This window comes from Mesorhizobium sp. M0894, from assembly GCF_040319725.1.
In the GTDB taxonomy this organism is placed as follows: domain Bacteria; phylum Pseudomonadota; class Alphaproteobacteria; order Rhizobiales; family Rhizobiaceae; genus Mesorhizobium.
In genome coordinates, this window is the sequence record NZ_JAMYOG010000013.1 from 1 (window position 1) to 57,671 (window position 57,671).

Annotated in this window: 49 protein-coding genes and 3 pseudogenes (1 of these 52 running past the window's edge); 32 read left to right on the forward strand and 20 right to left on the reverse strand. The window is 59.3% G+C overall.

Going from position 1 to position 57,671, the window contains the following annotated elements; genetic code table 11:
- Position 1: 1 nt before the first annotated feature.
- Complete coding sequence (gene istB / locus NKH91_RS22650; protein WP_352951003.1) at positions 2–841, forward strand: IS21-like element helper ATPase IstB; 840 nt, start codon at positions 2–4, stop codon at positions 839–841.
- A gap of 44 nt (positions 842–885) precedes the next feature.
- Here the strand turns inward: istB and NKH91_RS22655 are convergent.
- The 5 genes and pseudogenes from NKH91_RS22655 to NKH91_RS22675 form a co-directional block, all read right to left on the reverse strand.
- Positions 886–2,329: pseudogene (locus tag NKH91_RS22655) on the reverse strand (protein adenylyltransferase SelO).
- A 479-nt stretch (positions 2,330–2,808) separates the two neighbouring features.
- Positions 2,809–4,011: a PAN domain-containing protein gene (locus tag NKH91_RS22660; RefSeq protein ID WP_023680065.1), complete on the reverse strand. Its 1,203-nt coding sequence runs from the start codon at positions 4,009–4,011 to the stop codon at positions 2,809–2,811.
- Positions 3,995–5,581 (reverse strand): hypothetical protein, encoded by a 1,587-nt coding sequence (locus NKH91_RS22665; protein WP_352810640.1) that lies wholly within the window; start codon positions 5,579–5,581, stop codon positions 3,995–3,997. The genes NKH91_RS22660 and NKH91_RS22665 overlap by 17 nt, the downstream gene beginning before the upstream one ends.
- Positions 5,582–5,818: 237 nt before the next feature.
- Complete coding sequence (locus tag NKH91_RS22670; RefSeq protein WP_352810641.1) at positions 5,819–6,517, reverse strand: thermonuclease family protein; 699 nt, start codon at positions 6,515–6,517, stop codon at positions 5,819–5,821.
- Positions 6,518–6,640: 123 nt separating this feature from the next.
- Entirely contained in the window at positions 6,641–6,913 is a 273-nt protein-coding gene (locus NKH91_RS22675) for a hypothetical protein (protein ID WP_352517225.1), read from the reverse strand.
- 923 nt (positions 6,914–7,836) lie between these two features.
- Between NKH91_RS22675 and NKH91_RS22680 the strand changes: the two are divergent.
- Positions 7,837–8,115: pseudogene (locus NKH91_RS22680) on the forward strand (integrase core domain-containing protein); the annotation flags it as partial.
- A gap of 124 nt (positions 8,116–8,239) precedes the next feature.
- Here the strand turns inward: NKH91_RS22680 and gmd are convergent.
- From gmd to NKH91_RS22695, 3 genes and pseudogenes are all read right to left on the reverse strand, one after another.
- Positions 8,240–9,310 carry a GDP-mannose 4,6-dehydratase gene (gene gmd, locus NKH91_RS22685; RefSeq protein WP_352479096.1) on the reverse strand — a complete coding sequence of 357 codons (1,071 nt, stop codon included), beginning with the start codon at positions 9,308–9,310 and terminating at the stop codon, positions 8,240–8,242.
- Between the two features lie 131 nt (positions 9,311–9,441).
- Positions 9,442–9,755, reverse strand: a pseudogene (locus NKH91_RS22690) (nodulation factor ABC transporter ATP-binding protein NodI); the annotation flags it as partial.
- A 367-nt stretch (positions 9,756–10,122) separates the two neighbouring features.
- Positions 10,123–10,596 (reverse strand): hypothetical protein, encoded by a 474-nt coding sequence (locus NKH91_RS22695; RefSeq protein ID WP_352810644.1) that lies wholly within the window; start codon positions 10,594–10,596, stop codon positions 10,123–10,125.
- A gap of 247 nt (positions 10,597–10,843) precedes the next feature.
- Between NKH91_RS22695 and NKH91_RS22700 the strand changes: the two genes are divergently transcribed.
- The 7 genes from NKH91_RS22700 to NKH91_RS22730 all read left to right on the forward strand — a co-directional run bounded on the left by NKH91_RS22700 (position 10,844) and on the right by NKH91_RS22730 (position 17,664).
- Positions 10,844–10,999: a hypothetical protein gene (locus NKH91_RS22700; RefSeq protein WP_352483792.1), complete on the forward strand. Its 156-nt coding sequence runs from the start codon at positions 10,844–10,846 to the stop codon at positions 10,997–10,999.
- Between the two features lie 393 nt (positions 11,000–11,392).
- Positions 11,393–12,382, forward strand: coding sequence for a nodulation protein NodZ (locus NKH91_RS22705; RefSeq protein ID WP_352810646.1), 990 nt, complete (start codon positions 11,393–11,395; stop codon positions 12,380–12,382).
- Positions 12,383–12,534: 152 nt separating this feature from the next.
- Positions 12,535–12,696, forward strand: a complete 162-nt coding sequence (locus NKH91_RS22710) for a hypothetical protein (RefSeq protein ID WP_352479197.1) — start codon at positions 12,535–12,537, stop codon at positions 12,694–12,696.
- A 55-nt stretch (positions 12,697–12,751) separates the two neighbouring features.
- The gene (locus NKH91_RS22715) at positions 12,752–14,167 is read left to right on the forward strand and encodes a mannose-1-phosphate guanylyltransferase/mannose-6-phosphate isomerase (protein ID WP_352810648.1); all 1,416 of its coding nucleotides are present in this window, start codon (positions 12,752–12,754) and stop codon (positions 14,165–14,167) included.
- Between the two features lie 312 nt (positions 14,168–14,479).
- Positions 14,480–14,653, forward strand: coding sequence for a hypothetical protein (locus tag NKH91_RS22720; RefSeq protein WP_352479198.1), 174 nt, complete (start codon positions 14,480–14,482; stop codon positions 14,651–14,653).
- 347 nt (positions 14,654–15,000) lie between these two features.
- Positions 15,001–15,459 carry a (2Fe-2S)-binding protein gene (locus tag NKH91_RS22725; protein ID WP_352467057.1) on the forward strand — a complete coding sequence of 153 codons (459 nt, stop codon included), beginning with the start codon at positions 15,001–15,003 and terminating at the stop codon, positions 15,457–15,459.
- 3 nt (positions 15,460–15,462) lie between these two features.
- Positions 15,463–17,664, forward strand: a complete 2,202-nt coding sequence (locus NKH91_RS22730) for a xanthine dehydrogenase family protein molybdopterin-binding subunit (RefSeq protein WP_352517222.1) — start codon at positions 15,463–15,465, stop codon at positions 17,662–17,664.
- A 659-nt stretch (positions 17,665–18,323) separates the two neighbouring features.
- Here NKH91_RS22730 and NKH91_RS22735 read toward each other — a convergent pair.
- Together NKH91_RS22735 and NKH91_RS22740 are read right to left on the reverse strand one after the other, a co-directional pair.
- Positions 18,324–18,599 carry a hypothetical protein gene (locus tag NKH91_RS22735; protein ID WP_352639326.1) on the reverse strand — a complete coding sequence of 92 codons (276 nt, stop codon included), beginning with the start codon at positions 18,597–18,599 and terminating at the stop codon, positions 18,324–18,326.
- Between the two features lie 199 nt (positions 18,600–18,798).
- Positions 18,799–19,236 carry a helix-turn-helix domain-containing protein gene (locus NKH91_RS22740; RefSeq protein ID WP_352951004.1) on the reverse strand — a complete coding sequence of 146 codons (438 nt, stop codon included), beginning with the start codon at positions 19,234–19,236 and terminating at the stop codon, positions 18,799–18,801.
- 123 nt (positions 19,237–19,359) lie between these two features.
- On the opposite strand from NKH91_RS22740, the gene NKH91_RS22745 reads away from it, so the two are divergent.
- The 6 genes from NKH91_RS22745 (at position 19,360) to NKH91_RS22770 (ending at position 23,848) form a co-directional block, all read left to right on the forward strand.
- Positions 19,360–20,460 carry an aldehyde dehydrogenase family protein gene (locus tag NKH91_RS22745; protein ID WP_352885418.1) on the forward strand — a complete coding sequence of 367 codons (1,101 nt, stop codon included), beginning with the start codon at positions 19,360–19,362 and terminating at the stop codon, positions 20,458–20,460.
- Positions 20,457–21,227 (forward strand): type 1 glutamine amidotransferase domain-containing protein, encoded by a 771-nt coding sequence (locus NKH91_RS22750; RefSeq protein WP_352844761.1) that lies wholly within the window; start codon positions 20,457–20,459, stop codon positions 21,225–21,227. The genes NKH91_RS22745 and NKH91_RS22750 overlap by 4 nt, the downstream gene beginning before the upstream one ends.
- A 144-nt stretch (positions 21,228–21,371) precedes the next feature.
- On the forward strand, positions 21,372–21,716 hold the full coding sequence (locus NKH91_RS22755) for a hypothetical protein (protein ID WP_023718579.1): 345 nt from the start codon (positions 21,372–21,374) through the stop codon (positions 21,714–21,716).
- 75 nt (positions 21,717–21,791) lie between these two features.
- The gene (locus tag NKH91_RS22760; protein ID WP_352639352.1) at positions 21,792–22,586 is read left to right on the forward strand and encodes a helix-turn-helix domain-containing protein; all 795 of its coding nucleotides are present in this window, start codon (positions 21,792–21,794) and stop codon (positions 22,584–22,586) included.
- 46 nt (positions 22,587–22,632) lie between these two features.
- Positions 22,633–22,848 carry a YdeI/OmpD-associated family protein gene (locus tag NKH91_RS22765; protein WP_352844760.1) on the forward strand — a complete coding sequence of 72 codons (216 nt, stop codon included), beginning with the start codon at positions 22,633–22,635 and terminating at the stop codon, positions 22,846–22,848.
- A gap of 184 nt (positions 22,849–23,032) precedes the next feature.
- Positions 23,033–23,848, forward strand: a complete 816-nt coding sequence (locus NKH91_RS22770; RefSeq protein ID WP_352844758.1) for an MBL fold metallo-hydrolase — start codon at positions 23,033–23,035, stop codon at positions 23,846–23,848.
- A gap of 82 nt (positions 23,849–23,930) precedes the next feature.
- Here NKH91_RS22770 and NKH91_RS32410 read toward each other — a convergent pair whose 3' ends face one another.
- A complete protein-coding gene (locus NKH91_RS32410; RefSeq protein ID WP_156948055.1) occupies positions 23,931–24,032 on the reverse strand; it encodes a DUF2274 domain-containing protein in 102 nt (33 codons plus the stop codon).
- Positions 24,033–24,130: 98 nt separating this feature from the next.
- Positions 24,131–25,000: a LysR family transcriptional regulator gene (locus tag NKH91_RS22775; RefSeq protein ID WP_352589419.1), complete on the reverse strand. Its 870-nt coding sequence runs from the start codon at positions 24,998–25,000 to the stop codon at positions 24,131–24,133.
- Between the two features lie 235 nt (positions 25,001–25,235).
- On the opposite strand from NKH91_RS22775, the gene NKH91_RS22780 reads away from it, so the two are divergent.
- Positions 25,236–25,391 carry a YjiS-like domain-containing protein gene (locus NKH91_RS22780; RefSeq protein WP_352844757.1) on the forward strand — a complete coding sequence of 52 codons (156 nt, stop codon included), beginning with the start codon at positions 25,236–25,238 and terminating at the stop codon, positions 25,389–25,391.
- A gap of 10 nt (positions 25,392–25,401) precedes the next feature.
- Positions 25,402–26,385 carry an aldo/keto reductase gene (locus NKH91_RS22785; protein ID WP_352885417.1) on the forward strand — a complete coding sequence of 328 codons (984 nt, stop codon included), beginning with the start codon at positions 25,402–25,404 and terminating at the stop codon, positions 26,383–26,385.
- A gap of 167 nt (positions 26,386–26,552) precedes the next feature.
- Here NKH91_RS22785 and NKH91_RS22790 read toward each other — a convergent pair whose 3' ends face one another.
- The 3 genes from NKH91_RS22790 to NKH91_RS22800 all read right to left on the reverse strand — a co-directional run bounded on the left by NKH91_RS22790 (position 26,553) and on the right by NKH91_RS22800 (position 31,206).
- Positions 26,553–28,802 (reverse strand): calcium-binding protein, encoded by a 2,250-nt coding sequence (locus NKH91_RS22790; protein WP_352844754.1) that lies wholly within the window; start codon positions 28,800–28,802, stop codon positions 26,553–26,555.
- Positions 28,803–29,183: 381 nt separating this feature from the next.
- Positions 29,184–30,293, reverse strand: a complete 1,110-nt coding sequence (locus NKH91_RS22795; RefSeq protein WP_352844753.1) for an acyltransferase family protein — start codon at positions 30,291–30,293, stop codon at positions 29,184–29,186.
- A 64-nt stretch (positions 30,294–30,357) separates the two neighbouring features.
- Entirely contained in the window at positions 30,358–31,206 is an 849-nt protein-coding gene (locus NKH91_RS22800; protein ID WP_352484582.1) for a class I SAM-dependent methyltransferase, read from the reverse strand.
- A 428-nt stretch (positions 31,207–31,634) separates the two neighbouring features.
- On the opposite strand from NKH91_RS22800, the gene NKH91_RS22805 reads away from it, so the two are divergent.
- The 8 genes from NKH91_RS22805 (at position 31,635) to NKH91_RS22840 (ending at position 42,805) form a co-directional block, all read left to right on the forward strand.
- Complete coding sequence (locus NKH91_RS22805) at positions 31,635–32,345, forward strand: AAA family ATPase (protein ID WP_023718570.1); 711 nt, start codon at positions 31,635–31,637, stop codon at positions 32,343–32,345.
- An 89-nt stretch (positions 32,346–32,434) separates the two neighbouring features.
- Entirely contained in the window at positions 32,435–33,715 is a 1,281-nt protein-coding gene (locus NKH91_RS22810) for a hypothetical protein (RefSeq protein ID WP_352844751.1), read from the forward strand.
- A 278-nt stretch (positions 33,716–33,993) separates the two neighbouring features.
- A complete protein-coding gene (locus NKH91_RS22815) occupies positions 33,994–34,227 on the forward strand; it encodes a Trm112 family protein (protein ID WP_352844750.1) in 234 nt (77 codons plus the stop codon).
- A gap of 337 nt (positions 34,228–34,564) precedes the next feature.
- Positions 34,565–35,788 (forward strand): glycosyltransferase family 4 protein, encoded by a 1,224-nt coding sequence (locus tag NKH91_RS22820; protein WP_031193856.1) that lies wholly within the window; start codon positions 34,565–34,567, stop codon positions 35,786–35,788.
- A complete protein-coding gene (locus NKH91_RS22825) occupies positions 35,785–37,041 on the forward strand; it encodes an O-antigen ligase family protein (RefSeq protein ID WP_352844749.1) in 1,257 nt (418 codons plus the stop codon). The genes NKH91_RS22820 and NKH91_RS22825 overlap by 4 nt, the downstream gene beginning before the upstream one ends.
- 4 nt (positions 37,042–37,045) lie before the next feature.
- A complete protein-coding gene (asnB, locus tag NKH91_RS22830; protein ID WP_352844881.1) occupies positions 37,046–39,043 on the forward strand; it encodes an asparagine synthase (glutamine-hydrolyzing) in 1,998 nt (665 codons plus the stop codon).
- Between the two features lies 1 nt (position 39,044).
- Entirely contained in the window at positions 39,045–41,267 is a 2,223-nt protein-coding gene (locus NKH91_RS22835) for a GumC family protein (RefSeq protein ID WP_352844748.1), read from the forward strand.
- The gene (locus NKH91_RS22840) at positions 41,264–42,805 is read left to right on the forward strand and encodes a lipopolysaccharide biosynthesis protein (RefSeq protein WP_352844747.1); all 1,542 of its coding nucleotides are present in this window, start codon (positions 41,264–41,266) and stop codon (positions 42,803–42,805) included. The genes NKH91_RS22835 and NKH91_RS22840 overlap by 4 nt, the downstream gene beginning before the upstream one ends.
- A 182-nt stretch (positions 42,806–42,987) precedes the next feature.
- Here NKH91_RS22840 and NKH91_RS22845 read toward each other — a convergent pair whose 3' ends face one another.
- Positions 42,988–44,070, reverse strand: coding sequence for an NAD-dependent epimerase (locus NKH91_RS22845; protein ID WP_352844879.1), 1,083 nt, complete (start codon positions 44,068–44,070; stop codon positions 42,988–42,990).
- A gap of 310 nt (positions 44,071–44,380) precedes the next feature.
- Complete coding sequence (locus NKH91_RS22850; RefSeq protein ID WP_031193850.1) at positions 44,381–45,091, reverse strand: helix-turn-helix transcriptional regulator; 711 nt, start codon at positions 45,089–45,091, stop codon at positions 44,381–44,383.
- Between the two features lie 289 nt (positions 45,092–45,380).
- Here NKH91_RS22850 and NKH91_RS22855 point away from each other — a divergent pair, with 289 nt between their 5' ends.
- Complete coding sequence (locus NKH91_RS22855) at positions 45,381–47,120, forward strand: sensor histidine kinase (protein ID WP_352844745.1); 1,740 nt, start codon at positions 45,381–45,383, stop codon at positions 47,118–47,120.
- Positions 47,121–47,302: 182 nt separating this feature from the next.
- On the opposite strand, the gene NKH91_RS22860 is transcribed toward NKH91_RS22855, so the two are convergent.
- A complete protein-coding gene (locus NKH91_RS22860) occupies positions 47,303–47,977 on the reverse strand; it encodes a LuxR C-terminal-related transcriptional regulator (RefSeq protein WP_352484593.1) in 675 nt (224 codons plus the stop codon).
- A 510-nt stretch (positions 47,978–48,487) separates the two neighbouring features.
- Here NKH91_RS22860 and NKH91_RS22865 point away from each other — a divergent pair.
- The 5 genes from NKH91_RS22865 to NKH91_RS22885 all read left to right on the forward strand — a co-directional run bounded on the left by NKH91_RS22865 (position 48,488) and on the right by NKH91_RS22885 (position 53,473).
- Positions 48,488–49,210: a nucleotidyltransferase family protein gene (locus NKH91_RS22865; protein WP_031193847.1), complete on the forward strand. Its 723-nt coding sequence runs from the start codon at positions 48,488–48,490 to the stop codon at positions 49,208–49,210.
- Between the two features lie 47 nt (positions 49,211–49,257).
- Positions 49,258–50,394, forward strand: coding sequence for a DegT/DnrJ/EryC1/StrS family aminotransferase (locus NKH91_RS22870; protein ID WP_023718557.1), 1,137 nt, complete (start codon positions 49,258–49,260; stop codon positions 50,392–50,394).
- Positions 50,391–51,065 carry a sugar transferase gene (locus tag NKH91_RS22875; RefSeq protein ID WP_031193846.1) on the forward strand — a complete coding sequence of 225 codons (675 nt, stop codon included), beginning with the start codon at positions 50,391–50,393 and terminating at the stop codon, positions 51,063–51,065. Before NKH91_RS22870 ends, NKH91_RS22875 begins: the two co-directional genes overlap by 4 nt.
- Before the next feature lie 74 nt (positions 51,066–51,139).
- Positions 51,140–52,144 carry an SDR family NAD(P)-dependent oxidoreductase gene (locus tag NKH91_RS22880; protein WP_023718555.1) on the forward strand — a complete coding sequence of 335 codons (1,005 nt, stop codon included), beginning with the start codon at positions 51,140–51,142 and terminating at the stop codon, positions 52,142–52,144.
- Positions 52,145–52,210: 66 nt separating this feature from the next.
- A complete protein-coding gene (locus tag NKH91_RS22885; RefSeq protein WP_023718554.1) occupies positions 52,211–53,473 on the forward strand; it encodes a polysaccharide biosynthesis/export family protein in 1,263 nt (420 codons plus the stop codon).
- Positions 53,474–53,520: 47 nt separating this feature from the next.
- Here NKH91_RS22885 and NKH91_RS22890 read toward each other — a convergent pair whose 3' ends face one another.
- Both NKH91_RS22890 and NKH91_RS22895 read right to left on the reverse strand, forming a co-directional pair.
- Positions 53,521–54,819 carry an HlyD family type I secretion periplasmic adaptor subunit gene (locus NKH91_RS22890; protein WP_352589441.1) on the reverse strand — a complete coding sequence of 433 codons (1,299 nt, stop codon included), beginning with the start codon at positions 54,817–54,819 and terminating at the stop codon, positions 53,521–53,523.
- Positions 54,820–55,061: 242 nt separating this feature from the next.
- Positions 55,062–56,813, reverse strand: a complete 1,752-nt coding sequence (locus NKH91_RS22895; RefSeq protein WP_352844743.1) for a type I secretion system permease/ATPase — start codon at positions 56,811–56,813, stop codon at positions 55,062–55,064.
- 408 nt (positions 56,814–57,221) lie between these two features.
- Between NKH91_RS22895 and NKH91_RS22900 the strand changes: the two genes are divergently transcribed.
- Positions 57,222–57,671, forward strand: partial view of a N5-glutamine methyltransferase family protein gene (locus tag NKH91_RS22900; protein WP_023718551.1) — the 5' portion only. 243 nt of this gene lie beyond the right edge of the window; only the first 450 of its 693 coding nucleotides appear in the window; the start codon lies at positions 57,222–57,224; the stop codon falls past the right edge of the window.

Here is a 57,671-nt window from a genome sequence, read left to right on the forward strand (position 1 = left end):
AATCGACCGGATCCGCCACGATCTCGTCGGCCTGAAGATGCCACGAGCGCTCGAAGCGCTCGATCATGTCGTGCGCCGGCTCGAGCAAGGCGAGATCGCCGCCCTCGAAGCCATGGACATCCTCCTTTCGGAAGAGTTGACCCTGCGCGAGAACAGCCGGATCAAGACGGCACTGCGCATGGGGCGTCTGGCCACGATCAAGACCCTCGCCGGCTTCGACTTCTCTTTCCAGCCCTCGCTCGACCGTGATCGAATCTTCACGCTGGCCCAACTCGGCTTTGTCGCCCGCTGCGAGGTCGTCCACTTCCTCGGCCCGCCCGGCACAGGCAAGAGCCATCTGGCCATCGCACTTGCCGTCGAGGCTGTGAAGGCTGGAAAGAGCGTCTATTTCTGCACGCTCGCCGAACTCATCGCCGCACTGGCAAGGGCCGAACGCGAAGGCCGCCTGCAGGAACGCATCCGCTTCTTCTGCCGGCCTGCTCTGCTCGTTGTCGATGAGATCGGCTACCTGCCCGTCATCCACGGTGGCGGCAATCTGTTCTTCCAGCTCGTCAACGCCCGCTATGAGAAGGGCGCCATGATTCTCACCTCAAACCGCGGCTTCGCCGAATGGGGCGAGGTCTTCGGCGATCCTGTCGTCGCAACCGCACTTCTCGATCGCCTGCTTCACCATGCGGTCGTCGTCCAGATCGAAGGATCGAGCTATCGGCTCCGCCAGCACGCCGAGCTCATGCCCGAACACTTGCGATCGAAAGCCTCCATCACGCCGCCGACATTAAATCCACCATCGCGGCCGCGCGGCCGGCCACCGAAAAATGGACACCCCTCCGCGACAGTCTGAGCGGCGAAACTGGGGAATTTTACTTCGGCACTTTTGGGGAAAATTCAGGCGGCATTGACAGCATAGCTCGCGAAGCCTGGCTGGACTTCGTATGGCTTGCCGAGCACGGTCAGAAGGTCCTCGAACGGTCCGAACTCCTGTTTCTCCACGGCGGCCGCGATGACCGCCTCAACGCGGTGGTTGCGGGGGATAACGGCCGGATTGACGCGCTGCATGGAAGCCCGGCGCGCTGAACCTTCCTGCGGCTCTTGCCCGAGCCGTTTGCGCCAGCGCTCGGCCCAGTCGTCATATGGGGCAGGGTCTTCGAAGAGGCTGCGCACCGCGACGTCGCCTTCGGGTCCCATAGCGGCCTCGCTCAGGCGTCGGAAAGTCAGGGTGAAGTCCGCCTTGCCAGCGACCATCCGATCGAGAAGATCCTGCGTCAGCGCAAGATCGCCTTCCCGCTCCGACAAAAGTCCCCAACTTGCTACGCAAGCCACTATTATATGCGTCGCTAAACCGTGCTGCGAAGGCAGAAAGCGCCTCTTGGGCCTGCTCCACGGATTTGTCCTGATCCTCAGCCAGGAGGGGCAGCAGACACTCCGCCAGCCGTGTCAGGTTCCACTGGGCGATCGCAGGCTGATTGGCATAAGCGTAGCGACCTAACTGGTCGATCGAGCTGAATACGGTCTTGGGATTGTAGATGTCCAGAAAAGCGCAGGGGCCATAGTCAATCGTCTCGCCGGCGATAGACATGTTGTCGGTGTTCATAACCCCGTGAATGAAGCCGACGAGCAGCCACTGCGCTACGAGGTTCGCTTGGCGCGCAATCACACTTTCCAGCAGTGCCAGGTAGGGGCGAGCAGCACCCGCGGCATCCGGGTAGTGCCGGGCGATCGCGTGATCAGCGAGAGCCCTCACCGCATCCACGTCCCCGCGCGCCGCGAAGAATTCGAAGGTTCCGATCCGCATGTGGCTGGATGCGACCCGTGTCAGCACTGCGCCTGGCAGGTAGGTTTCTCGTATCACCTCATCACCCGTCATGACCGCAGCAAGCGCCCGAGTGGTCGGAATGCCAAGAGCCGCCATGGCCTCGCTGACAATGTACTCGCGCAGAACGGGGCCAAGCGCCGCCCGCCCGTCGCCGCCGCGGGAAAACGGTGTTCGGCCGGAGCCCTTTAGCTGGATATCCCGGCGCACTCCTTCCTGATCGACGATCTCGCCTAGCAGGATTGCCCTTCCGTCGCCGAGCTGCGGCACGAACTGGCCGAACTGGTGTCCGGCATAGGCGGTAGCGATCGGCTCGGCACCTTCGGGAATCCGTTTGCCGGCAAGAATCTCAACACCCGCCTGCGTGGCGAGTTCTACCGGGTTGAGCCCGAGCTGGACGGCCAGCTCCTGGTTAAGCTTGAGGAGGTGCGGTGCGGAGACCGGGGTCGGGGAAACACGCGCATAAAACGAGCTCGGCAGCCGAGCATAGCTGTTGTCAAATGCAAAGCGTACCGTCATTCACACTCCTCAAACATCAACGGCAGTCGCGAGACGCTTCGTCGGTCGCAAAGATTGTTATCAATGACAATAGTGCCATCAGACTGCCGGTCCGTATGCTGATGTGGCGATGCTCGAACTTCATTTCCAGCTACGTCCAGAAATGGATGTGTCAGTGCCTTCGGGCAAGTAGCCTCTTCGAGCGGGACGGCTACGACGCTTCTCGCGCCAGCGAACGTCTGGTCTTCGCGAATCGGTAGCCTTAAGCCGCCTGACTGCTTTCGGCCCCATTTTTGACATTAAGTCAGACGGTCCCGCAATGCGCCGACGACAATTCTTTCTCTGAGATGCCTCAGTTGGCTCCACTTTGTCTGCTGGAGCTTCGTCGAAGAACATTCCTGCCGCTAACCCAAAGGTTATCGTGGAATTTTGCTAGCCACTCTCTTTGACAAGCAGCTTGGTTTCCATCGCTCCTTGAGGATAGGTTCTTCGCTTCAACTTTAGTTGGCGACGCTCTTGATGCCAGACGCGACCGCTGCGTTATCAGCGGATTGGGTTATGCTGTTGAAAAGGACACACGCACTTTCTTTTTTGCGGAAATTGAACCCTAAGCAGGATTTGTCGTTTGCACATTGCAGTATGCAGTCTGGATATCGGAGCGGAGAGGTCCAATAGGCGTTGCCAGAAATTTCCGTTTTTGTGGCGAACACCAAATTCGAGTAGCGCAAATTGCTCTCGACCACTTTTTTTGCGGCCATGATCGACTCTTCGCTTTTGACCAGTAGCGATGCGTCCCCTTTCATGAAACAAGCTCGAAATTTTGTGTTATAAGTAACCGCTAGACACCTGAAGTCGGTGTCGCAGGCGGTTTGACACTGCTCAGAACTCACGTTCCTAATTGGCATATCCGGCAGGTCGTTTCCGATCGCGTCCCACCCGGACACGACAACAAATCCACTATCTGGATCGACCTCTGTCGCAGGAGTTTCTGCGGGGACAGTTGCGGCCTGCTCTCGTGACGAGTCAGGAATGATGTCTGAAGACGCAAATGTGCGACCATCCAACCACGCGCATCTTGTTGCAAGATCGACGGCGGATGAATCATTAAGGCCGACCAACTGAAGCGTCTGAGCAGCAGCGCCAGGCCCGGCTGGTGGCGCTGTCGGGGCAGAACGAGCTGCCAATGATACATTTACGTCTACGCCGTTCACACTCCGCCGAGAGTAACACCACGCTCGGTCCCAGGTTTGGTCGTTCTCATCCTTGAAGTGGTGACCTGTGATTAACTCCCAAGTGGTGCCTTGGAACTCGACGTTCTTGGTGGCGAACTTGTTGAAGTCGACGGTCACCACGTCAGGCTTGGTAGGGACGTCAGCCTGAGGCGCCTGCTCCTGAGTTGGCTTTGGAGTTGGAACAGGAATAGGCGGCTCATCTTTTGGGGAGGTGAGATCGCTTGGCTGCTCTATGGTCGGCAAAGCCGCCGGCTCCGGCAAGGTTTTGTCCCATAGACCAAGATTGATGCCTAGCCCAATCCCGACCGCCGCCACTGCAATGGCTCCGCCAGTCGCCATTCGGCGAAAGGCGGTCGCCCGGGCTGTCTTCTCTTGGGCCGCGGCTTGAGCCTGCAAGGTTGGAATCGCTGACCTTTTGACGGCGAGATCGACGGCTTGCTCGAGCAGGGTGGTGTTATGCCGGACGAGCACTTTTGCGACCCTTCATTGATACCGTCACGAGGTCTGAGACCTCAGGCGGCAAATCCTGGTCGAGGGCCTTGCGAAGGACTTCGGGATCATCGGTGAAGAGCGGAACATAGAGGATCTCTTTGACCACCTTTTCCACAGGCACCTGAACCCGCTTCTCAACCTCTTTCTCGACCATAACTTCGACTGGTACCTTAATCGTTCGAATTCGGCGCCACCGCCAACTCAGAAGCATTCTGCGGAGCAGCCTGGAAGCCTTGCTGTCTGAATTGTCCTCTTCTCGGGCGGCAATGCGCTGGAGCGCTAGAGCGACCATTGCCGTAATTGGTCCCGCGAGCGCGGCAATGAGCGCGAGCGAGCCGAACCAAATCACAGAGATTATTCCGGCCTGTGCCTCAGTCACCAGTTCAGGTTTGCTGCCGTACCACCGTGAGGCAATACGGCGGACCTGATCTGTCCGCGCCATTGGGATCCGCTCCTTGGCCAAGGCGCTGAGGGCTTTGGCAATCTGGTCCTGTCTGACCTGGTTTTGCGCCGAGGTGTTTGCCTTGTTGGCTTCTGCCGCCTGGGCATCTGCGAGCCGTTTGCCCGCTTCATCCAATCGACGCTGCCAAGCCGCGGCATCACTATCGCGCGTTTGCTCCAGAGACGAACGCCTATCGACAAGCTTCTGCCTCTGGTCAGTAGTCATAGGAGGGCTATTTGCCCGCAAACGATCGAAATTTTCGCGCAGCGCAGCAATCTCTTGATCGAGCGGGTCAATCTGAGTGTCGAACTTGGTGATAATTTTCGTGCGGGGGTTGGCAAGTTTAGCCACTTCCGATTCTAGCCTGCGTGCCGAGTCGCTGTCCCCTGAATCGCGCGCCATCTTGATACGTTCAACAAAGCTGTCGCGTTGGCGCTCAAACTGATCGACAGCCTCTTTAACTTCGCGATCACGCTGTTGAATCAGCGCCGATCGAACCGCGTTTTTCTCCTCCACTTGATCGCGAACACGCGAGGCTTCTGGGGTAAGGGCTGTCGTTCCCTCCAATTCCGAATTGGCCTCGGCAATTTGCGACTGAAAGGTCGCACGCGATTTTTCCGCAAGAGAAGTCAGCTGCTCAATTTCGGAACGGGCTTGATCGACCTGATCGGCTCTTCGACCAAGTTCGTCAGCAGAGGCGAGCTTTGTCGCTTCCTGCTCAAGGGCATCAATCTTGTTTACGAGCTCCTCATAACGCAGCTGACGCAATGCGCCTGCCCTCTCCATCCCCATAAAGACAGTTTCGAAAGTGATGCCTGCAAGAACCAGGAGGAAGACCAAGATTATGGGCTTCCAGAGCCAAGACGCGCTGAAAAGCAGTGTAGCTATCGGTATCTTGGTGAGCTCCGCGATTGCCACCATGAGAAAGGGTGCACTGGCGAGCGTCAAATCCATTGCAGTGACAGACTCGCTTGCAGAAAACGCTTGTACGCCTAATGCTACACCTGTCGTAAGACCAATCGCTGCGGCCGCAATCTCTAGGGCCCAGGCACCACGGTAGGTCCACTGGCCATAGCTTGCCAGCTTTTGACTCATCACAGTCTGCATTTTACTCGCCCCCCCCGACAGGGCGACATCACGCCTTGATCGCCTGGCAGCATACACTTAACGGTTTTGAAAGTCTTAGTTAAGGCGTCTTCTCTCTATTGTCGCAATAACTTTTTCTGCCCTTCAGATATAGAATACCTCGTCAAAAAATGGGGTTAGCAGACCGCGCCGCCCATGCATGGTCTTCGTTAGATCGGTGTAAGCGGAAAGCCGAACAGGCCGTAGCGCGCATTTCAGCTAGCAGAGTGTTTCGCATGGGATCCCATCCTTGTCGCGATCGAGTTTTCCGCCCCATGAGCAGTTTTGCAGGTACCAGTTGGCTTCGTCGCAGGAACCGATCTGCTTGCACGTTCTCCGCGGCTCGCAAGAATAGCCGCTCTGCGCGACCAGCTTACGGCTGATGATGCCCAGTGGGCGGCTCGACGGCGCCGCGCCGTCGGCGTGCGCAGCGCGCCATTCCCAGGGTGCCTGAAACGTCCCGGCCCACAGGCCGATCTTTGAGGCTTGGGCTTGCGCCTGCTGCCCCGCATAGGCGCCCTGGCTGTAGTGAGGCCAATCCAGCGCCTGGCCGTGCTGGACCATCCAGGCGGCCACGCCCGCGCCGTCGGCGCGCCGACAATCGCCGACAAAGCGGTGATAGCGATCCCACGTCACGAATGTGCATTCGAGCGGCCTCGACGCGGCCAGGAAAGTGTCCAGCGCTTCGGCCGATCGCCGGCCGCAAGGATACTCGGCGCCATTCGCATCGCGGCACAGCTGTCGGCTCTCTGGCGCGTCGATGCCGTTGAAGCGGACGCGCTGGCCGTGGATTTCGATCGTATCGCCGTCAATGACGGATGCGACACCGGTAAGCAAGGCGGGCGCCGCCCTTCGTGGGCTGGCCTTTGATGCATCGTCGCTGCGTTGCGCGCCCGACGGCGCCAGGAAGGCAGCCACTGCCGCCGCTGCCGTAAGACTGAGCATTGCCGGCACGCTCGCAAGTTGGCGCCGCCACAGCTTGGCACCGGTGGGTCTCTGCCACCGATTGGATCGATATTTGCGGTATGGCCTGCTCATCCGCTACGCCGACCAGCCCGGCCATGCGCTGTCGACCATGGGCAGGCCGGCGCAATAGTAATCGTCAACGAACCGCCCGGTGGACCGGTCGCGGCAGCGCCAGATAACGCTGTAGTTCTGGCCATAGAATTGGTCCCACGCGACGCCATAGATTTGTGGTGGCGGTGGCCGGTAATATGTTCCGCCTCCATAGCCGTTGTTGGCAGCGACACCCACAGCTGCGCCGCCGACAGCCGCGACCGCTATTCCTGTCGCGACAGCATTGTCGGTTTTCACAAGCCTGGTGCACTTCTCTGCTGTTGCGCGCCTGCGCACTAGAAGGGCCGCTACCCGACTACGATACTGTTCGTCCGTGCTGCTGGCGAGAACGTGACATAGCGCAACGGTATTCATTGCCGTGAGATCGCTGTCCGACACGACAGTGCTCGTAGAGCAGCCGCTGACGCACAGGGCTGCACTTGCGATGAGTGCTCCAATTTTCATGTGAATTCCCCCAAACAAATATTGGGGCGAGTCCGACCTAGAAGTCCAGAGTTTTGTTTTTCACATTGCTACGATTCACAGCATGCTGCGGCTAGCTGGCATCCACTGCAACCAACTCTTCCGCCGGTCGTTGACTGATGCTGGGTTGATCTCAGCCACTCCAGAACTTGCCCGCTGGCTCAAAACCGGCGGGCTTTTTTTCCGCGACGCCGGAAGGCTCTATCTCGCCGCATGTTGTGGTACATCGGCACGCCGTCATCGGGCCGTGCCGTTGACCAAGGTGGTCCCTCCGCCATGGTCGGCCGGCGCAGCCTTGACCGTCCGCGCGGGCCATCCCAATCAAGCCCGCTGGCTTCGGTCGGCGGCTTTTTATTTGATCCCCGGCGCCGTCGGCTTGGATCTAGATCCTCGCCAGTGCCGGATTTGAAGGTAAGCTGCGGCGGTATGATCGCACTTCGCGCGGGACGGACCATTGGTGTGCAGCAAGAGCGCCGAGTTCATTCGGCCAAGATTCTGCACTAGGCCGAGGTAGGTGAAGGCAGATAGCTATCCGGTAATCGCTGAGATATTGGAGATAATGTTCCCCCATGGAGGTGTGTACCAGTATTATAAGTTTCCAAACTTCATGTACGAACGCCGTGGACGAGCTGCTGTGTGCGCTTGCCGTAAATCGCTTCCGCGAGTTCACAGTCGGAGGTTGGCTAGGACCCTAACGCGAGAGCTTCAACGGCCCCCTTCGCGATGAACTCCTCAACGAGACGCGGTTCACGTCCCTGGCCCAGGCCCGCGCGAGGCTCAATGTATGGCGCGCCGATTACAACGGCGCGCGTCCGCACTCGCACATCGGATGGCAGACACCCAACGAATGTGCATCGACCTTCAACCCGCGACGGTCGCTCGCGCTGCGCAACGTGAAACGCTCCGCGCCAGCACCCGTCGCGTCCACTGGCCATCAGGGCAAATCCACCCGCGGAAACGAACTCAAGACTGGATAAAATTTGGGGGAAACGTCAGGGCGGCCATAACTTTGCAGTCTTCAGACGCGAGGCGGCCTACAACAGCGCTGCCCACCATGCTTGTGGCCCGCGACCCACACGGCTTTTCCCTTCAGATCGTACATTATGCTTCCTTCATGATTACCGATGTCTGCATGACCTTGAGGTCTTCCCGCACCATTTCCGCGGCGAGCTCGCGCACGGATGTCTCATGCACCCAGCCGAGCTTCTCCTTCGCCTTGGTGGCATCGCCCAGGAGAAGATCGACTTCCGTGGGGCGGAAGTAGCGTGGGTCTACCTGGACTAGGCATCTGCCGGTCTCGACATCATAGCCCTTTTCGTCGACTCCCTCACCACGCCATTCGAGCTCGACGCCGACATCTTTGAAAACCCATTCGACGAATTGGCGGACAGGGGTCGTCTTGCCCGTCGCCAGCACGTAATCATCCGGTTGATCCTGCTGCATCATCATCCACATACCACGCACGTACTCACGCGCATGGCCCCAATCGCGTTGAGCATCGAGATTGCCGAGATAAAGCTTGTCCTGCTTGCCGAGGTAGATAGCAGCGGCGGCGCGGGTGATCTTGCGCGTCACAAAAGTTTCGCCGCGCAGTGGGCTTTCATGATTGAAGAGAATGCCGTTGGAAGCATGGATACCATAGGCCTCGCGATAGTTGACCACGATCCAGTAGGCGTAGAGCTTGGCGGCGGCGTAAGGGCTGCGCGGATAAAAGGGCGTTGTTTCGTTCTGCGGTACGGATTGCACGAGGCCGTAGAGCTCTGAAGTCGAGGCCTGATAGAAGCGGGTCTTGTCCTTCAGACCGAGAAGGCGGATCGCCTCAAGAAGTCGCAATGTTCCGATACCGTCGGCGTTTGCTGTGTATTCCGGCGTTTCGAACGACACCTGGACATGGCTCTGAGCGGCCAAGTTGTAAATCTCGTCTGGCTGGGATTCCTGAACTACTCGGATGAGATTAGTCGCATCAGTGAGGTCACCGTAATGCAAAATTAGGCGCGGATCGGGATCGTGCGGGTCTTGGTAGATGTCTTCGATGCGACCCGTGTTGAAGGAAGAGGAACGTCGCTTAATCCCATGAACGACGTAGCCTTTTTCCAGCAGAAGACGCGTGAGATAGGCACCATCCTGTCCCGTTATGCCCGTAACCAGAGCAACTTTCCTGTTCTCGCCCATTTTCTTCCTGCTCTATGGTAGTTGAAGTTTCGAATCTGGCTCGCCACACCGGCGGCCCGCCTCATACCCTATGGTAGGATTTCGACAGATGCGGCGCGGAGCTCGTCATTGACAGTGTCAGCCAGCGAGCACACCTGCTCCTGCTTCGAGGCATAGCAAAACAGAGTCTCGCCGCTAACCTGCCTAAGTCGCACATGCGGCCTGAGTGCCGAACTCAGACGGGGTGAGCGACATAGATTTCAATCACGTCGCACCCGATTTGCTCATCAATCAGCGAGTTAGGACGCCCTTCTGGGATTCTACATCCGTTCTCAAGCACGCACAGTCGGTTGCCCAGCCGCTCCGCTTCTTCCACGAAGTGGGTGGCCAGTGGAATCGTATTTCCCTGCGCCAACAGGGCACGTAGCAGTTCCCAGATAAAATGGCGAGCATGTGGGTCCAACCCACACTAGAACTCCACCATCCCTCTTTTGCGCTGACCAAGTAATCTTTGCCTGCTTCAGCGTCTTCTAATGGAAATTGTTTTGATCAGTGAAATCGATTGTTTGGATGAGGTGCATCCATAAAATGGATTGTTTGACAGGGCAGCGCGGCACCATCGGCGGCACAAAGTCGTGGGCGCGAGGTTTCGCTCCGCGCGAAGACAAAGTTCGTGGCAGTCGGGGGCTTGGGCGAACCGCACATCTGAGACGGCGGCGAAAAGCCGGGTAGGGCATTACGTATTGACCTCCAAGGAATTTCGGGCGCGCTAGCCCGAAAACGGTGGCTGGGCTTCAACGATGGGCGGGACGAGGCGACCATCAAACTGTGATTCATACTGTAGGCGATCGCAGTGCGGCGAATTTGAACGGCCGCCTTTGCCAGCCCTCGCCATCGCATCCGGCTACAGGTGCCGAAGATCTTCTCGATCCGAGTACAAATTCTGTGGATCGGTTGGTTCCAGGCGTCGAGCTTTCGGCCTCGTCGCGCCCCCACATAGCGGTTGCGACGATGCGCGGCCTTCCACCCTTGGCGCGCACCGCGTCGCCGAGATGATTGCCTCGGTAGGCGCTGTCGGCAAACACTTCGCCGGGATTGTCGGGCAGAGCATCAGGAACGGCGTTGCCGTCCTCGGTGTGGGCGCCGTGGGCGATCTCCTCGACAAGGGCCGTATCGGCGTAGGCACCGAAATGGGCTTTGAAGCAATGAAACGCTGGTCGGCGCTTGTACTTGACCCAATGGCCCTCTTCATCATCTTCGCTGGCCGAGGCGATGATCGCCGCATCGACAGGCGTGCCGATCTTCACCTAGATCGCTGAACTGGCGGGTGATCTCGGCGAACAACAGGGTCATGAACCTCAAGGGCCTGTCGAAAACGGACGAGAGCGGGTTCGCACAGGTGTCCGCTCTGACACCGAGAACCCGCAGAACCGTCGGAACGATCCTCCACATGGCTGCAGACGCCAAAATTCCTCTCCCGGCCATCGTCGCACAGCATCGCGTGCCAGTCGCTCAGTCCAGCCGGCTCGAAAGCTATCCGGCAGGAGTTGCGCCATGTTGGCGCACTTGAAAGCGTCAGAGGGCGCCGTGTCGCATCTTTCGATGGGACCGGACGCCATGATGGCCATAAATGACGTGGATGGCCTGCGCCTGACATTCGACGGCTGGCGGGTCCTGCACATCCGTCCTTCAGGAAACGCCCGCAAATGACATGTTACGTTGAGGCAGTTAAGAATTGGACTTGAAAAAGGGACTTTGTGGACTGCCTCGACCGGCTGTTTCGCTTAGCAAAGCGCGGCCCCACGTCAGCAGAGGCTCATGGTCAAGGAACGCCTTAGTATCCATCACATGGATGGGCCACATTCACGCAATCAATTTTACACATCTCGCCGGGCGCATTAGAGAACGCTGAATTTAAACCGGAAGCGAGTGTACCCGGCGTCAAGATTTGCGAGCGTCACAGAGATAAGGATAGGCAGTGCTGAGGAGCTCTTCTGCCCCACGCGCAGCCTCTACCAAATCGCCCGGCGTAACGGTCGACTAGTATCGATTAAGAGATCCCAAGTCAGATGCAACCTCGTCTCTGAAACGAGATTTCCGAAAATGCAGGTCAGTGGATTGGTAAAGCGCAGGTTCGTCGTCTCTCAGAGGCGTACGGGGTTCGGTGATTGTCTGTGGTCGCTGGCGGCCGCTTGGCGCTACGCTCAGCGGTCGGGACGAACGCTAGCCGTCGACTGGCGCGGGTCCTGTTATCTCGACCAACCCTTCACAAATGCCTTTCCGGTGTTCTTCCAACCGATCAATGACATCGCTGGCGTACCGGCTATTTGCGACGACCGGATCAACGACTTTTCCTTCCCGGGTCCATTCTTCCCGGAGTGGTGGAATAGGCCAGCGATCGACTGCCTTTACCGCCCAGATGAGCAGATTTTCCAAGAGCGCGACGAGTTGGGCGAGCTCTTTCAGGCCGAACAAGATGTCGAAGCGAACACAGTAGTGTGTGACGCTTGCTTGATGTGGCGCTGCGATGAGGATGCCGAGCGGCAGGTCTTCCAGAGTGTCAAGCCTCGGTCTGAAATTCAAACACGCATAGATGCCATTTACCAAGAATGTTTTGAGGGGCACAGCATCATCGGGGTTCATGTTCGACATGGTAACGGTGAAGACATCATGGACCATGCGCCCTACTGGGCCGATCCGGAGTTCGCCGTTCGACAAGTGTGCACTGCGGTTGATAAGGCTAAAGCGTTGCCGCACCCCAAGCCTGTGCGGCTGTTCTTGTGCACGGACAGCGCGCAAATCCTGGATCATCTGTCGGCCAAGTTTCCCGATCTTCTCACCGTCCCCAAGCATTTCCGATCCGATCAAGACGGCCCCTTACACACTGCAGCACTTGGGATGGACGGCGCAATTTCCGCCCTCGTTGAGATGTATCTTCTCGGGCGCTGCGATACTGTAGTTCGGTTTCCTCCGACGAGCGCCTTTACACGATATGCACGCCTTTTCGTACCGCGGGTAATTGAGTTCGATCTGAAGGACCCAAGTCGTTTGATTTTGATAGAAGGCAGCCAAAGAGTCTCTCATCTTGATTAAGACCGCTACCTGGGCAATTCGGCAAATGGAACGAACAGGCATAGAGACATCGACCGCAATCCACGAGAGGCGGGCCATGGCATACGCTAAATGTCCCGCAGCTGCTCAGCTTGATCCGCAGGCTTGAGGATCCGGACACACTGCAGCAGTTCTTGGCTCCATTCGGGACTGTTGCCGACGTCGATGAAACCAACGGCCTTAGGGCACGAATACAGAATGACGAGATCATTCATCTGCGGCCGTCCGGCAACGCGCCAGAACTTCGCTGTTACTCGGAGCGCCGCAAGACCATCCTAGAGCGACGGCGGTCGTGACGCTGACGCTAAGGGCGCGGGCAATGACGTCCAGAGACGAAATCGAGGTTGTTTAATGAAAGTGGTTCCCGTCATCATCAGCGGTGGAGCCGGATCGCGGCTATGGCCCGCTTCGAGGCAATCGCACCCCAAACCTTTCCTTAAAGTAGCAGATGGACATTCTCTCATTCAGCACACTGTGCTGCGCGTCGGTTCGATAAAGGGCGTAGTGGAACTCGTCGCCGTGACATCTGGGGAACACCTCTTCCTTACCAAGGACGAGTTCGACGAACTAGATTCCGTGGTCCTGCCACGCACCTTTTTGCTCGAGCCTGAAGGCCGGGATACGGCCGCAGCCGTTGCGGCAGCCGCCATCCATGCCAAGGCAACGCAAGGCCCTGACGCGATTCTATGCGTCTTCCCAGCCGATCACATGGTTGGCAACCTGCCTGCATTTTTAGACGTCATGTGCCGGGCCATCGAACATGCGAAGCTCGGGCGGATCGCCACATTGGGCATCACCCCAACCAGACCGGACACGGCATTCGGCTATATCGAAGCGGATGGTGAGAAAGTCGTCCGTTTCGTTGAAAAACCGGATCTGGACACAGCCAAAGCCTATGTCGCGTCCAAGCGCTTCTTCTGGAACGCCGGCATTTTCTGCTTTAGCGCACAAACCATGCTCGACGAGATGGCATCGCATTGCCCCGCGGTGATCCAGGCCGCCTCCGACAGCTACGAGAACGGGCGCTTCAGTCAAGGCGAAGGCTTTGCCAAAATCGAACTCGCGCCTGAGCATTTCGGCTCCGCCCCGCGAATCTCGCTCGACCACGCTGTCATGGAGAAGACGAACAAACTTGCCGTGGTTGCCTGCGACATGGATTGGAACGACATCGGATCCTGGAACGCAATGGCCGATTTGATCGCCCCCGACGAAAGCGGGAACAGGATACGCGGCGATGTGCATATGGTCGACACGACCGGCAGCTATGTGAGCTCCGACAAGCGCGTCATCGGCACGGTCGGTGTCAGCGATCTGGTGATCGTCGATTCCCCGGACGCTTTGCTTGTCGCATCCCGCGACCGCGTTCAGGACGTCAAGAAGCTGTTCGAGGGCCTCAAGGCTTCAGGACATGAAGCTCACCTGGTCCATAGCACGGTACACCGGCCGTGGGGTACCTACACGGTTCTTGAGCAAGGCGAGCGCTTCAAGATCAAACGCATCGAGGTGAAGCCCGGTCGGCGGCTGAGCCTGCAGATGCACTATCATCGTTCGGAGCACTGGGTCGTGGTCAGCGGCTCCGCGAAAATCGTCAATGGCGAGCAGGAGTTGTTCCTGGCGACAAACCAATCAGCCTACATCCCCTGCGGCCATAAGCATCGGCTGGAGAACCCAGGCAGAATTGACCTGGTGATCATTGAAGTGCAGAGCGGCGATTATCTCGGCGAGGATGATATCGTTCGCTTCGACGACGTATATGGTCGAACGTAGATTTCACCCGCATGACGAGAACGGTCAACGTGTCGCTGACTAATTACCACTAGGAAGGCCGTCTGCCCACTCAGGACCGGATGCTTGTGGAATCGGGAATTGACCAAGGCAGCGGCGAATGACCGCGAACGGCGGCAACGAGGTGCGAATAGGATGGCTGAGCGTATGATCGAGAATACCGCAGTTGCGGTCTAGCGCGAAATGCAGCGTCTGTGACTCATCGGTCATTGCAGCGGGAAATCATGACCCTAAGCCGCCCTTCATCAGCCCACCAGCGCCCAGAAGAAGGCGAAGATCCGTCACAATGCCTACCTGTACCAAGGCTTCAAGCAGTTCACCGCGAATGTGAAGACCGCCAGCCATTGCTTCTTCATTTTCGGCCATTCGCTCGCTACGAATGACGACCACATCCTTAACCGCATAGCGCGTGGCAAGTTTCTGGCATCTATGGTGAACCAGCATCCGCGGATAACCAGCGGATCATGAACCACGCGAACGAGCTAGCGGTGCAGCGCAACGAAAAACCGCCGCTTGATGTCGTCTTTTATGATGCTGCTACAGTTCATGTCTGGGGTTTAGGCTTAGAAGCGGAATGACTGCCAACCAGGTCATCGAGCCGGAAACTGACCGGCCGGTCGGCCCAAAAATGACATTCAGTTGCCTCCAGCCTTTCGACACGAGCCACTTCACGATCTCGCGATTGCCAGCTAGCGGCTTGTTGCTCGAGCTGCGCGATCCTAGTCTGTGGTCGCTATGCCTCAGCAAGAAGAGTCCGGTTCCTAGCCGGGCGGAGGCGCAACGAGATAGCCAGCTCAGGACAAGGAGAGCAAGCCATGGTCGCTTTTACCCTCAATGGCGAGGCGCGAACACTCGACGTCGATCCAGAGATGCCGCTGCTCTGGGCGATCCGTGACGGCATCGGACTCACAGGAACGAAATTCGGTTGCGGCCTTGCCCAGTGCGGCGCTTGCACGGTTCACGTTAACGGCATGCCGACGCGCTCGTGCCAGACCGCAGTCGGCGACATCGAAGGAGCCTCGATCACCACCATTGAGGGCGTGTCGGGCAAGATCGGCGAAACGGTCCAGGCCGTGTGGGCCGAGTTCGACGTACCTCAATGCGGCTATTGCCAGTCTGGCCAGATCATGTCGGCCGTGGCCCTCCTGACAGAGACGCCGAAGCCGACGGACGATGATATTGATTCGGCGATGAGCGGCAATCTCTGCCGCTGCGCCACCTATCATCGCATCCGCGCGGCCATCCACGAGACCGCCAACCGGCTGGAGACTTGAGGCATGTTGCAGTTTCTCCCGAAGCATAATGCCGTGGGGCCCACGCGCCGCCAGTTCCTCCTCGGCACGGCCGTCACCACCGCGGGCCTCGCCGTGGGCTACCGGCTAATGATGGCCGCGCCCGCCAACGCACAAACGACGCCTGCAGCGGTCCAGGCGAACCCCTTCCAAACCTATGTCGAGATCACACCGGAGAACCGAATCGTCATCCACTCGTCGCAGTTCGAGATGGGACAAGGCTCCTATTTCGGCATCGCCACCCTGGTTATGGAAGAGCTCGACGGCGCCTGGGCGCAGGTCCACGTGGTCGGCGGATATGGCAATACCGCGCTCTACGGCAATCTCGCCTGGGGCGGGGCCGCGCAGGGAACCGGTGGCTCCACGTCGATGAGCTCGTCGTGGGAGCGCTACCGCAAGGCGGGTGCTGCCGCACGGGCCATGCTGGTGGCGGCCGCGGCGCAGCGGTGGGACGTGCCAGCCGGCGAGATCACAGTGGCTTCCGGGGTCGTGTCGCACGCCTCAGGGATGCAGGCGCGCTTCGGTGACCTGGCTGAAGCCGCAGCGGGAATGCCGGTTCCCGACGACGTGCCGCTAAAGCCGCGCGACAAGTGGGCCCAGATCGGATCGGACAGCCTCAAGCGCTACGATTCCGCCGGCAAGACCAATGGCGCGCAGACCTACACGATCGACCTCAAGATGGATGGACTCAATACGGCCGTTATGATCCATCCGCCGAAGTTCGGCGCTGAGATCGAGAGCTTCGACGCCTCCAAGGCCAAGGCACTCGACGGCATTGTCGATGTCGTCCAGACGCCGCGCGGCATTGCCGTGGTCGGCAGGGACATGTGGACGGCGCTCAAGGGCCGCGATCTCGTGGAGGTGACCTGGAACGAAGAGAAGGCCGAAAGGCGCGGCACGGCCGAGATCATGGCCGAATACACTAAGGCAGCAGACGATCCGGGCGCGGCCACCGCGCGCGACGACGGTAACACTCCCGCAGCGTTGGCCAGTGCTGAGAAAGTCATCCAAGGGCACTACGAATTCCCCTATCTTGTCCATGCTTCGATCGAGCCACTCAACGCGGCCGCCCGAATCAACGAAGACGGCACCATCGACGTCTGGGGCGGACACCAGATGCCCGACCTTTATCAGGCGGCTGCCGCTCAAGTAGGCGGCACCACGCCGGACAAGGTGAGGCTGCACGTGATGAAGACCGGCGGCAGCTTCGGCCGCCGAGCGGTCTCGGACGCAGATCTCATTATCGAAGCTGTTTCCACAGCGCGTGCACTGGGACCCGGCAAGCCAGTGAAGGTGCAGTGGACCCGCGAGAACGACATGCGGGGTGGGCGGTACCGGCCGGCCTATGTGCACGCAGTCAAGGCGGGGCTCGACAAGGAAGGCAATGTCGTCGCTCTCCATGACCACATCGTGGGCCAATCGATCGCGGGCGGTTCGCCCTTTGCGGCGATGATCGAGAACGGCATCGATCCGACCTCCGTGGAGGGCGCCACCAACCTGCCCTATGCGATCCCGAACCTGAAGGTCGAGCTGACCACCACGGACGTGAACATCCCAGTGCTGTGGTGGCGTTCGGTAGGCTCCACCCACACCGCTTACGCAATGGAAACCCTGATTGATGAGCTCGCCGCCGCTGCGAACCGTGATCCGGTCGACTTCCGCTTGTCGATGCTCGGTCACCATTCACGGCATGCCGGCGTGCTGAAATTGGCTGCTGAGAAGGCAGGCTGGGACAAGCCTCTGCCGGAAGGCCATTTCCGCGGCGTGGCCCTGCATGAAAGCCTCTCGACCTATGTCGCCGAGGTGGTGGAGATCACCTTCAACGATGGAAATGATTTCAAAGTCGACCGCGTCGTCTGCGCGGTAGATTGCGGCACCGCGATAAATCCTGACCAGATCCGCGCTCAGATGGAGGGCGGTATCGGCTTCGGGCTAGGCGCGATCCTCCAGGAGGAGCTGACCCTGACGGGCGGTGTCGTAGACCAAGAGAACTACGACACCTATATGCCGCTCAGGATCGAGCAGATGCCGCGCGTCGAGGTGCACATTGTGCCGTCCGACGAGCCGCCCACGGGCGTTGGCGAGCCGGGTGTGCCGCCGATCGGCCCGGCCGTCGCCAACGCGCTACGGGCGGCGACGGGCAAGACGATCCGCAAGCTGCCGATCATAAAGAACTTGTCAGCATAGCCGGGAATGACACCATGAAAACGGCCGGATGAAGATCGCGGTCGTAGGTCGTTTTTGAGCGCCTCCTGACAGGCGATCACCTCCATTCGCAATTTCCGGCGGCTGCCCGGTCCAATATCCGGTTTAGAGACGGTAACCCGTGTTCTGAACGACCGCAGACGGTCGTTGGTGCTGGTAGCACTAAAGAACCGCTTTCGAGACGCAAACGCCGCACGCAAATGTCTCGAAAGGGTCACGCTAGAGACTTTGTACCACCTAGTTGCATGTCTGCTATCGCTTTCTGGGCGCGAGAAGCGGCCGGTCCTCTGACGGCCCCATAACAGGACATTGATGTCTTCGCGCTGAGCGTCAGCAGTTGGCGCTACCGCGACCCTTCTCAGGAAGGCTGCACACCGACGCGATCTTCCTTTCGCCTTGCGCAAACCTCCCTTCCGAGTGAGGCGTTCAGTGCGTCGGCTTGGTGGACTGAGGCACTTCTGAGTGGGACAACAACATTGAAAAACATTGGAAAAGATTTGAATGCTCTGAAGTCCCACTGATCTCTTACCAATTGATTTTTATGGCTTTCGGAATACCCTCCGGGCCCACCAAAGTCCATAATGGTGCCGACACGCTCGTCGTCGCGCCAGATCACCTCATTGCCGATCAGAATTGGCGCGCTATCGGCGCCGCCAAGAGAGAACTGAAGCAGGCGCGAGCGCGGCGCCTTGCCTCGCTGGGGCCTCCACGATATGGCGCCCTATGAAATCGTCTGGCTTGCTCCAACCGACAGCCAAGCCCAGGCCGGCCTCGATCGGGGTGTCCTCGGCGCCGATATCGATGCCCATAAGACGATAACCGCGCTCCAAGCGGCATGCGGCGACGGCATGAAGGCCGGCATAGCGGAGAGCGAATTGGTCGCCTGCCGATACGAGCAAGTCGTGCAGTAGCCGCACATCTCACATGGCCCTATACGTGGATTCCCCTCTGCGAGAGGCAGGGTCTCGGGATCCAATGCGGCAATGCGCTCCAGCGAGGGCAGCGCCAGAGCCGTCCCCGCGATGTCCTGGACAATTCCTCCCAGATCGCGAATTCGCCCTTCCCGATCCAGCAGTCCGGGACGTTCGGCGCCGGCAGGCCCGTAGCGAAGCAGTTTCATGCATGTGTCTCGATTGTCACTCGTTTCTTACTGGAAATCGCTTGCCGCATTGCGCGGCGGTACTGCTTCGGCGCTACGCCGGTTTGCTGGCGGAAGAATCGTGAAAAATTCCCTTGGGCATCGAAGCCCAGATCGCCGGCTAGCCGGGTGAGGTTCGTTCCTTGCTGTCTCATGATCGAAATAGCGTGCTCGATGCGCAAGGTGTTCCAGTACGTACCTGGTGTGAGATCCATGTGGTCGCGGAACATCGAAAAGAAACGGGCCCGCGACATCCCGGCGTGGCGAGCGATCTCGTTAAGCGAATGCTCGCGGGCGATATCGGCCTGCATCAAGCGGATGGCCTTTGACAGGCGAAAATCGAGCGGGGGCCTTCCGTCGGCACTGTCTCGTCCGCCCTTCGCGGCGCCAAGCAAGCCGAGCAGCAGTGCTTCCATACGTGCGTCGATCTGGAGACCGTTGCCGCCGGCGAGGTCGCGCCCAATCCCGGCGGCAAGGGCCTGGCTTGTCCGGTCGAGCTTCAGTTCGACCGTCGTAAAACGGCTCGTCGGATCGGCGCAATGGACGGCGCCTATCGTACCAGCTACGAACCAAATATCAGGATCCTGACGCGGCGTGAGCCGCTCGGCGTGGTCGCTGCGATCACCCCGTTCAATTTTCCCCTCGCGCTGTCCTGTTCGAAGATCGCGCCGGCACTCGCGGCGGGTAACACGGTCGTTCACAAGCCTGCGACCGACGCGCCCCTGACGGCCCTCGCCTTGGCGCAAGTCATCCTCGACGCAGGCGTGCCGCCAGGCGTCTACAATCTCGTCACCGGCCCAGGCGGCACCATCGGCGACGCGCTGGTCAACGATGCCCGCGTCGACAAGATCGCCTTCACCGGGTCGACCGCCGTTGGCCAGGGCATCATGCGCAACGGTGCCGGGACGATGAAACACCTGACCATGGAGCTCGGCGGCAAGAGTCCCAATATCGTTTTCGCCGATGCCGATATCGATGCCGCGATACAGGCAGCCTTCTGGGGCATCTTCTGGAACAAGGGCGAAGTCTGCGTGGCCGGATCGCGCCTGCTGGTCGAACGCGCCTGCTATGACGAGGTCGTCGAGCAGCTGAGCGCCATGGCGAAGTCGGCGACGCTCGGCGATCCGCTGGACCCTGCGACGATGATCGGGCCGATCGCGTCGCGCGGCGAGTATGACAAGGTCTTGAGCTATATCGAAGAGGGCAAGCGCACCGCGCGACTGACCGCGGGCGGCGGCACCCGCCAGGTCAACGGCAAGGGCCTTTTCGTCGAGCCGACTATCTTCGCCGGTGCGACCAACGACCTAAGGATATCGCGCGAAGAGATTTTCGGCCCCGTCCTGCCGGTGATTCCATTCGACAGCGAGGAGGACGCGATCCGGATCGCAAACGACACGAGCTACGGGCTCGCCTCGGGCATCCAGACCAGCGATCTCGGCCGCGCCTTGCGGCTCGCCGACCGGATCAAGGCAGGCACGGTCTGGCTGAACTGCTGGCACAAGTACCATCCTAATGCGCCGTTCGGAGGCTTCAAGATGAGCGGCTATGGCCGCGAGCAGGGCCGCGAGGCGTGGGAAAGCTACACCCAATACAAGACGATCTGGGCGAATCTTGGCGAACCAGTCGAGATGGCGCGATGAGCGTGCGTGATCCCAACCCACTCGACCCGCTGCATCCAAAGCGGGTCGCGATGGTCCTTTCAAACCCGGCTGTATCAACCACCACAGGCTGGCCGGTCGGGTTTTGGTGGAGCGAGTTAACTCATCCCTGGCTCGCCTTCACGGAGCGCGGATACGAAGTCGCGATCTTCTCGCCTGAGGGCGGCAAATGCGAGGCGGATGCGTTGAGCGACCCGCGTGATCCGTCCGGCTATTCGGATACGGATCTGATCTCGCTCGGTTTCCTGTCGACGCCGAAACTGGCGGCGCTGGTGGAGACGACCCGGCCCATCGTAGAGCTGTCGTTCGACGCGTTCGACGCGATCGTCGTCGCTGGCGGCCAGGCGCCGATGTTCACCTTCCAAGGCGCGACTGAGTTGCAGCGGCTGTTCGTCGCCTTTTTTGCGGCCGGCAAGGTCGCGGCCGCCTTGTGTCATGGCGTCGCGCTGCTGCGCTACGCGCGCCTCTCAACCGGCGAGCTGCTGGCCAAAGGGCGCACTGTCACAGGTTTCGCCAATGTCGAGGAAGACTTCGCCGATAATGCCGTCTGGGAGATGGGCGCGCTGCCGCACGGTACGCATCTGATGCCATGGCGGATCGAGGATGAGATGCGTGCGCTCGGCGCGAACTATATTCAGGCCGGGCTGTGGCGCGATTTTGCCGTGCGCGACGGCAATTTGATCACCGGCCAGCAGAACTTCTCCGGAGCGGCGACCGCCCGTCTTGTCATCGAGGCGCTCGGTGGCTGAGGACCAAAGGCCGCTCCTGTGGGTGAACTTCGGGAGTCAAACTCGCGGTCAGGACAGCGATGCCAAACGACATCGGCCCAATAGATTCGGGGCCCGTCCAAGAACTCCACTTCAAACAACCACTATCAGCAGCGAGGATGAACCATGGCCGTAGTGACGACACTTGATATTGCCGGCCTGACGGCCGAAGATTATAGCCGCATCCTCGATCGGATCGGCGTGGAGAAACGGCCCGCTGGCGGCATCTACCAGCACATCGCGCATGCCACCGACGATGGCTATCGCATCATCGAGATATGGGACGACAAGGCAGGCCTGGAACTCTTCTTGCAGGACACATTGTTTCCCGCCGCACAGGAACTGCAAATTCAGCGTGAAATGACCATTATGACCCAGACACTGCACAACATCTTTGTGCCCCGGATCGGTGACCTGACTGCCCTGGCAAATGATGCCCCTGGTGGACCAGTCAAACGGGCAAAAGTGTAGGCGTCAAGGATCGAGGATGCGGCGATCGATCATCGAAGTCCTGGAGGAACTTGCGTCCGGACGCCCGGTACAACGATGGTGACCGCGGCAAGTGCAAAGAGGTTGTTCTTTCCTGCCGGCGACTATCGCCATGCACCGGCCGGAGTCGTTCAGCTGCGTGTGATTCGCAGCGGTTCATCCTATGCAGAGATCGATCTTGGCCGCGGGCTGCGGCGCGTCTTCACGCGCCCCGGTGATCTGCTGCTCAGTCTTCCCGAGCGGGCCACGCGGTTCAAGATCGAGGAGCCGCGAGAGCTGACGATGATCACCGTTGACTCCGCGCTGGCGTCAAGGCTCCTGGTATCCGCAGCCGGGACCCTTGAGGACCTGGTGATCCTGACCGATCGACCGATACGCGATTCGCTGGTGGCCGAGTTGTGCCGACGCCTCGAAGGCGACCCGCCAGCCAATGCCATCGTCCGTGAATGGACGCTGGGCCTGATTTTCGTGAACCTGCTCCGTCTCGGGCATGCACGCCAGCGGCGGCAGAAATCTCCGCTCCTGACCTCGCAGCGGTTCGACCGGATCCTCGCTGCGATTGACGGCGATCTGGAAAAGGGGGTCTCGATCGACCATCTTGCCGGAATCTCGGGAATGCCACGACGCGCCTTCACCGCCGCCTTTCGCGAGGCGACGCAATTGCCGGTACATCAATTCATTTTACGCCGCCGCGTTGATCGCGCGGTCGAGCTTTTGGAAAATAGCGATCTGCCGCTGGCCGAGATTGCTCAACATGCGGGTTTCACTCACCAGGCCCATATGAATCGCGTCGTGACCCGATTGAAAGGGCTGTCGCCAGGCCGGCTGCGGTCTCGCAGGCGCGAGGGCTGACTTGTGATCTATTCCATCATCAGAATTCGAATAGCGGAGACGTGATTTGCTGAAACGTCCGTTGGCTAAAATGCCCGACAGTTTGCGTGCAGAGCTCGAGGCCGCAAATCTGATGCCTGCTTTCAAGCAACGGCCTCCCTATCAGCGCAATGATTACTTGCACTGGATCGCGCGCGCCCGTCACCCGGAAACACGCCGAAAGCGCATAAATCAGATGATTGACGAGCTTACGAAGGGAGGAATCTACATGGGCATGCAATAAGAGCTGGCATCGCCACGAAGCTAGCAGGTCGGTCAACGATCATTTTCCAATCCGTCGCTTATCGAGATCTGATGCTTTCCGGATTGATCTTCACCGGTTTCCCCACGACTTTGCGTAGAGGGTGCAGAGAGCCAATAGTGACAATCGAACCTATCCTCCATTTTCGTTTGCGGCAGGTGGCCTTATGATCGTGACATCGCAAAGCAGCAACGTGCTTGGCAGCACGTCGGGAAGGTGGCGCGTCTGGTCGCTCTCGGACGGTTACATCGAGATGCCGGCGGACCTTCTGCGGGATCCGCAGGATAATCCGGTGCCGCAAGCTGCGCAGGCAGGGGCGCTTCGCCTGTCTGTCAATTGCTTCGCCCTTGCAGGTCCAGGCGTTGACGGCGTTCTTATCGACAGCGGAGGAGGGGGCTGGGCCCCGACAGTGGGGCGTCTTGAGCAGGCCATGGCGGAAGCCAGGATTGACCCGGCTTCGATCACGGTCTTGGCGCTCACCCACGCCCATCAGGATCATGTGCACGGACTTTTGACCCCCGACGGCCGAGCGCTCTTTCCAAACTTGAAGGCGATCGTAATTCCCGAGGCGGCTGTGGAGAGCTTTTTCGCTTACGCGCACCTTGCGCAGTTCCGGCCCCTGCTGAAGCCCGTCCAGAATGGCGACCAGGTGGGTGAGCGATTGAGGGCGGTCGCCCTGCCCGGTCATGCTGCCGGCCATACCGGCTACGCGTTCGACGCGGACGAGGACCGTTTCCTATTCTTCGGGGACATCGTTCATGTGCCGGCCTTGCAGTTCGGCAATCCCGCGTTCAGTTGGGGCTATGACGACGATCAGCTGACCGCGCGCGCAACCCGCCTAAAGGTTTTCAGTGACGCGGCCGAGGCGGGGACGTGGATCGCCGGCGCGCACCTTGGCTGGCCGGGCATCGGTCGCGTGGTGCGTAAGGGCGAAGCATACGGCTATGAGCCGGCTCGAGCGATGCCGCCGCGTTCAAAGTGATACCGCATCTTTCCCGTCGCGCTGTGCCTTGGCTAAACCTCGATCCCTGGCCATGAAATGCTCTATCACGGAGGAATGCGCTTTATGGGACGGGAGACGTGTTTGCCTGGCTCCAGCGCAGGACTTCAGCATAAGTGACCAACGCCCGATGCACCGCCGCCGAAAGCTCTTGCGTCACCTTCATTTTGGCACACGAAAAGATCAATTAAATCAACGGCAGCGGCATCTCGTCCGGCCCACCAAAGTATTCTTGATCCACTGCGGCCAATCGACACCTGAGGCTTACCGGAACGGCGTCTCGCCACGAAACAGCGGCTGGTGCGCCCGCATCAAGGCGACAATCCGGTCGGCGACTTTTCGTACCGGCGGCGAGTGACGTTCCTCGTGATGGGTGACGATCCATTGGTCGGTTTCGAGTTCGGGGATAGGCTGAGCGACGCGAACCAGCCGCGGATCACTGTCACCGACGAAGCACGGAAAGATCGAAAGGCCGGCGCCGGCGGCTACCAGTTCGCGCACCGAATGGGTGTTGTTGCCGCGAACGGCGATGCGGTCGCCGTGGTGGGCTTGCAGCCAGCGCGCCGAGGCAATGTTTGCCCCTTCGCCGGTGACGCCGACGAACAATCCGGCGGCGATGCCGTTGATCAGGTGGCGTCCGGAATAAATGGCGTGGGCGACCTTGCCGCTCAGACGGCCGGCCAGCCACTGCTCGGTCGGGCGCTCGCTGCGGATGCCGATGTCGGCGGCGCGGCGGCCGATGTCGACCCGGTCGGTGGTGGTGACGAGTTCCACCCTTATGCCATCATCGACCGTCCAGATCTCGCCGATATGGGCGGAAACGAAGGCCGAGGTCCATGGCCCAGCCGAGACGCGGACAATGCGGTCGGGCAGGTTTCCCTCGCGCCAGCGGGTCAGCGACTGCATTGCTGCCTCGACGTCTTCGGCGCGCCGCAGCAGTTCTTCCCCGACCGGGGTCAGCCGGTAGCCGGTCTGCTGGCGCACGAACAGCGGTTCGCCAATCTGCTTTTCGAGCGCGGTGACGCGTCGTCCAAGGGTGGCTGCGCTGAGGCGCGTGGTTCCCGTCGCTGCGCTCAAGCCACCCAGCCGCGCAACGTCGAGAAACAACCTCAGATCGTCCCAGCCAATATCCATTTTGCAGAAATGAAAAACTCCTTGCGACCGTGGCTGTAGCGCGAAGCGGGCATCGCGCGCAAGTATGCAGGAATTGGAGGCGTTGGATAATCTTGCCTGACGGGACAGGGATAAGCGCCTCGGCTGGCCAAGAAGCGAGCGCCATCTTTTCGATCGAGCATGCGATTCGCGCAGATGCTTTGCGCTTTCGATCAACCCAGGCGCGCGGGCATTCTGCGCGCCAAAGGAGACGACCATGTTGTATGAACTTCGATACCGTTTCACCCGCTGGATTGCCTATCGCCAGACGCTTGCGAGCTTGAGGCAGGCCCCGGACAGCACACTGGTGGATGCTGGCATTTCCCGCGATGAGATCCGCGAGCGTGCCCGCCATGCCAGCCTGCTTCATTGAGGAAACGGGCATGGAGATGATGGAGCTTTGGGATGGCCGATCGGTGCCGCGCATCGGGATCGGCACCTGGGCAGCGGGGGGTGCCGCGCGCTGGCGCGACACGGCGACAATCTATGGCAAGGTCGACGATATCAGGTCGCAAGCCGCGCTGGCGATGGCCTATGACATCGGCGCGCGGGTGTTCGACACGGCTGCCGCCTATGGCGCCGGCAATGCCGAACTAATCCTCGGGCGGGCGTTGAAGGGTAAGGACGAAGCCGTCATCGTCACCAAGGTCGGCTATTTCGGCGATCCCGAAACGCGCAAGATCGCTCCCGAGGATGCCTCTGCCGCGGCGATCCGGACATCGATCGACAATTCGCGGCAGCGCCTGCAGCGCGATTTTATCGACGTCGTGCTGCTACACATCAACGAATATCCGATCGAACGCGCCGGCGAGGTGTTCGATACGCTCGGCCTGTTGCGCCAGGAGGGCAAGATAGGCGGCTTCGGCTGGAGCACCGATCACTGCGAACGGCTTGCGGCCTACGCGCCGCGCGAGGGTTTCGTCGCCGTAGAGAACGACTTCAATGTGTTTACCCCGGCGAACGAGCTGATGGCCGTTGCGGCGCGCGAGCACCTCGTCTCGTTCAGCCGGCTGCCGCTGGCAATGGGACTGCTCACCGGCAAATACACGCCGGCCATGAGGCTGCCCACCGATGACGTGCGCGGCGGGAATGCCGATTGGATGGTGTTTTTCAGGGATGGCGCCGCCAACCCGCAGTATCTGTCAAGGCTCTCGGCAATGCGCGACCTGCTCACCTCGGGCGGACGCACGCTTGCGCAGGGTGCGCTCGGCTGGATCCTCGCCAAGTCGGCAATCGCCTTGCCGGTTCCCGGCTTCACGCGGCCCGAGCAGGTCGCGGACAATCTCGGTGCGCTGGAAAGAGGGCCGCTGCCGGCAGCGGTGATGGCCGAGATCGACGCCGTGCTGAAAATTGCCGAGACCGCTTAGTGTTGCGAATCCGAAATTCGCATTGGTGATGATGCCGACCAACTTCGATCTCTCCGATGTCCGCCGGTATCTTATCTTCCCTTGGCCAAGCTTCCGTGGCGCAATTGAACAAAGACGGAGCGGCGGACCCGACTCCATTTGAAGGTCCGCCACTCCGGGTTTTCAGATCACAAAGACTGATGCTGCCACGGGAAATGGGTAGCGAGCTGCGCTTGAGCTGCGCCGCCGACTTCATCGCTGTCGATAGAGAGCGATCCGGTTGTACTGTCAAAGATGATGTGGTGGGAACCATCATCGGCGGCCGTACCAGCAGAGGAAGCATGCAATGAAAGCCCGCCCGACTTAAGCTCGGTAAGAGCGGGTTGATCGAGGTGGAGCTTGTCCTGGAGCTTGCTGAAGTCGAAGGCGTCGTTGCCTCCGTGGCCGGACATGATCTCGGCGGCGCCATTTTTTGCCTGGGCGCCGACATTTTCATCGGGCTGGACGGTCTGCGCGAACCCGTGGCGAACCAGGCTGGTTGCCGTTGTGTCGGACGGGTCGTTGGTCGGGAGAAGCTCCGAGCCGGCCGAAAGAGAATGGTTCAACGCAGCCAATATGCGGTCAACGCTGCTGCCCTCGCTTACCTTGTCGCCGGCATTATCGTGGGTGGTGTCAGTCGAACTGCCGTCGCTGGCAAGGAGGTGCGAAAGCGCGGTCTTGCTATCACTGCCATCGCTTGTGGTGGCGCCGGAAGCGGCGGTATCAGTCGAACTGCCATTGCCAGCGAGGAGGTGCGAGAGCGCGGTCTTGCCATGACTGCTATCGCTGATGGTGGCGCCGGAAGCGGTGGTATCAGTCGAACTGCCATTGCCGGCGAGGAGGTGCGAAAGCGCGGTCTTGCCATGACTGCCATCGCTGGTGGTGGTGCCCGAAGCGGCGGTAGCAGTCGAACTGCCGTCGCTGGCGAGGAAGGGCGAAAGCGCGGTCTTGCCATGACTGCCATCGCTTGTGGTGGCGCTGGAAGCGGCGGTATCAGTCGAACGGCCATTGCCGGCGAGGAGATGCGAAAGCGCGGTCTTGCTATCACTACCATCGCTTGTGGAGGCGGCGGTGTCGGTCGAACTGCTATTGCCAGCGAGGAGGTGCGAAAGCGCGGTCTTGCTATGATTGCTATCGCCGGTAGTGGTCTCGGCAGGGGCAGTCGCAGTCGAGCTGCTATCGCCGGTGATGGCCCCGGAAGGGGCGGTGGCAGTCGAGCTGCTATCGCCGGTGATGGCCCCGGAAGGGGCGGTGGCAGTCGAGGTGCTGTCGCTGGGGGTGGCCCCGGACGGGGCCGTGGCAGTCGAGGTGCTGTCGCTGGGGGTAGCCTCGGACGGGGCCGTGGCAGTCGGGGTGCCATCGCCGGTGGTGGCCTCGGCAGGGGCAGTCGAGGCGCTATCGCCGGTGGTGGCCTCGGACGGGGCCGTGGCAGTCGAGGCGCTATCGCTGGGGGTGGCCTCGGACGGGGCGGTGGCAGTCGAGGCGCTATCGCTGGGGGTGGCCTCGGACGGGGCGGTGGCAGTCGAGGCGCTATCGTTGGGGGTGGCCTCGGACGGAGCCGTGGCAGTCGAGGCGCTATCGCCGGTGGTGGCTTCGGAAGGGATGCTCGCCGTAGAACTGGGATCAGTAGCCGCGGCTTCGGAAGGAGCAGTCCCTCCAGTGTTGAGATTGTGTTCCCGGAAAACGGCCTGCAGTTCCGAAGAGCTCTCCAACGCTGTGTCGCCTCGCTGCGAACCCCAGGCGTATGCGTAGTCGAAGGCGGGTGACGGAACCAGCTTGGCCCAGTGGTCCATCATGGTTTCCATCTGGGTGGCGGTGGGCACGACATATTTGCCACCCATGTCGGTGTTATAGTCGCCACCTCCAAACGTCTGGTAGCCTGGAATGATCTGGCTCGTCGGGATGCCCGATGCCTGAGCGGCGGCGACGAATTTGTCGATCATGTTGTAGTCGACCGCGCCATCCGTGCGGACAGGATAGACATCCACGCCGTAGTAATCGATACCCGTACTGGCGGGATTGTAGGTGTTCGAAAAATCTGGATTCGCCGACGTCCCCAGGCTCATCATCGTGATATAGGTCTTGGCATCCGGCACATTGGAATGAATCCAGTCGGATTCTGCCTTCAGATTTGCGGCAGAGGCGTAGGTACCCCATTGGCCGGTGGGATCCGGCTCGTCAACCAGGAAGAATCCGAACAGCTTTGGATTACCGATGAAGGGCGTGACCTTGTCGACAAAGGAGGAGGTTACTCCGTCGGTTTCGTTCAGATAGACCATGCCTTTCATACCGTCCGGCAGCGCATTGAGTTGGTCAACGGATGAAACGTCAGCCAGATTGAATCCGGCTTGAGCAATTTCCGTGCCCGATCCACCTGACGTGTAATGCAGAGTTGTCATCCAATATTCCTTTTTCTGTTTCGACAGCGCCCTACCTACAGACTGCGTATATTAGCGCCAAATCACATACCGGCACCCCGTGAGAGAAACTTTGATCGTAAGTTGATACACACAGTGCGACCTTCTCCCCGATAAGCCCTTCGATGCGGTGCCAGGTCGCAAGAGAGTCTTGCGCCATGTGCCGGACCTGGCGTGCGCTATTTGGAGTGCGCTTCGCTGCTCTTGAAGCCTCGTCATGCGGGGTGCTGGGGAATCGGCTGAGCCGTCAATGAAACCGGAAGCGGGACACATCCAGGGTGCCGTACAGCGTGCCAAGCCCGGATACCCCGGTGTTTCGCGATTAACGCGAATCTTTCTGGGACACCCGCCGAGCGCCTCTGATCACGATGTTCGTGCGGACGAGGTTGGCCGGATTGGCTGCGAGGCTGGTGCAAGGCGATATATCCCAGACACCAGAGCGCGAACGAGCGGCTTGCGTACCGGCGTCTCGATGAAGCGCCAGACGAGAAAAGAGGCAAGAAGAGTCCCGGCAAAGACAACGAAGAATGCGGCGTTCTTTCCGACATGCGGCGCCAGCGCGTTAAGCGAGATGTAGCCAATATACTGATGCAAAAGATACAGCGGATAAGTCAATCCTCCGAGCATCATGACAACCTTGGATGGAGCAATCACCGAGCGGAGCAGTATCGCGCCAGAGAAGACTCCGTAGATCACTATATTGGCGGCGAGGAGAGCAGGATACGAAATGGCAGCGCCAAAGTGCTCATGCATCCAGTTGTGAGAGAAGATTATGGTCTGGCAAGACACCAGGAATGCGACGGCAAGAAGCAGGAACGCAGCCGGCGAACGGCCCCTTGCAACGATGTCTTCCGCGAGGATGCCGGCGGCAAACAAAGGCGCATAGTTTGTAATAAAGAGAATGCGTATCACCGTGTTCTCAAAGAAGAACTCGTTGCTTGCCGAAATTGCGAGCCAGATGGCAGCGATAGGTATTTTCCAGCGCTGAAAGGCACCCGCAAAAATCAGCACTGCAACCCAGCCGTAGAACAGGATCTCGAGCATGATCGACCAGTAGGCCCCATCCATGGATGGTCTGCCGAAGAGGCGGGCGAACATAGAGAGATTGGCTACATAGGTCGCAATATCGGTCGGAAAACGCTGGTCTTTGGCGACGACGAGAACAACAAAAGTTGCGGTCATGCAGACGAGGAATCCGGGATAAAGCCGGGCGAAGCGGGCGACCGCGAATTCCTGCCAGGTTCGACCTTCGGCCGACCACGCGATGACGAAACCGCTGATCAGGAAAAACAGATTGACGCCGAGATAGCCATAGATGGCGTAAGGTGCTGCGGCAGGATATTCCACATCGAGACTTCCGGCGATCGCGCCGCCAAAAAGATAGTGATAGAGCACGACCGCGAGGGCTGCGGCCAAGCGCAGCAGGTCGAGTGATGCCATGCGCGCCGGAATGGCCTTGCCTGCCGGTTCCACAGCCACCTCCCGTCGCCGTTTCAGCTTTTGACACCCATCAGCGGCTTGATCCGCAATGCCAGTGCTAACGCAAAGGCTGCAAACCGGCGGCAGGCCACGCCTTTACCTTCTCAAGTACGAACAGCTGCTCGCAGGACAGGAACCGGAGGACGCTGAAAGAGCGTACCAGTTCGAGCCCCGCCTCTGCGAAATCCTGTCGTGCAACGTTAAGATTGACGGGATGAGGCGCCGACAGCCTTCCGGTGATTATCTTCCGCAGCCTTAGTCGCATTCTCTGGAGGCGGGTGCCAACGCCGTAGGATACGATCAGACGGCGGCTGGCAACGCGCGCGAGCTCCATGATAATGTCGCGCCTGAGATGTGGCGGGATAAGATGGATGAGGCGAAGACAGACCACCGTGTCAAAGCTTTCGTCGGCGAACGGCAGTTGCGTCACGTCACATCGGATGAATCCCCGAAATCCGGGCTGACCTTCATATGCTGACTTAGCCAGGGCCATCATTTCCATTGAAATGTCTGCAGCCAGCACCTGACAATCATGCCGGCCCAGCACGCCAGCCAGCTTCCCGGTTCCGCATGGGATATCGAGCACCTGGGATGGAGGCGGGCTGCACCTCTCCAGCGCCTTGGCGATGCAGCGCTGCTCCCGTCGCGCAATGACGTAGGATGCAATTGTAGACAGCTTCAAGCGGCCTGCATATCCGTCCAGGTACCAGCTCGCAAAGCTCGGATCCTGATATCTCTGCTTTGTTGGGAGATCATAGGCCGCGGCCGCGACTTCGGCGTCGTAACTAGTAGGCATAGCGGCCGTAGCCCCTGCTGACGGATATGACTTGAGGTCCTCGCTCATCTGCCCGCTTTCATACGATTTCTCCTGAGATGGAATCGAAGATTTTTTGTCCAACATATTCATTGGATGCCCCACCAAGCTGTTCTATTGGCGATAGAGGCGGCAAAAGATCAGTTCTGGGTGGGTCCATCGCAGAGGTAAGGTTTCCAGATGGCTGGGTATCTCGCATCCCCCGAACGGATGAGACATGCCGAACTTATGACTACTGAGCCCCGTGGAGGTGCGCTGGGGCATTGGGCTACTGCACAGCCCTGTCGGGGACGGAACGGCAAACGGATGGAAGGCAATCGGGAAGGATAGTGACCGAAACGCACTCCTTCCGTTCACGATTATGGCCTTCGTCGATATCCTAACGTGACCACACCGTCATTCATACGGATGGCGCGAATTCCTGGCTCGTCGGCTAGACATCCCGGGAAGAGATGGGCGTTCGCTTCAGCAAATGGACATAACATCACTGCCGGAAGGCTTCCCTCAGTCTGGATTGAAAGATGATCTTGGAGCTATTTGGGCCGTCCGGTGCTGGTAAGACGACGTTGGCGTGCGAACTGGTGCACGTTCTGCGAGCTCAGGGCTACTCTGTTGTTTTGCAGACCGGCGACCGTCGACACCCGGTTAGAAGAGCCGCCTTCAAACTAGTCTCCGGCTTGCATTCAAAGTGGATTGGACAGCGTTCTCTCGGTGCAGAAGTGCTTAAGATCCTTCCACCCAAGAATGAGCTGTGGGCGGCTCGTCTGAACTGGCATCTTGAAGCTCTTCTACAAGCCTGGCGCGCGGCAATAGCGTCCAAGGACACGATCTCAATTTTTGACCAGGGTATGGTGCAATTCGTGTGCTCGCTGGTTTTGTTCAGCGGCATAACGGATCGTGAAAGGGTGTCGTGCGCCCTCGAGCTTCTACCCAAACCGGACCTGCTTGTCCGATTGCAGGCGCCACGAGAGATTCTAGAGGCGCGGTTGAGGGAACGCCGGCGTAATCTCGGCATCATTCAGAAGTTCCTCGAAGTTGATCTGCAGAGCAGTCTTGATCATATCGACCACGTTAATCTTATCGAGGAACAACTTGGATCGTTCCCGGTACCGACAACTTGCGTTGAAAGCTTAGATTCAGACGGGCTCGCTGCCGCCACCGAAATAATAGCGCGTGGAGTAATTGACAAGTTTGGCGCGGCGCGGGCGAAATTTAAAAGGGTTGAAGCTTAGAGAGATACGGTTTTGAAGCGTCGAGAAGAAGATATCCAATAAAAACGGAAATCGAACTATTGAGACGGAACCGCGTGAGTTGACACGACATGCGCTTTTTTCGCTACCAAATTGTCTTGGCGTTGACGCTAGCTGCCAGCGCGACATCCATAGATCTGCGCGGAGCGGTGAGTGAAGAGGATGTGGCATCGACAAAGTTCGTCGCGCCGGTGGCCATGGACCTGCCTGATTACCTGCACCCGGCGAAGGATGCGGCATTTGGCACAACTTTCACGCGAATAACCAAACCCGGAATCCTCGGCGCCGGCGTCGCATGCGGGAGCAAATATTGCAGCCACCGCTATTCGAGCGCTCAGGCCTGGAATTCGGATCAGAGCCTTCTTGTCATCAGCAACGGCTGCGGCGGCTTATGCTTCCTGGATGGGCGCACCTACGCTCCGCTTTTTCGCCGTGTTCGATCGATCGAATGCGAATGGCACCCTCGCGATCCCGACCTGATGATCTGCGTCGGTGGTCGGAAAATCTCGACGTGGGCGCCACGCACCAATCATGAGGAGGTCCTGTTTGTTTCGACTGACAGTAGCGATCTCCAGTTCGGCCCTTATAAAGGGAATCCGAGCCGTGACGGCAGCCGTATTGCCGTGCGCGCGGTTCGCGGGGACGGCAAAGCGGTCGTCTTTGCCTACGATCTCAAACGGAGGCGGAAGTTTCCGGAAATCGATCTCGCACAGCTTGTCGGGACCAACAGCGCCTGCTCAATTTCGCCGCTAGGCGTCAACATCTTATGCATTCAGTACCTAAAAGACGAAACTGAACAGACGTTCATCTTTTCGGTTGACGGCGTTCTGCGCCAAAAATGGACCGAGCATCATCGGCCTGGCCATGGGGACATGACGGTCGATGCCGACGGCAGCGAAATCTATGTGGGGATCAGTAAATCCGATCCGGACATATTCCAGGTGATCAAGCGAAGGCTGTCAGATGGGAAAGTCACCTCGCTGATGAGATATGGCGAAGCACAGCATGCATCGCTCAGGTCACTGGACAGGCCGGGTTGGGTGTTCCTTAGCTATTCCGGCGACCCGGACGAAGTATCGAAATATCCGAATTGGGCGCCGTATGCGCGGGAAGTCATCGCGCTGCGCATCGACGGCAGCGGAGAGGTTCGACGTATTGTGCAGACGAAGAACGCTCCATTCGACTACTGGAGTGAGACCCACGCCTCGCCGTCCCCAGACGGTTCACAGGTGGTCTGGTCAAGCAATTGGGGAGTACCCGGCGGTCCGGTTTACGATTTCGTCGCCCGTATTGACTGGCCGGAACGGTCAAACACTGGCTCGAGAGCATTAACCGCGAGCGGTCTTCAATAACGAAACCTTCCGGTCACCTATCACGGTTGTCTCCGATCGTGCTTACCCATTGTGCGTTCAACACCTCACCTCCAACTTCGCCGCCACGCAGCTCCGTTCAATGTCAATTCATTCAAACGGACGACGACAGGTGGCCAAGCCTGCACCTACCGTGAAAGTGCAGTTTGCAAGGCTTATGACACTTGCCGGAACTCTACGATTTACAGAAATGACTCGAACGTCGGGTGATGGCTTTTGTGCGAAAGACGCTCGCGTCGGAGCCGAGAAAGGAATAGCAGATGGATGCGGATAGGCGAGCCGAAGAGAATGCCTCTTTCAATCCTGAGTTGTTGAAACGGTTAGTATGCCCAGTGACCAAAGGCTCACTTGCCTGGGATGGGGATCGCGACGAACTCGTATCGAAGAGCGCAGGACTTGCCTACCCGGTACGCGACGGCATTCCGATCCTGCTAGCATCGGAGGCACGGACGATCATCTCCCGCGTGGTCAAACTTCGCGCATCCAGAGGATGAGCTAGCCGCGCAAATTAGGCGGCATTCCGACGGCAACCAGCACCAAGACAGGAAAGTGCCGCGGAGCGCGAGCCGTTTGTCAACGGACCACTCCGTGCTCGGGCATCTGGGCAGTGCCGACCTTTTTGATGCAACGCGCGGCTACCTGAACCGGCTGGGCACGGCGATCCGTTTCCGGGACACGGTGTGTGTCATTCAAACAGACGAGGACAGTGGCAAGGCCTGCCCCTACCGTGATCTTGGGCGTGATGGGTAACGAAACCAACACTATGAAAGCAAATTCAACGGCCGGCCACTTCGCGCGATCGGGCTACGGCGAACGGTCAGGAGACGCAGGATGAATCCGCACCTCGTGTGTGTTGGAGGCGAGGATCACGCCCTGCGAATCCCCTTCCTGATGTCGCTGCGAGAGAAGGGATTCCAGGTTACTGCGGTTTCGAGCGGCGGTGAAGCCGCATTCCTGCGGCATGGCATTCCGCATCGCAGCTACGGTTTCGACCGCTTTTCCAGCAGCAGCGGGGAATGGGCCGCCATCAAAACCATCCGAAAGCTGATGGCGGAACTCCGGCCGGATATTATCCAAAGCTTCGACACCAAGCCCAACCTGGTGACGCCACTTGCGGTGCGCGGGAGCGTTCCAGTCGTGCGCACAATCAACGGTCTGGGCTGGACGTTCTCGTCCCTGGAACCGCGCGCCCTGGCCCTGCGCCCAATCTTTTGCGGACTGCAATGGCTTTCGTCCTTATGGACGGCCGCTACGGTGTTCCAAAATCGGGACGATCAGTCATTCTTTGAACGCTACCGACTGATCATACGTGGCAGCGGACGAGTGATCCGCAGTTCTGGAATCGACGTCGATGCGTTCGCCATGGCAAGGCATCTTGGCCCGTCGGCGATGAAAATGCGCGAGGAGCTTGGGCTCCAATCCGCCGAGATCGTAATTTTTGTCGGCCGGCTAACTCGCCAGAAAGGCATCCCGACACTCCTCAAGGCAGTCCCTCGCATTTTGGCTGAAAGGCCCGATGCCCGTTTCGTGCTTGTCGGGCCATTGGAATCCGAGGGCCCATTTGCGGTGGACAAGGCGGAGATTGATCGACATGCGCCCCATGTCATCGCCTTGGGCCCACGACGCGACGTTCCTGCCCTGCTTGGCATGGCCGATCTGTTCGCCTTTCCGACACAATACCGCGAAGGGATTCCGCGCGTCCTGTTGGAGGCAGGGCTGGCAGGATTGCCTATCGTCGCCTCAAGGATGCCTGGCTGCAATGAGGTGGTCGAAGACGGATGGAACGGCCATCTCGTCCCACCGCACGATCCGAACAGCCTTGCGTGTCGAATTATAGACGTCTTGTCCGACCGCCGGAAAGGAAGGACCATGGGCGCTCGCTCTGTCGAGCTGGTCCGGACGCAGTTCTCGCTGCCCTGGGTGGTCGAGCAATATTGCGATCTCTACGACAATGTCCTTAGCGCCAAATCCCATGGCGGCTTCGCTCGACCGGCGTCGCCGGCGTTGCTTGAAGAGGCTGCTGTAAACCGCGCATTGGGTGGAGCGCGCCGATGATCCGCGACGCGTTGCTGGCCTGCGGCGTTGCGATGTCCTATGCGGCGCAGCTCACCATTCCGGGAGTGCCGCTCGGCTATGGCGAGCTGTTTCTCGCGCTTTGGATCATGCTGTCGATCGGCCGGGTGCTCGCCGGCGGTCACTTGGTAGTCAGGCCCGCCCTGATCCGTGTCGCGGGCTTCTGGCTGATCATGACGCTTGCTCTGGGGATTGGCACCATCGTCGGCTATCTGACCACGGTGCTGTACCTGTCGGTGGTGATGCACGATACGATAGCCTACCTGCTGCTGATCTGCGTCACCTGCCTGGCCGCCGCGGAGCCCGAGGCTGATCGTCATCTGCGCAGTACTGCCTGGTGGGTGGTCGCGATCGCGAATGCAGGCTTTATTGTTCAACTGGCACTTGGATGGGGTTGGATCCACCAATCCGGCGTCGATCCGTGGTACTGGGATCGCTTCCGCGGCTGGTCCGAGAACCCGAACCAGCTCGCGCTGTATTGTGCACTCTTTGGCCCATTCGCCTTGCATCTTGCGACGACCACTAGCAATCCGTGGGCGAGATTGGCCGGGCTCAGCAGCCTTATCCTGACCATCTATATCGGAAGGCTGACGAAGAGTGATACCTATCTGTACACGACGGTCCTGGCCTGCCTGATATTTCTTGGGCTGCGGGTTCGGACATGGCTCGCGACCGGTGACGGCAAGGCCAGCTTTTCCCGGCAAGTTACCCTCCTGTTGATGATTGGCTTCCTTCCGTTGGCCTTGTCGATGACGCCCTACATTCTCACGGAAGCGGGCAGCGTCGAACAGTTCGCCTTAAGTCTCACCAAGGACAAGGGCGGCGACGCGACCGCCGAAACCGCCGCACTTCGCCTCCATCTCTGGGGAGATGCATTGGGCAAGGGCCTGACGTCAGGATCCTTGGGCCTTGGTCCTGGGCCGCATCTGGAGCGCCCGCCCATTTCCTACAGCCAGTTTCTGCCCCGGCCTTTCGAGGCTCACAACACGATTCTCGATCTATACACTCAAGGTGGTTTGATTGCGGTCCTAGCCTTGGCCTGGATTGTCGGCGCGGCGGCTTTATGCGCATGGCGTGCAAAGCTCGATGCCCTGTTCGTGCTCGTCGTGTCGATCGTTATCTTCGGGATGCCACATCTGATCATCCGCCATCCAATCGTGTGGTTTGCGCTGACCATTTGCCTTGTTGCCGGAACGCCGCGAACGGTTTCGGCAACCTCGAGCGACCGGAGGTGATGGCATGTGTGGGATTGCCGGAATTCTCCTTGCACCCGATGCAGCCAGTGCCAGGCCGCTCACGGCCATAGGGCAGATGACGACGGGCCTTCGTCATCGCGGGCCTGATGGTGAAGGCTTCTGGGTCAACCGTGAAGCCGGCATCGCCTTCGGCCACAGGCGTTTGGCTATCGTCGATCTATCGGAGGCGGGACGCCAACCAATGCATTCGGCAAGTGGCCGATATGCCATTACGTTCAACGGCGAGATCTACAATTTCCGCGATCTGCGCCGCGAACTTGAAGGCGCTGGCCATCAGTTCCGTGGCGCCAGCGATACCGAAGTCATGCTGCGCGCAATCGAGAGTTGGGGTCTCGACACCGCACTGACGCGCCTCGCTGGCATGTTCGCATTTGGATTGTGGGATCTGAAGACCAGGACCCTCCATCTCGCCCGCGACCGAATGGGCAAAAAGCCGCTCTATGTTGCTGCAACACGCGATGCGCTTGTTTTTGCCTCCGAGTTGAAGGCGATCAATCGTTTTCCAGGGTTCTGTCAGGAGCTTGATCTCGACGCTGCCGCGACGATGCTTTCGAAGGGATGGGTGCCGGGTAACAGTTGCATCTGGCAAGGCGTATTCAAGTTACCTCCTGGCTCGGTTCTGTCTGTGACGGCGGCAGATTTTGCCGAGGCGCGCAGTGCCGCATCCCTTTCGCAACGCGTCCGACACTGGTGGTCGCTGCCTGAAGTCGCCGCGAACGGTCGACTGAATCCAATCGCCGGCACCGACGAAGAACTGACCGATGAACTCGACGACCTGCTGCGACTTGCCGTTCGGGAACGCATGATAGCCGATGTGCCGCTGGGTGCCTTTCTGTCTGGTGGCATCGACAGCTCCGCCGTTGTAGCGCTGATGCAGGCTCAGTCGCCGAAGCCGGTGCGCACATTCACGATTGCTTTCGGAGAAGGCGGGTTTGATGAGGCTCCCCACGCCGCGGAGGTTGCGCGGCATCTGGGCACCAATCATACTGAACTACACCTTTCGGCCGCCGCTGCGCGCGAGGTCATTCCGGAATTGCCGCAGATCTGGGACGAGCCGTTCGCCGACGAATCGCAGATACCAACTTTGCTCGTGGCGCGGCTAGCCCGCCAGCACGTTACCGTGGCCCTGTCAGGCGACGGTGGCGATGAATGCTTCGCCGGTTACGCCCGCCACTTCATGGCGGCGCGGTTGAAACGACAGCATGCGCTGCCGTCGCCGCTGCGTCACACGCTTGCTGCAGGGGTCGAATTGCTGGCCCGTGCGGCGCGCTACGATCTCGTCAGCAAGCTGCCGCTTTCGGCGAGTGCACGGCTCGCGCTGCGGAGCGATCGGCTGCACCGCCTCGCTCGGCTGCTCGCCGCAGCAGATGAGGACGAATTGTATCAACGGCTGACCGGAGTATCGACCGAGAGCCTCACACTCCACAAGCCGCTCACATCAATTCAAGAGTCACCCCGGCTTGATGGCCTGCTGTCCCGTCTCTTGTACGACGACATGGCCGGCTACCTGCCCGACGATATACTGGTGAAGTTGGACCGTGCCAGCATGGCCAACAGCCTCGAGGGCCGGTGCCCGCTTCTCGACCATCGGGTTGTCGAATTCGCTTGGCGGCTGCCCGCACATGCGAAGGTTCGCAATGGCAAAGGCAAGTGGATCCTTCGTCAGTTGCTGAGCCGCTATCTTCCGCAACGGCTGATCGACCGGCCGAAGCAGGGTTTCGATGTTCCCATAGCGGTCTGGCTGAGAGGCCCGTTGCGCGACTGGGCCAGCGATCTGGTCGCCGATATGCGCCTCTCCGGAGATGGGATCTTCGACTTTGCGAAGGTCGGGATGTGCTGGCGCGACCACCTTGACGGAAGACAGGACCATTCTCGCGATTTGTGGCCCGCATTGATGTTCCAGGCCTGGCGCAACGAGGCCGGGCGGCCCCCAGGGCCGGCAACGGGCATGTCTACAGTGCTCGAACTGACAGGAGTATAAGATGGAAGGTTCCATAGTCAGCCGCATTCACCTTCCGCGCGCCACTGAAATGCACGTGCCGACGCGCGAGATCAACCCGCGCATGAGGCCATTCCTGCGCGAACAGATCGACGCGCAGACCCCCTTCCATCAACTCCTTATTACCGTCGCGAGGAGAAAATGGTTCCTGCTTGCAATGGTGATTTTGGGCGGTGTGTTGGCTGGGCTTGCGGGTTTTGCGCGTCCCGTCCTGTTCGAGTCGACCGCACAGGTGATTGTCGATGCTCCTGGCAGGAATGCGGCTCCCGGAGGCGCAGATTCTGCGCAGGAGATGCTGGATGCGAGCATTGATGACCACTTAACCATGCTCTCTTCGCAGGGGCATCTGCGTCGCGTGGTGGCAGCCCTGCGCAAGACGGAGGTTGGTAACATTGCTGAGCAAGGGGATGTCGCAACCGGAAATTCACGCCCCGCTCCGGCCGGCGGCGACTTGCAGAACATACGCACCTTCGCAGCCGGTCTGCTGGAAAGCATTTGGCCGCAGGGCAAGCCGGCGGCCGGCGATGAAGACGAACTCAAGGCATTACGGAAGGGCATGAGGGTTGGACAGGAACTGCGATCAAGAGTGATCACGGTCGGCTTCACCGACAACGATCCGGCGCGAGCCGCCCTTGTGGCCAATACGTTCGTCCAAGTATACATCGACGATCTCGCACAGAAGCGCAGGACGTCAGACAGACTGGAACTCGCCTCGATCGTCGCTAGCCTACCGGTCGTACAAAGCGACTTGGCGAAAGCAACCGACCGCCTGGAAAAGTATCGGCTGAGCCATGGCGCGGTCGATCAAGGTGCGGCGGACAACGCTGCCAAGGAGACAGCCGAGCTCAGCCAGCAGATATCTTTGTCGAAGGCGGATCTCTCCGCAACGGAATCTCGCCTTCAACACATCGAGGCTTTGCGAAAGGAAGGAGCATCGGTCGCGGCGCTCGCCGAAGCGATCGGGTCACCGGTACTGGCCGACATGGCGGCTCGCCAAGCCAACGACAATGCGGATGCGGGCCTGAGTACTGCAATCAACCGCGAGATCGAACAAGGCACTGGTCGCATTGCTGCGGAGGCGAACATCTACCGTGCCCAGATTGCGGCTCTGGAGGGGCGCAAGAATGTGCTTGATGCGGTGGTGGCCGACACAGCCGGCCGGCTTTCCGGCTTGCGTGCGCTCGAGCCGCAGGTCAGCATCTTGACGCAGCGATACAACCAGCTACTCACGCAACAACAGGATCTGGTGCAGCGTATCGCAACCCCCTTGCCCGGAGTCTCGATCCTTTCAGCGGCGTGGCCGCCGACGAATCCAAAAACCCTGCCGCCCATCTTCCTTATTCCGCCCGGCATGATCGTGTTTGGTCTCATTGGCGGGATCTTCGTGATGGTCCGCAGCCGCCTCAATCAGACCTTGTGCGGCGAGGCCGAAGCTGAAGCCGCGCTCAGGGTCCCATGCCTGGGGCTGATACCGGAAGCGCCCACAATACACGCGAAACGACTTCAGCAGCTGGTTCTTGGCCAACGAAAGTCCAGCTACAGCCGAGCCATCACTTCCCTCCTCGTCACCGTGACACTCAACAAGGCGAGGGGCCGCGCTTCGCACGTCATCCTCGTAACGTCCAGTATCCGGCATGATGGCAAGACCGAGCTTGCATGGAGCCTGGCGTTGGCAGCTACCCGACTTGGGGGACGAGTGCTTTTTCTCGATCTTGACAGCACGGGGGCCCGCCTCACGAACGAGTTCCTGAACGAATTCGGCGCGCTCCGGCCGCATAAATCCTTTGGAGACTATATGAACGACCGTTGTCCCCTGCACGACGCGGTCACGGGAATGCCTGAAATTGGAATCGACTTCATGGCGCTGGCACCATCAGAGGATCTGCTGCCGCAGCTGTCCATGATCGACGGATCCCTGGTCACAGATGAGCTGCGCTCAATCTACAGCGTCGTCATTATAAATGGACCGCTGGGACTTGGAGGACCTGAGGCCAGGCTACTGACGGGCTGGGCTGACGCGGTTCTGTTCGCCGTTCGCTGGGGCAGGACGCGTCGCAGCATCGCGCGCGGTGTTCTGCAGCTGCTGACGGAGGACGAGACGGCTCAGGTCCCCGTAGGCAGCGTTCTCACGCACGTCAATCTACAGAAACACGCTGGCTATCGGTTTGGGGACAGCGCAGATCTCTTGCTCGAGAGAACATCATGAGTGTCACATGCGGGCTTCCGCGTAACGACCGTCGCGGCAGTCAGTCTGTCGAGCGGAAGATAATATCGAAGAGTTCGCAGACCGGAGCTGGGCCCGCCGGCGCAAGAGACATCGACGATTGCAGCGATCCGAAGCTCGCCCGCTTCCCTGCGGCCTCCGTTGCTCCAACAAATATGGTTTTGCCGCACAAGGAGGACACGGGCCGGGGTCTCGGCTATGCCAGCATCTTCGCTCTTTTGGTCTATATCGGGGGTGCGGGCTTGACCAGCTTGGCGCAGTTATTGATTGCGCGCATCGTTGGCTCCACCAGCTATGGCATCTACTCCTATGTTCTGGCCTGGACCTCGGTGCTTGCCTATCTTGCAACGCTTGGGTTCCATGTATCCTTGCTGCGTTTCGTCTCCGCCTACAGTGCCAAAGGGCGGCTTGACCTAGTACACGGGGTAATCAGGTTTGCTCTGCAAAGGTCGCTGGCGGCAGCGACACTATTCGGCATCATTGGCGCCGCCTTGGTCTTTTTCTTTTCGGATTCTTCTCACAAGGAGCTTCAAACCAGCCAGCTGCTAGGCATGGCAGCAGTGCCTTTGGTCACCGCCTACGCGTTGGGCGCAACACTTGTTCGTGCTTTCGGCGGCGGTGTCTCGGCCCTCCTGCCGGAACGCATCGTGCGCGACGGCCTATTGTTGACGTTGCTGGGAATGGCGGTCTTATCCGGATCATGGACCCCCAACGCACCCCTGGTGATGCAGGCGGTGCTGGCAAGTTCAGCCATCACGGTCGGCCTGGTGTTCATCATGGCGGCAAAATTTCAGCCGCCCGGCTTGCGGCAGGTTCAGCCAGGCAACGAGTCGCGGGAATGGTGGTCCGCGGTTCCGCCAATGATGCTCATGGCCGGGCTCGATGTTTTCATCAGCCGGGCCGGGGTCATGGTGCTGGGCTGGACGCATCACATTCGCGAAGCGGGCATTTTCGCCTTGGGATTGAACGTCGCATTGCTTGTGAGCCTTTCCCTGGTCGCTGTCTCGACGATGTTTGCGCCGACAGCGGCCGCCCTTCATGCCCGAGGCGATCGGATGGCTCTGCAGCAGCTGTTTTCACGGGCCGCCCTACTTTCCTCTGGCGGCGCCATAGCGATGGCCATCCCGATGCTTGCGATTATTGAACCTCTGTTGAGCTGGTTCGGCGGAGATTTCAGTACAGCGGCACCCGTCGCGCGGATACTCATTCTCGGATATGTCTTTGTCGCGCTATGCGGACCCCAGATGCTCCTCTTGATGATGACTGGAAACGAATGGGCGGCAGCCGCAACCATGATCGCCGGCGCCGCGGCCAGCATCATGGGCTGTGCCGCAGGAATTGCGCTCTACGGCGCGCCGGGCGCCGCAGTGGGCCTCGCGCTTGCGTTGGCGATTTGGAATGTGGCGATGTCGATTTATATCAGCAAACGGCTGAAAATTATCCCTGGGCTGATCTTTGCGCTGGCGTCGCTCAGAACGCGCGCAGTCGAAGGCCAGCCGCCTCATTGGTTCCTGCGCTGATCTGATGTTATCGCGCCCGATACTCGACGGCATCAGCGTTCAGAAATTTCGAGTCCAAGATTGTGTCGGATAGAGGCTGGCGGGGGCGGCTTTGGGGCCGACACTCGCTTTATTCTCTGTCCGAAAAAAATGCGAAATCTCGAATTTGCCGAGTGGCAGATCGTTGCCCGACAAGGCACGGCCTACACCGTGGCCTCATCATTCACCGACGTTTGTTGCCGTATACTGACCGCGGCATCCGTTCCATGAAAGCCCCGGTACCATTCGACAAAGCGTTGCACTCCGTCCTCAAGCGGTGTCGCCGGGGCGAAGCCGACGGCCTTGCGGAGATCGCTGACGTCGGCGCGCGTCTCCAGAACGTCGCCAGGCGGCAACGGCACATCCACGCGAAGCGCCCGGCTGCCAAGGGCGGTCTCGATGATCGAAATCAGCCGGTTGATCTCCTCGGGCCGGTCGTTGCCGATATTGTAGACGCGACACGGCGCGGAACTTGTAGCAGGGTCGGCGGTGCAAGGGTCCCAATTCGGATCGGGCCGCGGCGGTGCAGCGAGTGCTCGAACCACGCCCTCAGCGATATCGTCGACATAGGTGAAGTCTCGCCAGACGCGGCCGGCATTGGCTACTTCGATTGGCTTGCCCTCGATGATCGCGCGCGTGAACAAATAGACCGCCATGTCGGGCCTGCCCCAGGGGCCATAAACGGTAAAGAAGCGCAGCCCCGTCACGGGCAGGTCGAACAAATGGCTATATGAATGCGCCATGAATTCATTCGATCGCTTGGTGGCGGCGTAAAAGCTGACGGGATGATCGGCGCCGTGGTGCTCGGAAAACGGTATGGTTCGATTTAAGCCGTAGACGGAGCTCGAGGAGGCGTAGACGAGATGACTGACGCCGTAATGCCGGCAGCCCTCAAGGACGTTTAGAAACCCCACTATGTTCGATTGCACGTAGGCGTGCGGGTCAACAATTGAATGACGCACGCCGGCCTGAGCCGCGAGATGGACAAAGTGTGAGGGGCGAACGTTTGAAAACAGCAACTGAACGCGGGCGGCATCCGCCAGATCCATTCGTATCGGCGTGAACTCCGCCTCGCTACAGAGGTGTGCAAACCGCGCTTCCTTGAGCCGCAGATCGTAATAGGGTGTGAAATTGTCGACGCCCACGACTTTGACACCCAGACGCAAAAGCCGCGAGGCCACGTGAAAACCAATGAAACCTGCTGCGCCGGTGACGACGATCGGTCCTGTCCGTGCAAGTCTCTTCACCGCTTGATCCGAACGCGATCGGGCGATTTCCACCTTCTCCGCTGCGGCAAGGACAGACTCGCTGCATAGATCGTTGTCCAACTTGTTGCCTTTCGAATTCCGTTCGACAGTACCGAATTGCCGGTCCGAGATTCCAGCTTCCGATATTTACGTCAGCGCATCGAACCTGGTGGAGTTCAGGCAACGTCGGTGCCACGAACCGCGCAACGCGATGCGCGACCTGCCAAATCATGACACTCCAAATTGCGTCGTCTGGATCCCGGACGGACGCCGGCGTCCGGCGATTGCATTTAAGTGGCGGGCCCTTCCCTTATGGCAGGACCGAAATACGCCCAAGAAGGGCCACCAGTTCCGCCTGGCGTTTCGTTTCGGTCTTGGCGAACAGCGAGGCAAGCTGGGAACGGATCGTGGTGCGGCTGAGACGCCAGCTGCGAGCGATCTCCAAAGGTGCGTCGCCCTGAGCCAAACGCAAGGCGAGGTGCGTTTCTGCGCTCGTCAAGCCAAACATTCTTTGCAACGTGCGAGGATTTGGCCCCGACCTGTTGTCCCGGTCCAGCAACGCCACGATGCTCGTTCCGTCGGGAGCAATAACTCCGTTCTCGTTCAGTATCACCGGCCGGTCGCCCCTGCTGCGGATTACCACCCAGGATAACGAGCCCGGCAGGAATTGGCCCGGAACATTCGCGATCAGCCGCCTTAGGGCGGCCGTAAGCCCGCTCGCCGTGTCAGCCGCTTCGCCCTGGCGCTCAAGCGTGGTTTGGGCGGCTGCGTTCCACTCGACTACTTTTCTTTCGCGATTCAGCACGAGATAGCCACAGCCAATGCGATCAAGCACGCCGGTTATGGATTCCAGACTGCGGCCTTTTGGTTCCCCGAGCCTTGCGTCCAATGGATCCGATGCGCGATCGGGAAGGTGACCAGAAGAGGGTCGCGTATTCCGCGCGTCAAAATCGTACTTGGTCCTCGTAGCAATGTACCTACCGCCCGAAGAAGCATCAACATGTCTATCGATCAGATTCATTTTCTACCCCTAACCCAAAGTTTCACACAGGCCCGAAAATAAGTATTCGGGCTTCGGATAATCTTTTATGTTTAGATGGATTCTAGTCTTCTATGCGCTGACGGATAACGTGTTCATCACCACCTTGAAAACTCAATATGATCTGACAGTTCTAAGGCAGCTCATAGCCCCTGCTGCATCCGATAAAATGCGCGCTATGATAGCGGTATGGCAATCCGGCAGTGGTACTAAGCTGTACGTTTTTTGCTCTAGTCTCGACGGGCTAGTCAGAAGGTTGTAGTCTGTGTCCATGAGCTCGCAGTCGCGCAGGTCGAATTCGAACCCGTCGGGCAGATTGCTAACTCATATTGCCTCTGCATCCGTACTAGCTGCCACGCTGATATTTGAAATAAAATCGTCAGCCTATATTGGGCAAGGCGCCAGTTTTCTGGAATTTGTTCCGGCTATTATTATTATCGCTTATCTCGAAGATCGTGTGCCTGCGCTCGCTGCGACCATTCTGATGGTGGCGGTCGGCCTTTGGGCGCGAGGATACGATCAGATTTCAAATGGCGATTGGGCACGCGCAATCCTGCTTCTGGTTTCGGGTGGGGTGATTGCCATGACGTTCCATCGCCTGCGGCAGGACTTGCGTGAGCTGCTGGAAGTCGCGGAGGCCAGGCTCGCTGCCGTCGAGGCGACCGAAAGCCGCTATCGTTGGGCCTTCGAACGTGCTGCCATGGGATTCGCGAACACCAACGAGAAAGGTGAGTTGCTGCAATCCAACAGACGCCTTTGTGAGATGACCGGGTACAAGGAGGAGGAGCTTGCCCAATTGCAGCTCGATACGCTCGCCCACCCGAACGACCGGGACACCTTGGCGCAATTGTTGGCGAGCCTAGGCAACGACATTGCTTCGTTCGTTTCGGAGGTCCGTCTTTTAAGAAAGGACGGTACGGCATTCTGGGCCAGGCTAACGCTTTCTTCGTCCGTGCCCGAGGGGGGACTCTCGGAGAGCATCTTCGTGGTGGTCGACGATATTTCGGAACGACGAGCTGTTCACGAAGCGCTTCGGGCTCAGAAGGAATGGCTAGACCTCGCTCTGTCTGCTGGACGCTTGGCCACGTGGCGGATCGACCTTAAAGACGGGACAGTCACAGGCTCGGACACGTTCTGGGACGTTCTCGGCTTGGCCCAAGCCAATAGCCGCAGTTTGGAGGAACTATCAGCTGTCGTTCATCCGGCGGACTGGCCAAAGCTGGCGGCATCGAGAAAGTCCGCATCATCGGTCATGAATTACGATGTTGAGATACGCGTCCGCCGACCGGACGGGCATATCCGCTGGGTTGCCCTGCGCGGAAGGGAGGAAAGACAGGGTGATGGAGGACAGCGGCTTGGAGTGGCTGCCGACCTGAGCGAGAGACGACAAACCACGCTGCTGCGCGCCGCGGCAAAGAAGCGGGAGCGCATTATGCTCGAACAACGCCACAGGTTCGGCAACGTTTTCGCGGTGATCACGGCGCTCGTGAAAATGGTCGATGTTCCTGGAAACAATGTTGCCAAATACAAGGAAATGCTGATCGACCGGATACGCGCGCTCGAGGCAACCCATCTGCTTCTTTCACGCAACGGCAGCGTATCGGGGGCGCTAAACGATCTCGTTGCTCAAGAGTTGCAACCATATATGGGAACACGCGCCATATCGGTCAGCGGTCCTTCCGTGGTGATGTCGGGAGGCGCCGCCGAGAGTTTTGCAATGATCGTCCACGAGCTTGCCACCAATTCCATGAAATATGGAGCGCTAGGCGATCCAAAAGGCCGGATCGAAGTAAGCTGGACATTTGCACCTGAAGACACAGGCAGTGAGATCGTGTTCGAGTGGGTGGAATCGGGACGGCGGCGGACCTCGAGCGTAGTCCGTCATGGCTTCGGTTCCATGATAATCGGAGTAGATGGAGCGCCGCTTGTCGGTCACTCTCCCAAACTGGAAATAACTGACCACGGGTTGCGGTATTCGCTGCGGCTGTCACGCAAGGAAATCGGATCCTAGTGCAGTGCTCCGATCGAAAAGCAGATACCTAAAAGACGCGTCGCGCTGAATGGCCTTGGAGATGCGCTTAGGTTCTTTTCCAGGGATGTCGTTGGCCAAAGGCCGCAGCGCAGTTTCGGTATATGCAGTATATGCATGAAAGCTTGGGCGCCGTTTGCATGTCCAAAAGGACGCGCGGCGCCTTAGCTGGCATGTCTCGAAAGCCATGTCTTCAGCATAACCGCAGCTTCTGTCCGATTGCGTACCCCCAACTCACGCAGGACCGCAGCAGCGTGGATTTTCGTGGTCGCCTCTGCGATTTCCAGGTCGCGAGCAATTTCCTTGTTTGAATAGCCTTCCGCCATCAGCTTGAGGACTTCCTTTTGCCTCGAGGTCAGCCTGCCAAGGTTGAGGCCTGTGGTACGTCGCTGTGGGCCTTTCTCGGAGTGTGTATGCGCGTGGGTTGTTTGCGTTGCACCCGGGCGTGACAGAAGTGCAGGAACATAGATGCGGCCGGAGAGGATTTCATTGACAGCCAAAACGACCTCTTCGTCCGTCTGCGACTTTACGATGTAGCCGTGAAGCCCGATCGAAAGAGCCGTGAGTATTTCCGAGCGTGAATCGTTTCCGGAAACGATCGCAAATCGCGTGTCCGGATAGGCGGACAGGATCCCGCCGAGCACCTCCTGATTGAACAGGCCCGGCATATTCAGGTCCAGGATCGCAAGATCCACGAACGATTGCTCTGCCAGCAAACTGAGCACCGCGTCGAAACAAGACGCTTCAAATATCTCCACACCTGGAATGCCTGCGGTCAGTGCCAATCGCAAGCCACGACGATACAAGCCGTGATCGTCGGCGATGACGATTCGATACATTGAACTACCCCAACGCGTATCTGAATGGATTGAACGGTGATGGGCCTGAAAGTCGTAGCCATTCACTCGTCGATTCATCCAGCCGACGCCGCGGCACCCCAACGCCGCAAACGCCAGATTTCTAATATAATCTTAAATGACGGGAAACGCTCCTCTTTTTTTGCCCCTTGTGAGCGAAACCCGCCGAACGTCGTCGAACATGTGTTCTGACCTCTTGGAAAGCTGACAGACCGGCTGGTCGTTCAGCACTGCCATAGGTCTGTAGGTATAGAACAGCAAAACGGCTGAATTGTTACCATTCGAATGCACGACGACATCCACCCCGACGGCCACATACCATCCAGATGCAATGTCCGGATCAGGGATCGGTGGGGAAATCTCACCGGTCTTCTACGGGAAATCTCACCGGTTCTTCTGAGGGGACAAGAACGCGTTTCCCGGGTGCTGACCAGGGTAGGATAACCGGCCCGTGACGATGGCGTTCAGGCCGAATGAACAAGGAGGACCAGGATGAAAGCGGTGATTCAATGTGGTGGAATGGGAACACGCCTCCGCCCCTTCACTTCGATCTTGCCGAAGCCGCTCATGCCGATTGGTGCACGGCCGGTTCTCGAGATGCTTCTGAAATGGTTGCGACGCAACGGTATTCAGGAAGTCTATATTACAACCGGGTATCTCGGCCACTTGATCCGCACCGTGTGTGGAGATGGCTCGCAGTGGAACCTGAAAATTCGATACACGCAGGAGATGGAGCCGCTGGGCACCATCGGGCCATTGTCTTTGATCAGGGACGAACTGACGGAGCCATTCATCGTTCTCAATGGCGATGTCCTTACGGATCTAAGCCTCAGTCGATTTGTAGCAGCGCACCGTAAGCACACCGATCCAGTGACGATCGCAACAGCCTGTCGCCTGATCAAGATGGATTTCGGCGTCATCGACGAAGTCGACAATACCGTGCAGACCTTTCGCGAGAAACCGACGCTGTCGCATCTGGTCAGCATGGGGATTTACTGCATGAATCCAGACGTTCTGCAGTTCATCCCGTCCGGCATACCCTTTGGGTTCGACGACCTGATGCTCCAGATGATGCAGAACGGCACAACCGTGCACGTGTACAAGCATGAAGGTCTCTGGCTCGATATCGGGCGCGTCGACGACTTTCAGAACGCACAGACCATTTCCTGGGAAGACCAGTCGGCCTCGATCGAGGTCACTGCGACGGCTGCATGATGAAGTCACCAGCGCGGTTCCCACAGTTATCAGTCTAGGAGGTTGTGATGCTCTTGGTCAGTGCCCCGATCTTGGGTGTGCCGGAGAAGACTGCTTTGACCAAGGTCATCGACAGCGGCTGGCTGACCATGGGGGAGCAGGTACGGGCCTTCGAACAAGCCTTTGCCGACGTGCATGGTGCGGAGGATTGCGTCGCGGTCAGTTCTTGTACCGCAGCGCTTCATCTCATTTTGCACGCACTTGGTATCGGCCCGGGCGACGAGGTGCTGGTCCCATCCTTGACTTTCGTGGCGACCGCAAATGCGGTCCTCTATGTTGGTGCGACCCCCGTTTTCGTCGACATCGAGTCGGTCGATGTGCCGCTGATGTCCATCGCGGAAGCCGAAGCGAAATGCACGGCCCGCACCAAGGCAGTCATTCTCGTCCATTTCGCCGGCTACCTCGCCGATCGGGAACAATGGCAGAAGTTCGCCCGTGCCCGTGGGCTGCATATCGTCGAGGACGCGGCGCATGCGCCCGGCCTGAAGGAGGTGGGGACATTTGGTGCCGCGGCCGCCTTCAGCTTCTACGGCAACAAGAACATGACCACGGCGGAAGGCGGGGCGGTGATTGCGAGGGATGCCGGTCTGCTCGAGACGATCCGCCAGGCGCGTGGACATGGGATGACCACCGGGACACGTCAAAGGCTGAACAGCCGCACCCCGCAGTATGATGTCACCATGCTCGGATTCAATTATCGCATGGATGAATTGCGGGCTGCGATCGGATTGGTCCAGCTGCAAAATCTGCAGGAGTGGAATGAGATCAGGCGTATCCTGGTGATGCTGTATCGCCGTCTCATCGCGAAGCATTGCCCGGCCGTGACCATCCCGTTCCACGAGCCGCGGACGTCGGCCTACCACATCATGCCTATCCTTTTGCCGCGTTACGCCGACAGGCAAGACGTCATCGACGCACTGCGCGCGCAAGGGATACAAACCACTATCCACTACCCGCCGGTGCACCAGATGACGCTCTATCGTGAGCTCATTCCCGGTACTCATTTACCGCGCACGGAAGATTTCGCCCAGCGCGAACTCACTGTACCGCTGCATCCGCAGATCACCGCACCTTTGGTCGAAACGGTAGTGGTCGCTCTTGCCGCGGCGGTCAATAACTGCGCTCAGACAGGAACAGCCGCATGAATGCCCTGGACCTAGCCATTCACCGGCCTAACGTCTCGAGCGCCGCCCATGGGGCTGTGAGACGAGCAATCGATCTCGTCATTGCTGCAGCCGCGGCGATCGTCTTCGCTCCGCTGATGCTGCTGATTGCCCTGGCGCTGCTGCTGGAAGGCGGTCGGCCAATCTTCTTTACGCAGACCCGCGTCGGGGCCGGTGCTCGCCCATTCCGCATGTACAAATTCCGCAAATTCAGAGTGCGATGCGATCCCGGTGGCCTGGCGCTGACCATGGCCGATGACAGCCGCATGACGCCAATCGGGCGGTTCCTCGCCGCCACCAAATTCGACGAGCTGCCGCAGCTATGGAATGTCTTCAGAGGCGAGATGGCAATCATCGGTCCACGCCCGGAGAGCCTTGCCTTTGCCGATTGTTTTCGTGGAGGCTTTGAGGACATTTTACAATACAAGCCAGGCTTGTTGGGTCCGGCCCAGGTTCTCTTCCGGAATGAAGCGCATTTTTATCCGCGATCCGTGGACCCGCTATTGTTCTACCGCCAGGTTCTGTTTCCTGCCAAGGCCAGGCTCGACCTTTCCTATTATCCGCAGCGCACGATCGTCTCTGATGTCGTCTGGATGGTGCGCGGCTTGCTGGCGGTGCTTGGCGTCGTTTCGCCGCCGCCGATCGGAACGTGAGAGCAGGTGGAATACCCGCGCTCTCGTGGATTTGCAAAGTCAGTGCCTCACGTCATAGGGGGAACGCTTGGGTCATGGCATACAAGGGCAGGAAAGTTCTGGTTACCGGTGCCGATGGGTTCATCGGGTCGCATCTCACCGAAGCACTCGTCCGTAGCGGCGCGGACGTCACTGCGCTGGCTCTCTACAATTCGTTCGACAGCCACGGCTGGCTGGACGATTTGCCGGACACCATTCGAAGCCAGCTGAACCTCATCCGCGGTGATGTTCGTGACAGCGCGTTCCTTAACCGGATCGTGCGTGGCCAGGCGGTGGTGTTTCATCTCGCCGCACTGATCGCGATCCCATATTCGTATGCCGCGGCCCAGTCCTATGTAGAAACCAACATCCTGGGCACGGTCAACGTCCTCGAAGCGGCGCGGCAATGGGAGACGGAGCGGGTGGTGCACACCTCGACAAGCGAGGTTTATGGCACCGCGCTGACAATGCCCATCAGCGAATCACACCCGTTGCAGGGACAGTCACCATATTCGGCATCCAAGATCGGTGCGGACATGATGGCGGAGTCGTACGCCAGATCGTTCGACGTCCCCGTGGTCATCATGCGGCCCTTCAATACGTATGGCCCACGCCAGAGCGAGCGGGCCATCGTACCGACCATCATACGTCAGGCTCTCGACAAGAAATGCTCGGCGATCATGGTGGGAGACACCAGCCCGATCCGCGATCTTACTTTCGTGGAAGACACTGCGGCGGCGTTTTTGACCGCAGGTTCGGCCGAGCTCGAATTTGGCCATGCCTACAATGCCGGAAGCCAGCGCGCCGTGACGATCTCGGACATATTGGATCTGGTGGTCGAGTTGAGTGGCTGCAAGAAACCAATTCACCGCGACGAGCGCCGCCTGCGGCCGCAGAATTCAGAGGTGCGTGCCTTGCTGGCTGATTCTTCGCTCCTCGAAAGCAAGACTGGATGGCGCGCCCAGACCAGCCTGCGCGAAGGGTTGGAGCGGACCATCGGATGGTGGCAGGGACGCCTCAGCGAAGGCCGGGTGCGCCATGAGATGGGTTACATGACATGAGCTTTCGCCTGGGTGGATTGGCTCCGCAGTTGTCGCTGGATTCGAACCAGAAGGAGATTGTCACCAATGGTCCTTGTTAACCGAATCCTTCTTGTCGTGCTCGGCATGCTGGCTGCCATGGATACGGCCGCTGCAGCGGAAGCGCAGGTCGCCTATCGACTTTCCGCCGGCGACACCGTCGAGATAGGAATTGCCTCCATCCCGGAGCGAACGCAACGTGCCGTGGTCCAGATGGACGGCACGATCGCGCTTCCCGAAGTCGGGATGGTTTCGGTGGGCGGCCTAAGCCCGGCCGAACTGCAAACACGCATGCAGACGATCCTGCCAACCAAGATATTCCACCATCGTCTGCCTGACGGGCGGGAGCAAATGATCGTCATCAAGCCGACAGACGTGACCGCCGTGGTCGCAGAATATCGGCCGATCTATGTGACAGGGGATGTGCTCACTCCCGGACAGCAGGCCTACCGGCCGCTGATGACCGTGCGGCAGGCGATTGCCGTGTCAGGTGGTTTCAGCCTTTTGCGGTCCCGGGCAAACCAGGTTGGCCCCGATCCGGTGGATCTGCGGCGCGATTACGAATCGCTTTGGGGGGAATACACGAGAGACTACTATCACAGCGCCCGCATTCGCGCCGAACTTCAGGGCAAATCGAGCTTCGACATGCAGCCACCACAAGGATCGCCCTTGCCGGCAGTTTTTGCATCGGCGATCGCCCAGGCCGAAGCAGAAGGGCTGAAGCTCTCGTTGGACAACTTCCAGCAAGAGCAGAGCTTTCTCGATAAAAGTGGCAAGGATGCCGCTGCACAAACCGAGACCTTGCTCAAACGCGAGCAGGCCGAAGCGGATGGCGTGAAGGCGGACGAAGACGAGCTGGCGCGCGTAAGGAAAGCGTTTGAGTCCGGAAATCTCACCAATAACCGGCTCGCCGACGTCCGGCGCGCTTTGGTACTCTCTTCCAGCCGGGCACTCGAAACGTCGGTTGAACTTATGAGAGCACGACGTCAGCAGGCTGATTTTGCCAGACAGCACGAACGCAATGACAACCAAAGAAGGATAGGTCTGCTGACTGAGTTGAAAGATACCAATGTGCGTCTTGCCGACATCAATGCAAGACTTCGCGCCGCCAGCCAGAAGTTGCAGCCCACGGGAGCTGCCGCCCTGCCGTTGCCGGTTGCCGGTGAGACGATCCAAGCCGAGGTCACGATCGTTCGCAGGGTCGGCGAAGAATGGCGGAAACAGCCGGCCCAAGAAGACACCGAGGTCATGCCGGGAGACACGATCGAGGTAAGGTTCAGCAGCGCTCTCGAGAGCGCGGCGATCCGATAGATCGGCTGCGCCTCGAGCCAAGCGGCCGCCACTGGGTTGGCAGCCGCTTACTGCCTGAAAGCTCTGGAAAATTGGTCGGTAAGAGGTTTCATCAAGTAGGACCAGACACTGCGCTCGTCGGTTCTTATATGGACTTCGGCGGGCATGCCCGGTTTGAGGATTTTCTCTCCTGTCAGGCAGGTCGCTTCGTTCTCGACATCGATGCGCGCCGAAAAATAGGAAAGCTGACGTTGCTGATCCTTGATCAGATCTGCGGAGACGCGGTTGACCGAGCCTTCGCAAGCCGGTGTAGTGCCGGCGTCGAACGCCGGAAAGCGGATCGACACCTGCTGTCCGGGATGGATCTCATCAATGCGCGACGGAGGAATGGAAGCGTCTACGACAAGGTTGTCGGAATCGGGCACAATCATCATGAGCACCTCTCCGGCGCCAATCACGCCTCCGACGGTGTGGACCGAGGATTCTTGTACCGTGCCTGATTGCGGGGCGCGAATGTCTGTCCTGCCGAGCTCGTCTTCGGCCACCACCTTGCGCTCACTGAGTTCGGTCTGCTTGGCTTCCGTTTCGCGAAGTTCGTTGGTCACGTCGCTCCGCATTTGTTCGTCGAGCTGAAGCACCTGCAGGTCCGTTTCACTGATGTGAGCTTGTACCTCCGCTATCGCTGCGACAAGGCGTCCCGATTCGCCGCGAGTCCGGGTCTTCTCCAGGCTGACAGTGCTCAACCTCTCCTTGGAGACCAACTTCTTTGCGTAGAGAGATTCGACGTCAGCAAGGTTCTTGGTCAGCAGATCCAGAGACTCATCCGTCGCAGACTGCTGCGATTTGAGGCCATCGATCTGACGTTCCAGCTGCTTCGCGCGGCTTTGCAATTGTGCCTTCTGGCCAGCCAGCGCCGCAGCACGGCTTTCGAACAAGGCACGTTCGCCGCTGACAAGCGCCGCCACTTGCGGGTCACCCATTTGAACCCGAAGGCCAGGCGGGATCTGCATTTCCGGCAGACCCTGGCGCTCGGCTTCCAGCCGGGCCAGACGAATGGTGGCTCGATTGAGGTCCTCGGTGATTATCTGCAGGTTTGCTCGGGTCAATGTGTTGTCCAGCCTGACCAACACGTCGCCGGCCTTCACGTGATCGCCGTCCTGCGCGAAGATTCCGCCGATGGTGCCGCCGGTTTGATGCTGGACTTTTTTTATGTTGCTTTCGACCACCACAGTTGCAGGCGCAATCACCGCGCCGGCAATCTTGGTCAATCCCAACCACAGCCCTCCGCCAAAGATCAACAGCAAGCTGGTTGCCAAGCCCAAGAGCAGATTGGCCCGGATGCCATCCGGATCCGGCTTCGTTTCCAACGAACGGCTTTCGCCACCGGGCGCGGCGTATGGCGACACGGTAACAGTAGAGCGATACCTCACATATGCCCGGCTGCACCTCTGTGCAGCGGAACGAGAATGTTCTGCCAGGCTCCGGAGCAGATTGCCCCAGGGTAAATTGGCTCGAATGCCATCCGGCTCTGGCTTCGCCCCGGTCGGCTGGCCTTCGCCAGCGACCGCAGCATATGACGACATGGTCACGTTAGACACTAAGCAATACCTCACGCATGCCCGCTTGCACCGTGCTGCAGCGGAACCACAATGTTTGGCTTGTCCGGACGCGGGAAGGGCCGGATCACATTTGCCAGAACGTCTTCGCGCGAACCGAACGAATGGAGCATCCCGTTCGACAGGACGAGTACCTGATCGATGTTGACGAGAGCGGAGGGGCGATGCGCAACGACGATCACGATACCGCCGCGCTGACGCACTGCCAGGATCGCGCCGGCCAAAGCAGCATCGCCGTCTGCATCCAGATTGGAATTTGGTTCGTCAAGAACGACGAGGAATGGATCACCGTAAAGTGCCCTGGCAAGTCCGACGAGCTGCCTCTGCCCAGCCGACAGGGCTGCGCCGCCTTCTCCGATGCGTGTTTGAAAACCCTGCGGAAGACGCATGATCATCTTGTCCACGCCCGCAGCTTTGGCAGCTGCCAACACGCCCCTTGCGTCGCTTTTGCCGCCGAACCTTGAAATGTTGTCGGCGATCGTGCCGTCGAACAGCTCAACGTCCTGCGGCAGGTAGCCAATATGAATGCCGAGCAGCTCTGAATTCCACTGATCGAGCGAGGCGCCGTCCAATCTTACCGTTCCTCGAAGCGGCTTCCATGCCCCGACCAAAGCGCGCACGAGCGTGGTCTTGCCGGAGCCGCTCGGGCCGACGACCGCCAACCCTGCGCCCCTCGCCAAGCGGAAGCTTACATTGAAGATTGTTGGCTTCTGCAGACTTGGTGGCGCGACCGTCAATTCCTCGACCGCAAGCTCCGCCTTTGGGCGTGGCAGTTCCATTGGCTCTTGCTGGCTATCAAAAGCATCCAGCGCTGCCGCCAGCTCGGAATAGCTTTTGCGGGTTGCCAGAAACCCTCTCCAATTTGCGATCGCCACATCGACCGGCGCCAGTGAGCGGCCCAGCAATATGGACGACGCTATGATCACACCCGGCGAGGCCTCGCCCCCGATCACGAGGTAGGCACCAAGCCCCAGCACGCATGATTGCAAGGCCATTCGGAGCGTCTTCGACAGTGAGCTCGCTGCGCCAACGACGTCGGAGAGCCGTTCCTGGTTCTTCAGATAAAGATGACTGACCTCGCTCCAGCGCCGGCTAAGCGGGGCGGACAGGCCCATAGCCTGAACAACCTCTGCGTTGCGGCGGCCGGAATCGGCCAGAAGCCGCTGCGCAACGAGTGTTTCAGACGCACGAGCCGCAGGTTTGCGGCCGATGATCTCCGCAGCCACCGTCAAAAGCACAACGGCGCATGCGCCGAGCGTTGCCAGCACGCCAAGCGCAGGGTGCAGCAGATAGATGACCACCATATAAAATGGTATCCAGGGAGCGTCGAATAAGACTGTCGGCCCCAGTCCGGAAAGAAAGCCACGTAGCTGGTCCAGATCACGAAGCGGATGTACCCGGTTCGCATCCGGCCCGGCAACGAGGGGCAGGGAAAGCGAGGCTGCGAACGCCTTTTGCTGCAGATTTCTATGCAGGCGGCTGCCGATGCGGACCAACAGGCGAAGCCTCACGAAATCGAGGAGCCCGTAGGCCGCGTAAAGTCCCAGCATCCCGACTGTAAATCCGACAAGAGTCGGCACGCTCTGCGAAGGCAGCACGCGATCGTAGACCTGGAGCATGTAGACGGAGCCGGTCAAGGCGAGGATATTTATCAATGCGGAGAAAACGCCTACGCCAACGAGGCCGTGCACACAGCCGAACATCGCGGATCGTAGATCGAGCGAGCGCCCTTTGGTTGACTTCATGATATGCGCTCTTTGACGCGAAATTGCCGCGCAATCTCGTCGGTTCTTTCGATGAGGGACAAACTTTAACCTTCCGGGAAGCAGCAGCTCCGCCCTTCGCTGCTGGAACATTACGAATTGCTTACATATGTGCCTTCTTTGATTAAAATGTAGCAAAATCGTGACGCCAGGCTGAGAATTCGGCAACTGGCTCGCCAGGCTGGGGATAACCGGGTCTGGTAAGGAGATATTCCTAATCATGACACAGCGCAGAAGCTTATGGTCATCTTTGTAGCATCAAGGCGTCGAAGCGTCTGGGGACGGATGGGTTTTGATTTTGTCGATCGAGAGTTAAACGGTTTTGAGATACACTTCATCGGAACGCAATTGTCGGCCACCAACGCCGGCTAAAACGGGGAGGCGAGTGTCGTGAGCGAAGAGATCAATGTTGCCGACGCCTACGGCAGGGGCCGCAGCACCTTCATGGGATTGCAGCTGCTGGTCTCGCCCGGTGCGCTTGTTCCTCGGCCGGAAACGGAACTGCTCGGCAACGCCGCTCTCGATGTTCTGAGCCAACTGAACTTGCCGGTGCCTCGCGTTGTCGACATGTGCTGTGGGGCGGGCAATCTGGCGTGCGCCATCGCGCACCACGCTCCCACCGCGCGCGTGTGGGCAAGCGATCTTACCGACGGATGCGTGGAGGTCGCGCGCCGCAACGTCACCCATCTTGATATGGAGGAGCGGGTAACGGTGCTTCAGGGCGACTTGTTCGGCGCCTTCTCCGGCTTGGAGCTTGACGGCACGATCGACGTGATCGTTTGCAACCCGCCCTATATTTCGGAAAAACGGCTCGAGGGCGATCGTTCGCATTTGGTCGAG

Bases quoted from the DNA above. Each gene is read 5' to 3' on its own strand.
- NKH91_RS22665 (WP_352810640.1), bottom strand. From the start codon at position 5,581: ATGCAGACTGTGATGAGTCAAAAGCTGGCAAGCTATGGCCAGTGGACC.
- gmd (WP_352479096.1), bottom strand. From the start codon at position 9,310: ATGGGCGAGAACAGGAAAGTTGCTCTGGTTACGGGCATAACGGGACAG.
- NKH91_RS22700 (WP_352483792.1), top strand. From the start codon at position 10,844: ATGTTGGCGCACTTGAAAGCGTCAGAGGGCGCCGTGTCGCATCTTTCG.
- NKH91_RS22705 (WP_352810646.1), top strand. From the start codon at position 11,393: ATGCAGGTCAGTGGATTGGTAAAGCGCAGGTTCGTCGTCTCTCAGAGG.
- NKH91_RS22715 (WP_352810648.1), top strand. From the start codon at position 12,752: ATGAAAGTGGTTCCCGTCATCATCAGCGGTGGAGCCGGATCGCGGCTA.
- NKH91_RS22725 (WP_352467057.1), top strand. From the start codon at position 15,001: ATGGTCGCTTTTACCCTCAATGGCGAGGCGCGAACACTCGACGTCGAT.
- NKH91_RS22730 (WP_352517222.1), top strand. From the start codon at position 15,463: ATGTTGCAGTTTCTCCCGAAGCATAATGCCGTGGGGCCCACGCGCCGC.
- NKH91_RS22740 (WP_352951004.1), bottom strand. From the start codon at position 19,236: ATGGAAGCACTGCTGCTCGGCTTGCTTGGCGCCGCGAAGGGCGGACGA.
- NKH91_RS22745 (WP_352885418.1), top strand. From the start codon at position 19,360: ATGGACGGCGCCTATCGTACCAGCTACGAACCAAATATCAGGATCCTG.
- NKH91_RS22750 (WP_352844761.1), top strand. From the start codon at position 20,457: ATGAGCGTGCGTGATCCCAACCCACTCGACCCGCTGCATCCAAAGCGG.
- NKH91_RS22755 (WP_023718579.1), top strand. From the start codon at position 21,372: ATGGCCGTAGTGACGACACTTGATATTGCCGGCCTGACGGCCGAAGAT.
- NKH91_RS22760 (WP_352639352.1), top strand. From the start codon at position 21,792: ATGGTGACCGCGGCAAGTGCAAAGAGGTTGTTCTTTCCTGCCGGCGAC.
- NKH91_RS22770 (WP_352844758.1), top strand. From the start codon at position 23,033: ATGATCGTGACATCGCAAAGCAGCAACGTGCTTGGCAGCACGTCGGGA.
- NKH91_RS32410 (WP_156948055.1), bottom strand. From the start codon at position 24,032: ATGAAGGTGACGCAAGAGCTTTCGGCGGCGGTGCATCGGGCGTTGGTC.
- NKH91_RS22775 (WP_352589419.1), bottom strand. From the start codon at position 25,000: ATGGATATTGGCTGGGACGATCTGAGGTTGTTTCTCGACGTTGCGCGG.
- NKH91_RS22780 (WP_352844757.1), top strand. From the start codon at position 25,236: ATGTTGTATGAACTTCGATACCGTTTCACCCGCTGGATTGCCTATCGC.
- NKH91_RS22785 (WP_352885417.1), top strand. From the start codon at position 25,402: ATGGAGATGATGGAGCTTTGGGATGGCCGATCGGTGCCGCGCATCGGG.
- NKH91_RS22790 (WP_352844754.1), bottom strand. From the start codon at position 28,802: ATGACAACTCTGCATTACACGTCAGGTGGATCGGGCACGGAAATTGCT.
- NKH91_RS22800 (WP_352484582.1), bottom strand. From the start codon at position 31,206: ATGAATATGTTGGACAAAAAATCTTCGATTCCATCTCAGGAGAAATCG.
- NKH91_RS22805 (WP_023718570.1), top strand. From the start codon at position 31,635: ATGATCTTGGAGCTATTTGGGCCGTCCGGTGCTGGTAAGACGACGTTG.
- NKH91_RS22810 (WP_352844751.1), top strand. From the start codon at position 32,435: ATGCGCTTTTTTCGCTACCAAATTGTCTTGGCGTTGACGCTAGCTGCC.
- NKH91_RS22815 (WP_352844750.1), top strand. From the start codon at position 33,994: ATGGATGCGGATAGGCGAGCCGAAGAGAATGCCTCTTTCAATCCTGAG.
- NKH91_RS22820 (WP_031193856.1), top strand. From the start codon at position 34,565: ATGAATCCGCACCTCGTGTGTGTTGGAGGCGAGGATCACGCCCTGCGA.
- NKH91_RS22825 (WP_352844749.1), top strand. From the start codon at position 35,785: ATGATCCGCGACGCGTTGCTGGCCTGCGGCGTTGCGATGTCCTATGCG.
- asnB (WP_352844881.1), top strand. From the start codon at position 37,046: ATGTGTGGGATTGCCGGAATTCTCCTTGCACCCGATGCAGCCAGTGCC.
- NKH91_RS22835 (WP_352844748.1), top strand. From the start codon at position 39,045: ATGGAAGGTTCCATAGTCAGCCGCATTCACCTTCCGCGCGCCACTGAA.
- NKH91_RS22840 (WP_352844747.1), top strand. From the start codon at position 41,264: ATGAGTGTCACATGCGGGCTTCCGCGTAACGACCGTCGCGGCAGTCAG.
- NKH91_RS22850 (WP_031193850.1), bottom strand. From the start codon at position 45,091: ATGAATCTGATCGATAGACATGTTGATGCTTCTTCGGGCGGTAGGTAC.
- NKH91_RS22855 (WP_352844745.1), top strand. From the start codon at position 45,381: ATGAGCTCGCAGTCGCGCAGGTCGAATTCGAACCCGTCGGGCAGATTG.
- NKH91_RS22860 (WP_352484593.1), bottom strand. From the start codon at position 47,977: ATGTATCGAATCGTCATCGCCGACGATCACGGCTTGTATCGTCGTGGC.
- NKH91_RS22865 (WP_031193847.1), top strand. From the start codon at position 48,488: ATGAAAGCGGTGATTCAATGTGGTGGAATGGGAACACGCCTCCGCCCC.
- NKH91_RS22870 (WP_023718557.1), top strand. From the start codon at position 49,258: ATGCTCTTGGTCAGTGCCCCGATCTTGGGTGTGCCGGAGAAGACTGCT.
- NKH91_RS22875 (WP_031193846.1), top strand. From the start codon at position 50,391: ATGAATGCCCTGGACCTAGCCATTCACCGGCCTAACGTCTCGAGCGCC.
- NKH91_RS22880 (WP_023718555.1), top strand. From the start codon at position 51,140: ATGGCATACAAGGGCAGGAAAGTTCTGGTTACCGGTGCCGATGGGTTC.
- NKH91_RS22885 (WP_023718554.1), top strand. From the start codon at position 52,211: ATGGTCCTTGTTAACCGAATCCTTCTTGTCGTGCTCGGCATGCTGGCT.
- NKH91_RS22895 (WP_352844743.1), bottom strand. From the start codon at position 56,813: ATGAAGTCAACCAAAGGGCGCTCGCTCGATCTACGATCCGCGATGTTC.